The sequence below is a fragment of the Mesorhizobium sp. M0715 genome (genome assembly GCF_040320355.1).
Lineage (GTDB): Bacteria > Pseudomonadota > Alphaproteobacteria > Rhizobiales > Rhizobiaceae > Mesorhizobium.
Map to the genome: position 1 here is coordinate 57672 of NZ_JAMYPL010000021.1, position 55787 is coordinate 113458.

Consider the following 55787-nt stretch of genomic DNA (forward strand, 5'->3'; position numbering starts at 1 on the left):
TCATGTCATTCCCGCCCGAACCGCCCCTGCCCGAATCGCTTGGCTATCGCGGCAAGTCCGCGATGCAGCGACACACGCACCGCCGTCTCGCTGATGCCGAACTTCGCCGCCGTCTCACCGATGGACCGCCCTTCCACCGACACGGCCGAGACCACGGAGCGCTGTGCCGGCGACAGGCTGTCCAATGCCCGGTTGATGTCTCGCTCGCTGACGGTCTCGGTTTCCGGCTCGGCGAACGTCTCGGCGATATCGTCGACATCGATCTCGATGCGCCGTCCGCGCCGCCGGAACGCATCGATCAGCTTGAAGCGGGCGATCGCGTAGATCCACGGCAACACCGGCGCATCCTGGCGCCAAGTATGTCGTTTTACATGAATGGCCAGCAAGGTTTCCTGCACGACATCCTCGGGATCGACCCCGCCCTGCACGATCTTGCGCCTGGCAAAACCGCGAACCAGCGCGGCAATCCGGTGCAGAAAGTCGGCGTAAGCCCTTTCATCTCCTGCGATCGCGGCCCGCATCAGCCGGGAAAGTTCGGCCTCGTCCTTGCCGCTCACAAGAGTTCACTCCCCCGAATTTCGCGTCTCGGCGCTGATTTGTTACGTGGCCGGCGAAATAATGTCCAAGCCAAACTGTCGGCAAATCACGAAAGTTTGCTGCACACTGCGCGCCGATCGCCAGTGCGATATTGCCCCGCGCTCTTGTTCTTGAACTCAAGGCTTGGCGCCGAACATGGCATCCCGGAAAGACCTGAAGCCCTTTCGAACGGTCAGCTTCATTCGTCTGCGACGGTACTTGTTTCTCAGGCGGCCCAAGATCTGGAGATGTGTCTCATCGATATCCGGAGTGGATAGGGGATCGTTAGCATATGGCAGCTGTGCCAAGGCATCTGCATGCATGTTGGCGTAAGGCAACGAATCATATCTGTCGAAGGGTGTGGGAGGGTCGTTCAATACAGTGGGATTGGTGTTGATCTCGAAAACCTGGATGCGACCATCGACAATGGTGTAGTCGATCCTGCCATATGAGATCCCCGCCTTCTCGAAAATCGGCATCAGCTCTACCGCATGCGGATTGTCGCGCACAAAGGCGGTATGCTCGACCCGATGTTGCCCCGACATACCGCCTCCCTGTACCTTTATGAACCACTCCTTGCTGGCGAAGCAGTGTTGCGCATAACTGCGCTCGCCGATCCGATATGCCGAGTATTTTCGGTAGCTGCCATCGGCACCAGCCTTTGCTCCAAACTCCACCACCATGGGGCGAACAAAATTCATCGTACCCAGGTTCGAGAGCGCCTCGCCGAGTTCCGCCGGCGATTGCAACAGCGGCGGCACTTTATAAGCGGCGCCCGTCTCGTCACGCAGAAACACAGGAAAACGCATTCCCGCCGGCAGAATTTCGGGTCTGTATACATTGAAATCATTGATGCCGTCCGCGAACAGCATACGCAATAGATCGAAACGCTGAAGGCTTTTTCGCGGATGGTTGAGTTGAAACAGATCAGGCTGCTGCGACTCCATTCGCTGGCTGAGATTGGAGCATGCTTCAATCTCTGCTTCGCTCAGTCGGTCCAAATCCGTCCAAAGAACGGTGCCTCTGGAAATCTCAAGCAGATGCGCCCGTTCGTCATAGGGGACAAAGCGCACAGAATCCTGCAAATCAGTTCGAAAATAGAGTAGCAGGCTTGCCAGGGTATAGGCATGCAAGCGATGGCAAACATAGAAGATCATGAGACAACCCGCCCCTACTCATGCACCCATCAACAGCTGGTATCAGAAAATTATCGATTCGATATCGCAACTACGAGCGGCCTTTCGACGATGAAGATGATCGTAGTTCAACAACTTGTGGCAGACGACGTTCCGGGCATGGCCGCGATGGAGGCCGCAGCCTGGGGACGACTCGGTGCCAGCGAAAAAACAATTCACCACCGGCTTTCGCTCGGGCATACAATGATCCTGGCCATGGTTGAGAACCTTGTTGCCGGCGCGATCTGCTTCGTGGAAACCAGCCAAGATCCGCACGATACGGGAAGGTTCCCCAAGACCTTCTCCGCCTACTCTTCGCTTGTCAGGAGCCAACCTGCACGGTCACTCTACGTTTACAATCTTGGTGTGCGACCCGAATTCCGCGGCACCGACATGGCACGCCGCCTGTTGTCGCAAATGTCTGACCATGGCCGGCAGGTCGGTGCGCGTTGGTTGGTCGGCGACGGACGTTGCCCGTCCTACGCGGGAGCACAGGACGAGTTGCCCGACAAGGTTCGGCCGGATCCGGAATTTCGTCGGACCATCGACGATTGGCACCGGACCGGTGTCATGCCTTCGGTGGAATCCATAACGAGGGATCCGCTACTGCGGTTCTATAACCGTGTTCTCCGGTGCGAATTTCTACATCTCGCGTCCGATTTTCTACCTGAAGACATGAGTTCCGGCGGATTTCGCGTTATCTTTGCTGTCGATCTTGCCCGATGACAGATCAAGCTGATCTATTTGACCCCATTGCCCATGGCAGCGATGCGTTTCCCGAATTCGCCCGTCGTCGGAGTTCAGGAGGCGCCAGTTGGGGCAAACCTCCTTATCCCGAGGTCGGTGAAGCCTTCTACGTGTTCAGCCATGCGCTTGTTTCCCAGGCCTTGAAACACCCGCTGTTGCTGCAGGCACCGCCGGGCGCCTATCAGGAGGTCAGGCAAAAGATCAGCGCCAATCCGGCCCTGGACCTGTTGACCCGTTCCATGCTGCTGTCCGACCCGCCGCGGCACATGCGCCTGCGCCGCCCATTGGCTGGTTCGCTAAGCTTTTCCTCCAGCAACGGGCTGTTCGACCGGCTTGCGGCCAAAGCGTCGGAACTTACGCAGGCAGCTGTACAAAAACCGGAGTTCGACGCGGTTCGTGATATAGGCCTGCCGCTATCGTTTTCAGGCCTGGAACAGATCCTTGGTATCGACATGGACGATCCCTGGCGGATTGGCGCCGACGCACAGCTTATGGCCAACGCCCTGGAAATAAGGGCCGGCGGCGTAGACGAAGACGCAAACGATGCCTGCCGCCGATTGGAGGCATGGGTATCCAGCGTGATAGAACACGGTACTGTGCGCCCAAACGGTATTTCAGCTCAGATGCTTGCCGAAGTCGAGGCTGGCCGCTGGCTGAGAGACGATGTCATTGCAAACATCGTATTCCTGCTCTTTGCCGGGCAGGCGACAGTCGTCGATACCTTCGGCAATGCGCTGGTCGCGCTTGCACGCTTCCCAGAACAGCTTTCGCTGCTTGAAGATGGGAAAGTCAGTTGGTTTTCAGCAGCCGAAGAGCTGCTCCGTTTTTGCGCTCCGGTTCACTATGCCGGAGCGCGTATCGCCGCGGAAGATTTGCAGTTTGGTGGCGCAACCATAAAAGCCGGGCAGGCCGTCGTACCCGTGCTGGCGAGCGCCAATCGAGACATTTCTGTTTTTCCGGCGGGCGACCGGTTGGATTTGGGTTCCGGCATTTCGTCGGCCCTTGCCTTTGGCACCGGACTGCATGCCTGTCTGGGTCAACACGTCGCCCGGTTAGAAATGGCTGTACTGCTGGAGGCCTTGTTCACGCAGGCCAAAGGCTGGTGCTTGGATCTTCCCAGGGTCGTCAGGCGGCATTCGGTGCTTTTCCACGGTCTGCAAGCCGCCCCATTCATCCGGTCGGCCTATCAACCATCGGGTTGAATTCGGCACGCCATTCGCGTCACTTCATCACTTGGAATTGTGAGCCCGATATCAAGCGTTTGTGCTTCAGCGGCCGATTGAAGCAGATCACCAATGTTGACTAAGGCTGTCAGGTATCGGTAGGTGAGCCGGTGCCAACCGAACTTTAGGACAATGACATGAAATACGCTCTTTCCACCCTCGCCGGCGCCACCGCGCTGGCAATCATGCTGATCGCCAGCCCGTCGATGGCGGAAGATGATGGCATCATTGTCTACAACGCCCAGCACGAAAGCCTGACCAAGGCGTGGGCCGAAGGCTTCACCAAGGAGACCGGCATCAAGGTCACCGTGCGCAATGGCGGCGACAGCGACTTCTCCAACCAGATCGTCGCTGAGGGCACTGCTTCGCCGGCCGACGTGTTCCTGACGGAAAACTCGCCGGCCATGGTGCTGGTCGAGACGGCCGGCCTGTTCGCGCCGGTCGACGCCGACACGTTGGCACAGGTTCCCCAGGACTATCAGCCGGCCAGCGGCAAATGGGTCGGCGTCGCAGCGCGCAGCACGGTCTTTGCCTATAACAAGACCAAGCTGACCGCCGACCAGTTGCCCAAGTCGATGCTCGACCTCGCCGATCCGAGCTGGAAGGGCCGTTGGGCCGCCTCCCCGTCAGGCGCCGATTTCCAGGCCATCGTCAGTGCCCTGCTCCAGCTCAAGGGCGAAGCCGCTACCGCCGACTGGCTGAAGGCGATGAAAACCAACTTCACCGCCTATAAGGGCAACAGCACGGTGATGAAGGCGGTCAATGCCGGCGAGATCGAAGGCGGCGTGATCTATCACTATTACTACTTCGGCGATCAGGCCAAGACCGGCGAAAACAGCAAGAATGTCGAGCTGCACTATTTCAAGAACCAGGATCCGGGCGCGTTCGTCTCGATCTCCGGCGGCGGTGTGCTGGCCTCGAGCAAGCATCCGAAGGAAGCCCAGGCCTTCCTGAAATGGCTGACAGGCAAGGGCGGCCAGGACGTGCTGAAGACCGGCGATTCCTTCGAATACGCGGTCGGCAAGGGTGCGGAGTCCAACCCGAAGCTGGTGCCGCTCGTCGATCTGCAGGCACCAAAGGTCGACGCCACGACGCTGAACTCCAAGAAGGTCACCGACCTGATGACGGCAGCCGGCTTGCTTTAGTTGCCATTCGTCCTAAAAGGACACCCGACCACGCTCCCGCGGGAATTCGCCTTCCGCGGGAGTGATTTTGTTTTTCGAGATGGCATTCGTCGATGACGACACGCTGTGTTCCCGACCGTGATCGCGGTCTTTCAATTGCTGCCGCTGGACGGCAGCGGCACGGCGTCTGACCTGATGCAGTCCGCGGTTGATCTCGCGCGCTCGGGCCTGCCTTCGGGCACAGGCCGAAGGGCCCGGCGCCGAGCCCCGCTTTGGCTGGTCATTGCCGCCATCTTCGTTGCGCTGCTGGCGCTGGTGCCGCTCGCCTTCATCATCTGGATCGCGGTGCAGACCGGCTGGGAAACCGTCTCGGCGCTGGTCTTCCGGCCGCGTGTCGGCGAGCTTCTGGTCAACACTGTCCTGCTGGTCGCGCTCTCCGTGCCGATCACCATCGTGCTGTCGGTTGCGCTGGCCTGGCTGACCGAGCGCAGCGACCTGCCGGGCGCCCGGCTCTGGGCCTGGCTCTGCGTGGCGCCGCTTGCCATCCCGGCTTTCGTGCACAGCTATGCCTGGGTCACCATGGTGCCGGGACTGCACGGCCTGTGGGCCGGCGTGCTGGTTTCCGTGATCGCCTATTTCCCGTTCCTGTATCTGCCGGTGTCGGCGGCATTGCGCCGTCTCGATCCCGCCCTCGAGGACGCTGCCGCCGCACTCGGCCTTGGACCCCGGCGCGTGTTCTGGCGGGTCGTGCTGCCGCAATTGCGGCTCGCCATCTGCGGCGGCTCGCTGCTGGTCGGCCTGCATCTGCTGGCCGAGTACGGCCTCTATGTCTTCATCCGCTTCGACACCTTCACCACGGCGATCGTCGACCAATTCCAGTCGACCTTCAACGGACCGGCCGCCAACATGCTGGCCGGCGTGCTGGTCAGTTGCTGCTTCGTGCTGCTCGGCCTCGAAGTGCTGGTGCGCGGCGAGGAGCGCTATGCCCGCGTCGGCTCAGGTGCGGCGCGCCATCAGCAACGCACGAGCCTCGGACGCGCCACCATCCCGAGCCTGCTCTTGCTTGTCGTCACCACGCTTTTGGCGCTCGGCGTGCCGTTCGTCACCATCGGTGGCTGGCTTGCCGCCGGCGGCGCCGCTGTCTGGCGCCTGAACGAGATCGGCCTGGCGCTTGGCCAGACGCTGTTCCTGGCGCTCGCCGGCGCCTTGCTGGCCACGGTCGCCGCCATGCCGATGGCCTGGATCTCGATCCGCGCGCCGGGGCCGTTGCAGCGCCTGCTGGAGGGCTGCAACTATATTGTCGGCTCGTTGCCGGGGGTTGTCATTGCGCTGGCGCTGGTCACCATCACGGTGCGCATCGCGCTGCCGCTCTACCAGACCCTGTTCACCATCCTGGTGGCCTATGCGCTGATGTTCCTGCCGCGCGCGCTGGTCAGCCTGCGGGCGTCGATCGCGCAGGCGCCGGTCGAACTCGAACGCGCCGCTTCCAGCCTCGGCCGGCCGCCGCTGCAGGCGCTGTGGTCGACGACGATCCGCCTGTCGGCGCCTGGTGCCGCGGCCGGCATGGCGCTGGTGGCGCTCGGCATCATGAACGAACTGACCGCCACCCAGATGCTGGCGCCCAACGGTACCCGCACGCTGGCGATGGCGTTCTGGTCCTACAGTGGTGAGATTGATTATGCCTCCGCGGCACCTTACGCCTTCATCATGGTGGCGATGTCGCTGCCCTTGACCTGGCTGCTCTATGTCCAGTCGAAACGGATGGCCGGACGATGAGCTTTCTCGAAATCAGCGGCCTGCACAAGCAGTACGGCCCGGTGTCGGCCCTTGCCGGCGTCGACATGAACGTCGCCAGCGGCAGCCGCACGGCGATTGTCGGTCCTTCCGGCTGCGGCAAGACGACCCTGCTGCGGCTGATTGCCGGCTTCGAGGCGCCGGACCAGGGGCACATCACGCTCGACGGTACGATATTGGCCAATGGCGGCGCTGCGGTGCCGGCATATCGGCGAGGCATCGGCGTGGTGGCGCAGGATGGTGCCCTGTTTCCGCATCTGACCATTGGCGACAATATCGGTTTCGGCATGGGCCGCAGCGAGGACAAGCGCGCTGAGCGCATTGTCGAGCTCGCCTATATAGTCGGGCTCGACAAGGCGATCCTCAAACGTCGCCCGCACGAGCTTTCCGGCGGCCAGCAGCAGCGTGTGGCACTCGCCCGCGCCATGGCGATGAAGCCTCGGCTGATGCTGCTCGACGAGCCGTTCTCGGCGCTCGATACCGGCCTGCGGGCCTCGATGCGCAAGGCGGTGGCCGAGCTGCTGGAGGCCGCCGGCATCACCACCATCCTGGTGACGCACGACCAGGCCGAGGCGCTGTCCTTTGCCAGCCAGGTCGCGGTGATGCGCGACGGCAAGTTCTCGCAAATCGGCACGCCGCGCGAGCTCTATCTCAAGCCGAAGGACAGGATGATCGCCGAATTCCTCGGCGACGCCATCATCCTGCCGGCCAAGATATCAGATGGATTCGCCAACTCGCCGCTCGGCCGCATCGCGGTCGACACCAATGACAGCCGCGATATCGCCCGCATCATGCTTCGCCCGGAGCAGATCGCGCTGAAGAGAACCTCGCGCGAGGGCATGTCCGGCACCTCGGACATGCTGTTCGGAGAAGTGACGGAATCCGAATTCGCCGGCTCGATGTGCACGGTCGCGGTGCGGCTCTTGAACAATGCCGATCCGCCCGATGCGGCCGCGATCGGCAACACGCCGCTGGTCCTGCGCAAACCGGGCATGGACGCGCCGGCGGTCGGCGAGATCGTCCGGCTGACCGTATCGGGAAAGGCGCATGTCTTCGCCTGAACGCCGTATGCGGTTAACCGACGCGCTTTCCTGCCTGATCGAACCAGTGCAGCTTTTCTGCCTTGGCAACCACGCGCAATTGGTTGCCAACCGTGGCGGTGGCGCGACCCGCGACACGCACGACGATGCGGTTGCCGCCTGCCGCACAGTGAAGGAAACTTTCAGCGCCTACCGGTTCGACTGCCTCGACCAGCGCCGGCAGGACGAGCGCGCCGGACGGCGCCTCCGCATTGAAGGTGACGTCGGCATCCTCGGGCCGAAAACCGAGGGTCGCAGCTCTTGCCTCGCGAGGTGCGAAAGCGATCGCCGTGCCGTCTGCGAGCACCGCGCCCGACGCGCCTTCGGTCAGTGCCAGGAGATTCATCGGCGGCGCGCCGATAAAGGAAGCGACGAAGGTCGAGGCCGGTCTTTCGTAGACGTCGAGCGGCGCCCCCATCTGCTCGACCAGTCCGGCATTCATGACGACGAGAATGTCGGCCAACGTCATCGCCTCGAGCTGGTCATGCGTGACATAGACCGACGTGACGCCAAGCGAGCGTTGCAGGTTCTTTATCTCGACGCGCATCTGGCCACGCAATTTGGCATCGAGATTGGAGAGCGGCTCGTCGAACAGGAAAACCCTCGGGTTGCGCACAATGGCACGACCCATGGCGACACGCTGGCGCTGGCCGCCGGAAAGCTCCCGCGGGCGGCGGTCGAGCAGCGCCGAAAGTTCCAGTATTTTCGCCGTCGCGCGGACCCGGCTGTCGATCTCGTCTTTCGGCGTGCCGCGGTTGCGCAGCCCATAGGCCATGTTGTCGTAGACTTTCATATGCGGATAGAGCGCGTAGTTCTGGAACACCATGGCGATGTCACGCTCGGTTGGACCGATTGAGTTTACGATCTTGCCGTCGATCGCAACTGTTCCCGAGGAGATGGTTTCGAGCCCGGCGATCATCCTGAGCAGCGTGGACTTACCGCAACCCGATGGGCCGACGAGCACGCAAAGCTGCCTGTCGGGAACTGCGATTGAAACGCCCTTCACGGCCTCGAAACCGCTGGGGTAGACCTTCTTCACATCCTTCAGATCGACGGTCGCCATCAGCTTCTCACTTTTCGGAATCGACCAGGCCGCGAACGAACCAGCGTTGCATCAGCACCACGATCAGGATCGGCGGCACGATGGCCAGCATCGCTGTAACCATGACCAGGTGCCATTGCGTATCGGCATCGGCGAAGGAGACCATCTTTCTGAGCGCGATGACGATCGTGTTCATGTTGCTGCTGTTGGTGACGAGCAGCGGCCACAGATACTGCGTCCAGCCATAAATGAAGAGGATGACGAACAGCGCCGCGATGTTTGTCCGCGACAGCGGCAACAGGATATCGAAGAAAAAGCGCCATGGCCCCGCACCGTCGACACGCGCCGCCTCAACCAGCTCACCTGGAATGGTCATGAAAAACTGTCGAAACAGCAATGTGGCGGTGGCCGAGGCGATCAGCGGGATGATCAAGCCGGCATAGGTGTCGATCATGCCGAGATCGACCATCACCTTGTAGGTCGGCAGGATGCGCACCTCAACGGGAAGCATCAGGGTGATGAAGATCAGCCAGAAGAAGACCATGCGCAGCGGAAAACGGAAGAACACGATCGCATAGGCCGACAGGATCGAGATGAAAATCTTCCCCACCGCGATGCCGAGCGCCATGACCGTGGTGTTGAGCAGCAATCGACCGACGCTGACGCCGCCGATGCGACCGACACCGCCGAACAGCGCCTCGGTGTAATTGTTCCAGAACTGATCGCCGGGCAGGAGCGGCAACGGCGGCCTGAGGATCGTTTGCAGCGTCTGCGTCGAGGCAACGAACGTGTAGTAGATCGGGAAGGCAACGATCAATATGCCGAGGATCAGCACGGCGTGGGCGATGACGGTGCGGAGCGGTGACTGGCCGATCATCGCTCGCCCTCAGCCGTAATGGACTTTGCGTTCCACATAGCGGAACTGGATGGCCGTGAGCGAGATGACGATGACCATCAGGATGACCGACTGCGCCGCCGAGTCACCGAGGATCAGATTGACGAAGCCGTCATTGTAGACCTTGTAGACCAGCGTCTCAGTCGTCTTGCCCGGACCGCCTCCGGTGACGGCATGGACGATGCCGAACGTGTCGAACAGGGCATAGACGGTGTTGACGACCAGCAGGAAGAAGGTCGTCGGCGCAAGCAGCGGGAAGACGATGGTCCAGAATCGCTTGGTCTCGCCGGCGCCGTCCATGGCCGCCGCCTCGATCAAGGCTTTCGGCACCGCCTGCAGGCCGGCGACGAAGAACAGGAAATTGTAGCTGATCTGCTTCCAGGCAGCGGCGGACACCAGCAGGATCATGGCGTGGGTGCCGTTGAGAAGTGGATCCCAGGCGATGCCGAAACTCCTCAGCATGTAGGCCAGCGACCCGATCGACGGGTTGAAGAGGAACAGCCACAGCATACCGGCGATCGCCGGCGCCACTGCGTAGGGCCAGATCAAGAGCGTGCGGTAAAGACCTTTGCCGCGCACCACCTTCTCTGCCATGACCGCAAGCAGGAGCGCCACGCACATGGCGACGATAGCGGTCGCAAGGGAAAACACCACCGTGACCTTGATCGAGTTCAGGTAGGCCGGATCGGCAAGCACTTTCCTGAAATTGGCGAACCAGACGAACTTGGTCCTCAGTCCGAACGGGTCCTGCCTGAGCATGGATTGGTAGAACGCCTGACCGGCCGGCCAGTAGAAAAAAACGAGCGTGATGGCCAGTTGCGGCGCCACCAGCAGGTAGGGAAGGATCTTGTTGGGAAACACGACGCGAGGGGTCATGGAGCCACTCCGAGGTGATGAGGCGGGCGGCACGATGCGGCACCCCTCTTCGCCAAGATGGCTTTGAAGAGCGTTTCGGCGTTGGCATCATCGACCATTGGCGAAATCGCAAGGGACGGCAAAACTCCCCTCGCCGAGGGGAGATGCCTGGCAGGACAGATGGGCGCGCCGTAGAGCAAAGGACCTGCGCTCGCTCTAATTCCCCAGCGCTTCCTTGATCGCGGCGTTGCCACGCGTAACCGCATTGTCGAGCGCCTGCTGGGCGGTTTGCTGGCCGGCGAGCATCTTCTCGAACTCCTCGTTCTGGATATCGCGCACCTGCGGCAGGTTCGGCAGACGTACGCCCTTGGAATTGTCGGTCGGTGCCTTACCCGTCATCTGCAGGATCGGGGTCTCGCGACCGACGTTCTTGTCATAGAAACCGGACTTCTTGGTCGCTTCATAAGCCGCCAGCGTCACCGGCAGATAACCCGACTTCTGGTGCAGGTATTCTTGCACCTCGGTCTTCGACAGGTAGGCGAAGAAGGCCGCGACGCCCTTGTATTCCTCGTCGGATTTATCAGCGAAAACCCACAGGCTGGCGCCACCCGGCGTCGTGTTCTGCGGCGCGCCCTTGGCGTCGCTGTCATAGGGCAATTGGCCGATGCCGTAATTCATGCCGGACTTGACGATATCGCCAAGGCCGCCGGAGGATTCGGTCATGATCCCGCATTCGCCAGCGAGGAAGATCTGCTTGGCTTCGGAGGTGCGGCCGCCATATTTGAAGGTGCCGTCCTTGGCGAGGTCTGCGAGCGCTTGGAAATGGTTGACGAAAATCGGCGCATTGATCTTGAGCTCGACATCGCCGCCGGCCAGACCGTTCTGCTGGGTGGCCCATGACACGTCATTCCAGGCCGCGAAATTCTCCAGATGGATCCAGGTCAGCCAGGTCGAGGTGTAGCCGCAGGCGGCTGCGCCGCTCGCCTTGATCTTCTTGGCGTCTTCCCACACCTCATTCCAGGTCTTGGGTGGGCTGTCGACGTCGAGACCAGCCTTCTTGAAGATATCCTTGTTGTAATAAAGGATCGGCGAGGAGGAGTTGTAGGGGAAGGAGAGCATGGTGCCGTCCGGCTTCGAATAATAGCCGACTATGCCTGGCAGATACTGGCTCTTGTCGAAGGTCATTCCAGCGCTGGTCAACACATCGGCTGCCGGCTTGATTGCGCCTTCGGCTGCCATCATCACGCCGGTGCCGACATCGAACACCTGCATGATATCGGGCGCCTGGCCCGCGCGGTAGGCGGCGATGCCGGCATTCAGCGTCTCGGGATACGTGCCTTTGAACACCGGAACGAGTTCATAGTCGCTCTGGCTGGCATTGAAATCTTTGGAGATCTTGTCGACAACTTCGGCATTGGCGCCAGTCATGGCGTGCCACCAACTGATCTGCGTGACAGCAAAAGCGGAGGTTGAGGAAAGCAGCATAAAGGTGGCGGCAACACCGGCCGCGAAGCCGAAGGACTTCATGTTTCATCTCCCGTTTGTCATTGGCGAAAGGGGCACTCCCGCGAAGGCAATATGTGTCGCTCGTGACAATCAGACAACGGTTTTGTTGCAGATCGACGAACTTCACCCTTTACCTCACGCCACCCTCGCCTCCGCTTGGAGACATGGAAAGCCACACGGTTAGCCGGCTTAGCGCGACGACAAGCGCGCCAGGAACTACCATCGGAACTGCCAAGCTGGCTTCGGCGTGTCAGCCCTGATTGCAGCCGCCGCAACCCGAAGAGACACGCCAAGGTTGCAGGCGACTTTATCGATCCCTCAACGGCAACGCGCTACTCAATCCTGCTGCCCTGTTTATTTCCAAAGATCAGGTGAAATAAAATGCTGACGGTCTACAATTGTATCGTCAACGAACACGATCTGAGACTGGTCGCACTTGCCGCGCTGATCTGCGGAATTTCCTGTTTCTCTGCCGTCAACCTGCTTCATCACATAAGCCGCTCCACCGATCGGAACCGGCTTGCCTGGCTGATGATCGCGGCCACTTCGACCGGCTTCGGCATCTGGGCAACGCACTTCATCGCCATGCTCGCATTCACACCGGGCATACCCAGTGCTTACGATCCCGCACTCTCCGTGCTTTCGCTCGCTGCTTCGGTCACTCTGACGGCAGCCGGCATGTGGATCGCCACCTTGCGGAATGAGTTAGATTATCATCTCGTCGGCGGCGCCGTGCTGGGCGGCGGTATCGCGGCCATGCACTACATTGGTATGGCGGCGTTCGAGGTTCAGGGCCGCATCGAGTGGAACCTGTTGCTTGTCGCCGTTTCCCTTCTGGCCGGCGTAACGCTCGCGGCGCTGGCGCTGCGTGTCGTGCAGCGCCGCCCCTCCCTGAAGGCGACATCCGGCGGCGCGGTGCTGCTGACGCTGGCAATCTGCACCCTGCATTTCATCGGCATGGGTGCCGTCTCGATCTTCCCCGATCCCTCGATCGTCATATCCGAATACACGATCGAGCCGACCTCGCAGGCTTTCGCCGCCGCCGCCGCCACATTGGTGATTCTGGTCCTGTCGGCATCGGCGCTGTGGATCGATTTGCGCTTCCGTCGCCAGAAGCTCGAGGTCGACCGCATGCACGGCCTGGCCAATGCCGCCGTGGAGGGGCTGATCGTCTGCGACGGCAACCGCATCATCAGTGCCAATGACAGCATGGCGACATTGACGGGCATCGCAACAGCGACGCTGAACGGAATGCAGCTTGGCGATCTCTTCGGATCCGACATGTCAGGCTTCGGCGAACAGCCGCAGGAGGCCGAATTGAGCGGCCGCGATGGCACGAGCATTCCTGTCGAGCTGATCGCCAGGAGCATCGACTACTGTGGCAAACCGCACAACGTGGTCGCGGTCCGCGACATTCGCGAGCGCAAGAAGGCGGAACAGGAGATCCTGCGGCTTGCCCATTTCGATCCATTGACCGGACTGGCCAATCGCCGCAGCTTTTCCGGCCGGCTGGAGACGGAAATTGCTGCGATGGGCCGGACCAGGAAAGGCGGCCAGCTTGCGCTTCTGCTGCTCGATCTCGACCGGTTCAAGGAGGTCAACGACCTGTATGGGCACGGCGCGGGCGACGCCATGCTGCAGAAGGTTGCGCATTGCGTTACCGGCATTCTTCGCCAAGGACAGATGGTGGCGCGGCTGGGCGGCGACGAATTTGCCATCATCGCGCCGAACCTGACCGACCCGTTGGAGGCGGGCCGTATCGCCGACGCGGTGCTGACCGCCATGCGCGAGGAAAACCGGCTCTCGGTCGGCGGCGGCCTCGTGTCGGCCAGCATCGGCATTGCGCTTTATCCGTCGGATGCTGAAAACCTGGCCAGCCTGATAAGTCACGCCGATACGGCACTCTACCGGGCCAAGACCGAAGGCAAGGACACCTACCGCTATTTCGAGGCCTCGATGGGAGCCGAGGCCCGCGACAAGCGCGTGATGGAGCACGAGCTGCGCCAGGCGGTCGCACGCCAGGAGTTCTACCTCGTCTACCAGCCGCAGAAAGAGATCAGCAGCGGAAAGATGGTCGGTTTCGAAGCGCTGGTCCGGTGGCGGCATCCGACGCGCGGCGACGTGTCGCCGAGCATATTCATCCCGATCGCCGAAGACAGCGGCGCCATTGGCCAGATTGGCGAATGGGTGCTGACGGCCGCCTGCGAGGAAGCCGCCCGCTGGGAAAATCCGCTGACGGTGGCCGTCAACGTTTCGGCGGTGCAGCTCCACAACACGAATTTCAGCCGCAAGGTCCACGAAACCTTGCTGAATTCCGGCCTGGCGCCCGGCAGGCTCGAGCTTGAGATCACCGAGACGGCGCTTGTTAAGGACATGCCGCGGGCACTGGCCACCTTGCGGCAGGTCAAGGCGCTGGGCGTGCGCGTCGCCATGGACGATTTTGGAACAGGCTATTCCTCGCTCTCCAACCTTCGCGCCTTCCCCTTCGACAAGATCAAGATCGATGGCTCCTTCATCAAGTCCGTCGACAAGAACGGCCAGGTCGCGGCGATCGTGCGCGCCGTCCTGGGACTTGGACGCGGTCTCGGCCTGCCGGTTCTGGCGGAAGGTGTCGAGACGCTCGGCGAACTGAAATTCCTGGACGCCGAAGCCTGCGAGATCGGCCAGGGCTATTACATCGGCAGGCCAGCTCTCATCGAGGAATTCGGCGAGCTGACCGGTGTAGTCGCACCCGCTGTCGGCAGCAAACCCGCCACCTTGCGCGACAGAAGCGTTCTGGCCTTCGCACCCGCGCCTGTCCTCAATAGGGCTTAAAAACTCTCGGGCTTGAGTGCCGTCTCGATCAGCCGCCTGGCGTCCGGCCCCGACCATTCGGCCGGGCCGTTCATATGGGCGATCAGGCAGCCTTCGCCGTCGATCAGCATGGTAATGGGAAGGCCTAGCGCCAGGCCGCGCTTCTTGAGGTCGTTGAACAGCGCCATCGTCGAATCCCGGTAATAATCGAGCGTCGTGACGCCGGTATCGCTGAGGAACTTCTTCGGCTTCACATCGTCGCCGGCATCGACATTGACGGCGACCACTTCAAAGGAGTCGCTGCCCTTTTCCTTCTGCAGCGCATCGAGCGCCGGCATTTCGGCACGGCACGGCGCGCACCATGTCGCCCACAGATTGAGCAGCACCGTCTTGCCGGCATGATCGGCAAGCCTCATCGGCTTGCCGTCCGGGCCATTGAAGGCAAGGCTCTTCAGGGATTGTGGCGGATCGGCCGGCAAAAGTGCCGCAACCTCACCGGTGGCCGACGCCGCGACTTTCTTGGCGCGGTCGCTCTTGGCCGCGCAGGCGACATCGTCCTTGCTCTCACCCACGGCAGCTTGTGCCGGTGCATTGTTGCCAGACCGGCTCTCGCTGACATATACCGCGACCGCGCCCGCCAGCGCGCCCGCCACCAAGGCGGCGAGGATCAGGCGCGGGGCCGGGAAGAATCTACTACCGTCTGCCATTTTCTCAAAACTGCTCCGAAGCACGGGTTATAGCCATGAGCGACAAGAAAACCAGCAACCAGATGTGGGGCGGACGTTTTGCCTCGGGTCCGGCCGCGATCATGGAAGCGATCAACGCGTCTATCTCCTTCGACCGCAAACTCTATGCGCAGGACATCAAAGGCTCGATCGCCCACAGCGAGATGCTCGCGCAAACGGGCATTATTTCGGCGGCCGACCAAGAAAAAATTGCTGACGGGCTGAACACGATCCTGAAAGAGATCGAGGCCGGCAGCTTCGAGTTTTCGACACGGCTCGAAGACATCCACATGAACATCGAGGCGCGCCTCGCCGATCTGATCGGCCCGGCGGCCGGCCGGCTGCACACCGCCCGCTCGCGCAATGATCAAGTCGCAGTCGATTTGAGGCTGTGGGTCAAGGATGAGTGCTTTCGCGTCGCCGAGGCGTTGAAAGGGCTGATCGAGGCGCTGCTGGAGCGGGCCGAGGAGCATGCCGCGACCGTGATGCCGGGCTTTACCCATATGCAGGCGGCACAACCGGTGACCTTCGGCCATCACTGCATGGCCTATGTCGAGATGTTTTCGCGCGACCTGTCGCGTGTGCGCGATGCGATCGAGCGGATGGACGAAAGCCCGCTCGGTGCCGCGGCCCTCGCCGGCACCAGCTTCCCGATCGACCGTCACCGGACCGCCAAGGCGCTCGGCTTCCGCGAGCCGATGCGCAATTCGCTCGACAGCGTCTCGGATCGCGATTTCGCGCTTGAGTTCCTCGCTCTTGCCGCGATCTGCGCCACGCATCTGTCACGGCTGGCCGAAGAGATCATCATCTGGTCGACGCCGCAGTTCGGCTTCGTCAGGCTGTCGGACTCGTTTTCCACCGGCTCCTCGATCATGCCGCAGAAGAAGAACCCCGATGCCGCCGAACTGGTGCGCGGCAAGACCGGCCGCGTCACCGGTCATCTGGTCGGCCTGCTAACGGTGATGAAGGGCATGCCTTTGACCTATGGCAAGGATATGCAGGAAGACAAGGAATCGGTGTTCGACGCCGCCGAGACGCTCGACCTGATGCTGGCGGCGATGACCGGCATGGTCTCGGACATGACGGTCAACGCTGCCGCGATGAAGAAGGCCGCCGGCTCCGGCCACGCGACAGCAACCGACCTTGCCGACTGGCTGGTGCGCACGCTCGGCCTGCCGTTCCGCGAAGCGCATCATGTCACCGGCCGGGCGGTGGTGCTGGCCGAAGACAAGAAGGTGGGGCTGGAGAAGCTTTCACTGGAGGATTTGCAGTCGATCAATTCCGGCATAACGGCCGACATATTTTCGGTGCTGGCGGTGCAGAACTCGGTCAAGAGCCGCATCAGTTTCGGCGGCACCGCGCCGTCGGAAGTGAGGAAGCAGATCCGCGCCTGGAAAAAGCGGCTGGCGAAAGCGTAATGCCGGATATTGCGAGCAGTAATATCCCGGATATTGCGACGGGCAATATCTCGGGGTGCAATGCGCCGAGAACTCGGCTAAAAGCGGCGGCTGACAAACGTTTCGGACGGATGGATCGATGACCGGAAGCAGGATTTTGGTGACGCTGACGCTGCTGGTTGCGATCGCGGCCGTTTCGGCCTGCGGCAGGAGGGGCGCTCTCGACACGCCCTATGAGGCGGCCGTACAGGCGCGCAAGGATGCCTCGAAGGCCCACCAGCCCGTGCCGCCGGAGCCGGAAAAACCGGTCAAGGACAAGAAATTCATCCTCGACCCGCTGATCTAGAGCCGACGAGAGCCGGGCCTTCCAACCCGATCTCATCGCGCCCCAACTTCCGGAACCACTCTCGTGAACCATTTCGACTACCGCGACGGCGTGCTCCATGCCGAGGACGTGGCGATACCAGATATCGCAGCACAGATCGGCACGCCATTCTACTGCTATTCGACGGCCACCCTGACCAGGCACTACCGAGTGTTTGCCCAGTCCTTTGCCGGGCTCGACACGCTTGTCTGCTACGCCATGAAGGCCAATTCCAACCAGGCCGTCCTGCGGACGCTGGCCAAGCTCGGCGCCGGCGCCGACGTGGTTTCGGAAGGTGAATTGCGCCGGGCGCTGGCCGCCGGCATTCCGGCCGGCAAGATCCTGTTTTCGGGCGTCGGCAAGACCGCGCGCGAAATGGACTTTGCCCTTGCCGCCGGCATCCTCTGCTTCAACGTCGAGTCCGAGCCTGAACTCGAGCTGTTGTCGGCGCGGGCCACTGCCCTTGGCAAGGTGGCGCCGATCTCGCTGCGCATCAATCCCGACGTCGACGCCAAGACCCACAAGAAGATCTCCACCGGCAAGGCCGAGAACAAGTTCGGCATCCCGTGGCAGCGGGCGCGGCAGGTTTATGCCCGCGCGGCAAAGCTTCCCGGCATCAGGATCACCGGCATCGATACCCATATCGGCAGCCAGATCACCGAGCTGCAGCCCTTCGACGATGCCTTCGCCCTGCTTGTCGATCTCGTCGGCGCGCTGCGGGCGGACGGCCATGCCATCGAGCATATCGATGTCGGCGGCGGGCTCGGCATTCCCTACCGCATCGACAACAACCCGCCGCCGCTGCCCGACGCCTATGCCCAGATCGTCAGGAAGCATGTCACCAAGCTCGGGCTGAAGGTGATGTTCGAGCCTGGCCGGCTGATATCAGGCAATGCCGGCATCCTCGTCTCGGAAGTGATCTTCGTAAAGGAAGGCGACGCCAAGAACTTCCTCGTCGTCGACGCCGCAATGAACGATCTCATCCGGCCGACGCTCTACGATGCCTTCCACGACATTCGTCCGGTCGTGCAGCCGCCGGCCGATACGCCGCGCATGATGGTCGACGTGGTCGGCCCGGTCTGCGAGACCGGCGACTATATCGGCCTGGACCGCGATCTGCCCAGGCTGAAGGCCGGCGATCTGATTGCCGTCTCCACCGCGGGCGCCTATGGCGCGGTGCAGGCCGGCACCTACAACACCCGCCTGCTGGTGCCGGAGGTGCTGGTCGACGGCGACCGGTTCCACGTCGTGCGCCCACGCCCGACCTATGACGACCTGATTGGGTTGGATTCCATGCCCGACTGGCTTGCATAGAAGCGCCGGAAACACACCTACCCGTCACAGGGAGCGAATCATGACGAACGGCATCACCGTCACACGCGAGCGCATTGCCGCGATGGAACCGCGCATCCGCCCCTATATCAGGCACACGCCGGTGCTGCGCGTCGACATGGCCGACTTCGACCGGCCGCCGCTGGCCGTCGACCTGAAGCTCGAATGCCTGCAGCATTCCGGCTCGTTCAAGGCGCGCGGCGCTTTCACCAATCTCCTGGAGCGGCCGGTTCCCGACGCCGGTGTCGTCGCGGCATCGGGCGGCAACCATGGCGCGGCCGTCGCCTATGCCGCCATGCGGCTGGGCCATAAGGCGACCATCTTCGTTCCCGAGGTGAGCCCGGCGGCCAAGCTGGAACGGATCCGCAGCTACGGCGCCGAGCTGATCGTCGGCGGCGCCCGCTATGCCGAGGCGTTGGCGGCCAGCGAACGTTTCGCCGAGGAGACCGGCGCCTTGCAGATCCATGCCTTCAACCAGGAGGAAACGCTCGTCGGCCAGGGCACGCTCGGGCTCGAAATCGAGAGCGATTTGCCTAAGATCGACACGCTGCTGGTCGCTGTCGGCGGCGGCGGCCTGATCGGCGGCATCGCTGCCTGGTTCGCCGGCCGCATTCGGATCATCGCCGTCGAGCCGGAAGGGGCGCCGACGCTTCATCGCGCCTTCGAGGCCGGACACCCCGTCGACGCACCGGCCGAGGGCATCGCCGCCGATTCGCTGGCGCCAAAGCGCGTCGGCGAAATGATGTTCCCGATCGCCGAAGCCTTTGTCGAACGCTCGATCCTGGTCAGCGACGACGACATCATCGCCGCGCAGAAGGCGCTGTGGAACCGGGCCCGCATCATCTCCGAGCCGGGAGGTGCGGCCGCCTTTGCCGCGGTCCTGTCGGGCCGCTATACGCCGGCGGCGGGCGAACGGGTCGCCGTGCTGGTCTGCGGGGCGAATGCGGACCCCGCTACCTTCTAATGGCCTGCTGCCTTCTAAAGGGTATGCAGGATGGAACTTTAACGGCCCACTTCACGTTTTTCCGAACTGCCTCGCCTTTGCCGTGTTTGCTGGTATTCTTTGAGTCGTGAGGCGTCGGGCTATCCTGCCCGCTCCACAGCATGATCCCGAAAGGTGAAATCCCTTTCGGAACAGATCATGCTCAAAGGGATAGGGCCGCATCCCGGTTTTCGGGATAGGCTCAAGGAAGGGCCGATGACGCAACGACCCACCTTCAGCAGCGATCGCGGCCTGGCCGGGCGCCTGGCCTTGAGCCGGTTGGCGACGCGGGTCTCGATGATGGTCGAGCGCGGCTGGCCGTTGCTGCTTCCGCTCGTCATAGTCGCCAGCCTGTTCCTCAGCATCTCCTGGCTCGGGCTGTTCTCCCGGCTGCCGGATATGGCGCGCATCGGCCTGATCGCTGCTTTTGCCATAGCGGCACTGGCCGCGCTCTATCCGCTGCGCTTCTTCCGCCTGCCGGGCGCCGCCGAAATTGACCGCCGCATCGAGGCCGCCAATCAACTGTTGCACAGCCCGGTGCTGGTGCAGACCGACCGGCCCAGCGGCAGGGAAAGCAGCTTCTCGCAGGCGCTGTGGCGCGAACACCAGAAGCGCATGGCTGGAAAGCTCGACAACCTTGGCGCCGACCTGCCGCGCACACGCGTGCCGGAGCGCGACCCCTGGGGGCTGCGCGCGGTGGCGGCCCTTTTGCTCGTTACCGCCTTCGCCTTCTCCTTCGGACCGACGGGCGGCAGGATCAGCGACGGCTTCAATGCCCATGGGACGCGCGATATCGTGCCGCCGCGCATCGATGCATGGGTGACGCCACCGGCCTATACCGGCAAGCCGCCGATCTTCCTGACCGCCGACGCAAACCAGGCGATCCCGACCTTTACGGTTCCCGAAGGCAGCGACGTTTCGCTGCGCGTGACGGGCGGCTCGGGCGAGGAAACGCTCGGCTATGCCGACAAGAATGGCAACGCCCGCGTCATCGACCCCGCTGCGCCGCAGACCGCCGCCAAGCCGGCTGCAAGCCCGGCGACGCCGTCCAAGGTGCGCCAGTTCACCAGCAAGCTGACCGGCGACGGCACGCTGACGCTGACGTCGGGCGAGGAACAGCTCGGCCGCTGGGCCTTCGCGGTCATATCGGACAAGCCGCCGCAGATCCGCTTCGTCGGCGAGCCCAAGCGCGCCGCCAATGGCGCCTTCGAGCTAAACTACCAAATCGACGACGACTATGGCGCCGCCACCGCCAAGGCGGTGTTCGCGCTCGCCGATCCGCAGGCGCCGAATGCGCGTCCGCTGTACGGTGCACCTGAAATGCCGCTGACGCTGCCGCGCCGCGGCGGCAAGTCGAACGCCGCCAGGACCTCCAAGGACCTGACCGAGCATGTCTGGGCCGGCAGCAGCATTAAGCTGACGCTGGTCGCCACCGACGATGCCGGGCACACCGCATCGAGCCAAACCAAGACGCTGCTGATGCCGGAGCGGCCTTTCGCCAATCCGCTGGCACGCGCCGTGATCGAACAGCGCCGCCTGCTGGCGCTCGACGCCAACGCCAAGCCGCGCGTGCTCGACCTGATGGACGCCATCACGCTGCGGCCGGAAGACACGTTCGACAATATGTCCCACTACCTCGCCATCATGAGCGCCCGCACCCGGCTGAAGATGGCCGAGAGCGACGATCAATTGCGCAGCGAGGTCTCCTATCTCTGGGAAATCGCGCTCGGCATCGAGGAAGGCAATCTTTCGGCCGCCGAAAAGCGGCTGCGCCAAGCGCAACAGGCGCTGCAGGACGCCATCAAGAATGGCGCCAGCGACGCTGAAATCGAAAAGGCGATGAAGGAACTGCGCGAGGCGATGAACCAGTTCCTGCAGGAATTCGCGGAGCGCGCCAAGCAGAATCCCAACGCCCCGCAGATGCAGCAGAACGGCCAGGAACTACGCCAGAGCGACATCGATCGCATGATGGACCAGATCGAAAACCTGGCGAAGTCCGGAGATCGCGACAAGGCCCAGCAACTGCTGTCGCAACTGCAGGACATGATGAACAATCTGCAAGCCGGCCGTCAGCAGCAAGGCGGCCAGCAGGACAGCGAGATGCGCCAGCAGATGGACAAGCTGGGCGAGATCCTGCGACGTCAGCAGGAGATGATGAACGAAACCTTCCGCATGGATCAGATGCAGCGTGGCGAGCGCCAGCGCGGGCAGAACCGTGACGAGCAGCTCGGCGAAGGCGGCCAGGATGAGGACAGACCCGGCGTCGGCGAAGACCGCGATCCGCTCGCCCGGCAAAAGCCGATGACACCCCAGGAATTCGCCGATGCGCTGAAACAGCTGCAGCAGGGCCAGGGCCAACTGCAAAGCGACCTCGAGCAGCTGAAGAAAGGCCTCGAAGGCATGGGTATGGAGCCCAATGAAGGATTTGGCGAGGCCGGCAAGTCCATGGGCAATGCCGAACAGGCACTCGGCGAGGGCGAAGGCGATGCGGCCGTCGGTCATCAGGGCCGGGCGCTGGAAGCGCTGCGCAAGGGCGCCAAGGACATGATGAAGCAGATGCAGGCCATGCAAGGCGACCAGGGCGGCGGCGAGGAAGGCGGCCGCCAGCAGAACGCCGATCGTGATCCGCTCGGCCGGCCACGCGCCAGCACGGGTCCCGACTTCGGCGATTCGGTGAAGGTGCCCGACGAGATCGACGTGCAGCGTGCCCGCCAAATACTGGAAGCGATCCGCAAGCGGCTCGGCAATGCGCTCAGCCCTGACATTGAACGCAGCTATCTGGAACGGCTGCTCGAGCTGAAATAGAGCAATTCCACGAAAATTATGAAGCGGTTTTCCGTCCGGAATTGCTATAAAACAAAGGGATTGCCGTCCGCCATCCCACCTGAAAACCCTCTCGCACGGTTGCACCACCATGCCCAGACTTGGCGCCGTCACACCCATCCTGCGCATCTTCGACATTGCCAAGGCACGTGAATTCTACGTCGGCTTCCTCGGCTTCGAGGTGCAGTGGGAACATCGCTTCGCCGACGACGCGCCGCTTTACATGGCGGTCGGCCGCGACGGCTGCGTTCTGCATCTCAGCGAACATCACGGCGACGGTGCACCCGGCATCGCCGTGCGCATCGAGGTCGAGGACATCACGGCTCTTCATGGCGAACTGATCGGCAAAAACTACCGCTTCGCCCGGCCAGGCGTGGAAGAGACGCCTTGGAAGACCCGCGAGATATCGGTCGCCGATCCGTTCGGCAACAGGCTGCATTTCTACGAGGATGCCGTTGGCTGACTGAGCCTGTTGACGAAGGCTTCGCGGATAGCATCCTGCATGCCGTCGATCGCCTCGCCTGACGCATTCGGGTTGCGGTGCATCACCACGTTCGAGGAATCGATGGCGCCGAATCCGTCTGCCGTGGTCAGTTCACGACAGCCGTCCGGAATGTTGCTGCGCGAAATCGGCGCGATCGCCAGTCCGGAGGTGACGGCGAGCTTGAGGCCGCCGGTGGTGTCGCTGGTATAGGCGACACGATAGGCAAGATCGCGCTGCTCCAGTGATTTGATGGCAAAGTCCTTGCACCAGCCGGCCCGGTTGTAGAGCGCGATCGGCACTGGCTGTTCCTCATGCATGTGATGCAGGGTCGACGTCACCCACACGGTCGGGTCGTGCATCAGCACTTCGCCGCCGGCAGGATCCTGCCATTCGAACACCACGCACAGATCGAGCTCGCCGGCGGCGAGCGCCGCCATCTGTGCCCCGGAATGGGCATAGCGCACGGTGACCTCGACCTGCGTATGACGCTTCGAGAAGGCGCCGAGCGCGCGCGACAGGATGGCGTGGCCATATTCCTCCGGAATGCCGATGCGCACCGGCCCGCCAAGCGGCGCTGCCGCCATCGATGCCGACGTCTCGTCGAGCAGCGAGACAATGCGGCGGGCGTTGACGATGAGTTCGCCGCCGCGCCGCGTCAACGCGACGCCGCGCGAACCGCGCTCGAACAGGCTGGCGCCGATCAGCTCTTCGAGCTTCTTCATCTGCATCGACACCGCGGATTGGGTGCGGCCGGCCTGCTCCGCCGCCTTGGTAAAATTGCCGGTCTCGGCAATCGCCACGAAGGTGCGCAGGAGGTCGCTGTCGAGGGTCGGCCGCATGAAATCCGCCATAAGGGAATTTGATTGCTGGCATCATTCCAATTCGTTTGCAACATGTCAAACAGCGGACGATAGTCGCCTCACCCATTGGATATGCGGCTGCGAAATCAGCCGCGGACCAATCAAGAGTCCTCACTCATGCCCGCTGCCCGAAACGGTGGCGGGTTCTTTTTACCCCGCAGGCGACAGCTTCGGACCGTACGCGCAGGAGCCTGGATGCAGATGCAGAATCGGATGGTGGGCGGCATCCTGAGCCTGTGCCTCGGCGTGCTGATCTTTTCGCTGCAGGATCCGCTCGTCAAAGCCGTGTCGAGCGGCTATCCAGTGACCGAGGTGATGGCGATCCGCTCGATCGTCGCCCTGCCGATCCTGATCGTTCTGGTCCATGCCGATGTCGGCTTGCGGGCGATCCTGTCGAAGCGATTCGGCATGCTGACGGTGCGCGCCTTCATCCAGTTCACCTCCTATACGATGTACTACCTGGCCATCGCTGCCTTGCCGCTCGCCGATGCGGTGGCGCTTTATTTCATGGCGCCGCTGTTCATCATGGTGCTGGCCGGGCCGTACCTTGGCGAGCGCGTCTCCTGGCAGACACTGGCAACCGTGCTGATCGGCTTGTTCGGCGTCCTCGTGATGCTGCGCCCCGGCGCGGGGCTGTTCGACTGGGCTGCGCTGCTGTCGCTGGGCTCGGCGGCGCTCTATGGTTTTTCGCAGCTGATGGCCCGCAAGATCGGCGATACCGAATCCTCCACCGTCATGGCCTTCTATCAGAACGGCGCCTATCTGGTTGGCGCCGCCGTGGTTGCCGGGGCATTTCACCTGGCCGGCATCACCCACGCCGTCCACCCGAGTCTGGAATTCCTGGTAAGGCCATGGCTTTGGCCGACGCTGCCGGATTTTCTCAAGATGGCCGCCTGCGGTTTCGTTGCCTCCGCCGGCATGATCCTGCTGTCGCAGGCCTACCGGATGGCGCCGGCCAACCGCGTTGCCACCTTCGAATACACCGGCATCCTGTGGTCGCCGCTGTGGGGTTTCCTGTTCTTCGCCGAAGTACCGCGGTCTACGACCGTCATCGGGGCCGCCTTGATCATCGGCGCCGGCCTGCTGGCGCTCAACACCGAACGGCGTAAAAGCCCCCCACCCGTGCTCGCTGCCACCGATCCAGCCTGATCAGGCGAAGCAGATCAGCGCCCGTTCGACGCGCGAGCGGATTTCGGCCAGCGTGAAGGGCTTCTGCACGACATCGAGGATGATGCCGTTCAATTCCTCGGCGCGCTCGCGCTGGTCGGCATAGCCGGTCATCAGCACGATCTTGATCGCCGGAAACAATGCTGCAGCTGCGATCGCCATCTCGATGCCGTCCATCTCCGGCATGCGGATATCGGAGACGACGAGATCATAGCCGCCACGCGCCGCCTGGATCAGCGAAAGCCCCTGCGCGCCGTCCGCCGCGATATCGATTGTGTGCCCGGCACGTTCAAGCGCGCGGGCGGCCAGGGTGCGGACGGACTCATCGTCCTCGACGATCAGAAGCTTTGCCATGGCCGGCATATTTGGCCGCCAAAAGTTGACTTTTCCTGAAAGCCCCCGAGCAATTCAGGAAAAGTGTGAGACGGTTTTCCGGGAAAAGCGCATAGCGCTTTCCCTTGGGAATTGCGTCAAAACAAAAAACTAGAGCGGTTCGGCGTTTTCGTGAAGCGGCGAACCGCTCTAAGCATCAGCAAACCTTTTTGATGCCGCTCAGACATCCCCTTTGACGACACCGACAAACGGCAACTCGCGAAAAGCATGCGCGACATCCATGCCGTAGCCGACAACGAAATAGTCGGGGCAGTCGAAGCCGACATAGTCGGCATTGAGCTCGGTCTGGCGGCGCATGCGCTTGTCGAGCAGCACGGCGATCGAACAGCTCTTGGCGCCCCGCGACAACATCAGCTCGCGGGTAAAGCTCAGCGTCTTCCCCGATTCGAGAATGTCGTCGATCAGCAGCACGTCGCGGCCGGCGACCTCATTGTCGATGTCGCGCAGCACCCTCACCTCGCCGCTGCTGGTGCCGGCGCCATAGCTGGAGATGAAGATGAATTCGACCTCCGGCGACAGGCCGACATCATGCATGGCGCGGATGAGATCTGCGGCGAAGATGAACGAGCCCTTCAGGACCGAGATCACCAGCAGATCGTGATAGTCGTGGCCGGCAATCTCCTTGGCGAGTTCCAGATTGCGCCGCGCGATCGCCGATGCTGAAAACAGAACCTCGATGTCCTTGCCGCGTACGATGGGCATTGATGGTCTTCCCCGGTGATCGCCTATTCGGCGAAAGTGACCGACACGGTCTTCACACCGTTTCTAGGCACGTCGAGCCGGCTGGCAAAGCCGAATCTTTCGCCAGAGGCCAGCGAGCGGCCGGATGTCCCCAACGTATAGCGGGTGGTCTGCCCGTCATTGCCAGTCACCCGGATTTCAAGCGGCGGCAACTGCGTCGGTTTCGCACCATCATTGACGGCCTCGCCATCGACGAACAGTGCGGCGTTCGGCCCGGTAGCGTCGACGCGTGACGTGACGCCCGAAATGCTGAGCGCCGACGCCTGCGCGCTGGACAGGAACGGCGCCTGGCGCACCAGCGCGTGCCCGCCGGAGACCCAGAACGCGGCCAAGGCAGCGCCGATACCAGCGACCCAGAAGATCGGTCCGCCGCGCGAGGCCGGTAGCCGCTCCGGTGAGGCTTCGGGCTTGCGCAGCATGTCCATGCCTTCGATGGGCGGCGTGACGATCGCGCGCGGCAGCGGCGAAACGCTTTCCACCGCAGGCGCAAGGCGCGGCATCACCACGTAGTCGGCATCGACGATGTCGGCGGCCGAACCACGCATGAACCTGTCCGCTGCGGCAATTGCCGCCGGATCGGTCATGATTTCGCCGGAAACCGGGCGCGCGGTTCGATCGTCAGCTATCATGGCCCCAGCATTGCAGCACGTGTTCGCTTTTCGTTTCTTTTGCGTAAACACAAATGGTTAACGCTTCCCCACCGGAGCCCTCGTGACGAGCCGAAAGAGCCCAGAAATTAACCGCCGGTTAACCATGCCGGCCGATGGTCTTTACCCAGAACAGGCCGGCTCGCCGCCGTGCCGAAATTCAGGTCGTCGAAATTGATTCGTTTCGAAAATGTCGGCCTCCGCTATGGCATGGGTCCGGAAATCCTCCGCGACATCTCCCTGCACATCCCGGAGCGCTCCTTCCAGTTCCTCAGCGGGCCTTCGGGCGCCGGCAAGACGACCTTGCTGCGCTTGCTGTTCATGTCGCTGAAGCCGACGCGCGGGCTGATCACCATCTTTGGCAAGGACCGTTCGCGCATCTCGCGCACCGAATTGCCGCATCTGCGCCGCCGCATCGGCGTGGTCTTCCAGGATTTTCGCCTGCTCGACCACATGACCACCTACGAGAACGTCGCGCTGCCGCTGCGCGTGCGCGGGCGCGAGGAGGCGAGCTACCGCACCGATGTCACCGAGTTGTTGAAGTGGGTCGGGCTGGGCGAACGCATGCATGTGCTGCCGCCGGTTCTGTCCGGCGGCGAGAAGCAGCGCGCGGCGATCGCGCGGGCGCTGATCGAGCAGCCGGAAATCCTGCTCGCCGACGAACCGACCGGCAATGTCGATCCGCCTCTGGCGCGACGGCTGCTGCGGCTGTTTATCGAGCTCAACCGCCTCGGCACCGCGGTGGTGATCGCCACCCACGACCTTGGCCTGATGGAACAGGTCGACGCGCGCCGCATGATCCTGGCCGGCGGAAGGCTGGACATCTATGACTGAACTGTCCGCCGAACATTTTGTGGAACGGGAGCAGGACGCCGAGGCGACCGAGGCAAAGCCGCGCGCCCAGCGCAGGATGGCGCCGATCGTGCCGGCGCAGAACATCGCCGGCCGGGCACTGGTACTGGTTATCGCCATCATGACCTTCCTGTCCTGCCTGACTTTCGGCGCGGTGACGCTGGTGCGCGACACGGCGTCCGTCTGGGAGAACCAGATTTCACGCGAGGCAACGATCCAGATCAAGCCGGTCGACGGCCTCGACATGGAGGCGGCCCTGACCCAGGCCTCGCAGATCGCCGGCGAATTTCCCGGCGTGAAGGGGACCCGGATCATCGACCGCGAGGCGACCGCGAGGCTCCTGGAGCCCTGGCTGGGCTCGGGCCTCAACATCGACGAATTGCCGGTGCCGCGACTGATCATCGTCACCATCGACGAGAACAGCCCGCCCGATTTCGCCGCCATGCGCGCCGCGATCACGCCGAAACTGCCGAGCGCATCGCTAGACGATCACCGCACCTGGGTTGACCGGCTGGTGGCGATGGCCCGCACGACGGTGACCATCGGCATTGCCGTGCTGGCGCTGATGCTGTCGGCGACCGTGCTGACCGTGGTGTTCGCGACGCGCGGAGCCATGGCCGGCAACGGTCACATCATCGAGGTGCTGCATTTCGTCGGCGCCGAGGCACGCTTCATCGCGCGCGAATTCCGCCGGCATTTCCTGGTCACCGGCATGAAGGGAGCAGCGGCTGGCGGTGCCGCCGCAGTGCTCGTGTTCATCGTCTTTTCCTGGTGGTCGTCGCGCAATATGGCGACGCCGCAGGCCGACCAGGCGACCGCCCTGTTCGGCAATTTCGCCATCGGTTCGGCAGGCTATCTCGGTGTCGTGTTGATGGTGCTGGTGATCGGCGGACTGACGGCTGCCACGTCCCACGCCACCGTGGTTGCCTATCTCAGCGACATCGATGTCCGCCAACCGGATGCAGGCTAATTCATGTCGCCCAAAAGTGGGAACCGGTTTTGGGACAACGCCATGGATAAAACAGGGTGATCACGGATGGAGAATTCACGTAACGCAAAGTGCGTCTTTTACCTACCCAAAGCCGCATTTCAGGATTAACCATATGGCGATGGACGCGCGGGATTCGACCGGTACGGCTGGGCAGATGCCAGTGGTGGTTGCCCGTTCGCATGACCGCCGCGCTGTGAGCCGTCTAAGAGCCGCGTTGCGCCTCTCGGCTCTGTCTCTGCTCATCCTCGCTACGTTGTTTGCCGGCGGTTTCGGCTGGTTCGCCAACAAGGTAAGCCATCTGACGACGCCCGCCAATCCGGCCAGGGCGGACGCGATCATTGTCTTGACCGGCGGCCAGTCCCGCCTCGATGCGGCGATGGATCTGCTGGCGTCCGGCAAGGGCGAACGGCTGCTGATCAGCGGCGTGCACCCTTCGGCCAGCCGTCGCCAGCTGCAGGCAGCGACCGGCGGCGACAAGAAGCTGTTTTCCTGTTGCGTCGACATCGACCGCGCCGCGCTCGATACGATCGGCAATGCGGAGGAAAGCGCCAAATGGGTCGAGAGCCACGCCTATGGCACGGTGATCCTCGTCACCAACAATTATCACATGCCCCGCAGCCTGCTGGAAATGGGCAGGCTGCTGCATGGCGCCAAGCTCGAGCCCTATCCGGTGGTCAATTCCAACCTCGACAATGGCGGCTGGCTGACCAAGCCGCGGGCATTGCGCGTGCTGTTCACCGAATACAACAAATATCTGCTGGCGCTGGCGCGCGGCATCGTGCCGGTCAAGCCGACGCCTAACGGCATCGCACTGGCCGAAACCGCGGCCGGCGGCTGATTATTCCCCTGCGGCCGCGCCCGAATTTCCCCTGAGCCGTGCGATCTCCTGCTCAAGGCGTTCGATACGCTTGTCCCGCTCTTCGAGTGCCGCCGCCACGTCGGCCGCCTCGAACCGTTGCGGGATATGCTGCGGGCAATTGGCATCCCAGGCCGAGACCGTGAACAGGATGACCTGCTCGGGGCGCGCCTTGTAGTCTTGCGGCATCAGTTTCGCCATCAACTCGGCGTCACTCTCGACGACCCGCGCCGTGCCCCAGATCTTGATGCGCTGGCGGTGCATATAGTCGATCAGGAACAGGAACGCCCTTGGATTGTCGGCCAGATTGCCCTGCGTGATGAACTGCCGGTTGCCGGCAAAATCCGCGAAGCCGATCGTGTGTTCATCCAGCACCTTGAGGAAGCCGGCGGGCCCGCCGCGATGCTGGATGTAGGGCTGGCCATCGCCATTGGCCGTCGACAGGAAAACGCTGGTCTGCATCTCGACGAAGGCGGCAAGGTCCGGGGTGATGCCGGCCTGCCAGCCGCCACGCTCCTCGACGCGGGCATAGGACTGACGTGAGCCCTTGCGGGCCTGGATCGCCTTGACGGTCGGCGTGAAGGCAACGTCGCTGGTGAAAGCATGCGCGTTCATTGAAAGCTTCCTTGCGGCAAGATGCTAAAGTCCGAGCTCCGACAGTGTCGGGTGGTCGTCCGGCCGCCGGCCGAGCGGCCAGTGATACTTGCGATCGGCCTCGCCGATCGGCAGGTCGTTGATGCTGGCGATGCGCAGGCGCATCAGTCCATGTTCGTCGAATTCCCAGTTCTCGTTGCCGTAGCTGCGGAACCATGAACCGCTGTCGTCGTGCCATTCATAGGCGAAGCGCACGGCGATGCGGTTGCCGTGGAAGGCCCAGACCTCCTTGATCAGACGATAGTCAAGCTCGCGGCTCCATTTGCGTGTCAGGAACGCCTGGATGGCATCGCGCCCTTGCAGGAATTCGGCCCGGTTGCGCCAGCGACTGTCCATTGTGTAGGCAAGCGCGACCCGTGCCGGATCACGGGAGTTCCAGGCGTCCTCGGCCATGCGCGCCTTTTGCGCTGATGTCTCTGCGGTGAAGAGCGGCAGTGGCGGCCGGGCTTCGGACATGGCAACTCCTTTGCGAGGCCATGCTGCAGGCAGGCCGACACCCAATATAAAGCCTTCCATCCTTCCAATGCAGATGGCATATTTGCAACTCATCCTTCCATTTTCCGGAAGAAGCTATGGATCGTCTCGAAGCCATGTCGCTCTTTGTCGCCGCGGTGGAGGCCGGCAGCCTTTCCGCAGCCAGCCGCCGTTTCGGCATTCCGCTGGCGACGGTCAGCCGCAAGGTTTCCGATCTGGAACGCCATCTGAACACACGCCTTTTGAACCGCTCCACGCGCAGGCTGACGCCGACCGATGCCGGCCAGGCCTATCTTGCCGCCTGCCGCCGCATCCTCGACGACGTCGGTGAGGCCGAACGCACGGCTGCCGGAGAGTACAGCGCTCCAACCGGCGAACTGGCCATCACCGCGCCGGTCGTCTTTGGCCGCCTGCACGTGCTGCCGGTCGTCACCGGCTTTCTCGCAGCCTATCCCGACGTGGACATCCGCCTGATATTGGCAGACCGCATAACCCAGCTGGTCGAGGACCATTTCGACCTCGCCATCCGCATCGGCCGGTTGCCCGATTCGAGCCTGGTCGCCATGGGCGTCGGCGCGATCCGCCGCGTCGTTTGCGCCAGCCCCGCCTATCTGGCTGAACACGGCACGCCGATCACCCCGGAAGATCTGGAAACACACGATTGCATCACCTTTGAGGGACTTGCTTCCGCCGCCACCTGGAGCTTCATCAAGGGCAAGGCAGAAATCCCGGTTCAGGTCCATTCACGGCTTCAGGTCAACACCGCCGAAGCTGCCATCGATGCGGCGATTGCCGGCGTCGGGCTCACAAAAGTGCTCTCCTACCAGATCGAGGCCGCGCTGCGGTCCGGCATGCTGCGCGTCCTGCTGGAGGAGTTCGAGCCAAATCCATGGCCGGTAAGCCTGGTGCATGCGGGCCATGGCCTGCTGCCGGTGAAGCTGCGTGCCTTCCTCGATTTTGCCGGCCCGCGCCTGAAGGAGCGGCTGGCGCGGCTGAAGTAGCGGAACCGGGTCTCCCCAATCGGCGACCGCTTTCTTCGTCGGTCAAGGCGCCCTGCGGCCATTTCCTTTTTACCCGCGCTTGGTGTAACCAACGCTCACCTCCTCACCGGGCCTCCCCCATGCTCTATGCCAGATCGCTGACGTTCAATTTCGTCTTCTACGTCAACCTGATCGTCCAGATGATCCTCTGGACCCCCTATTATTTCCTGTCGCCCCGTCACCGCGCCTGGTTCGTGCCGAAATTCTGGTCGCGCACCTCGATGTGGCTTTACGACAAGATCGCCGGAACGAAGAACGAGATCACCGGCCGGGAAAACCTTCCCGAAGGCTCCTTCATCCTGGCCCCCAAACACCAGTCGTTCTGGGATGCGATCGCCTTCTTCCCCTTTCTTCACGACCCTCTCTACATCCTGAAGCGTGAGCTCACCTGGATCCCGTTCTTCGGCTGGTACATCATGAAGATGCGCATGATCCCGGTTCATCGCGGCAGCCGCTCGAAGGCGCTGAAGGCCGTGGTCGCCGCGACCAAGGAGGAGATGGCGCGCAATCCTCGCCAGCTCATCATCTACCCCGAAGGGACAAGACGCGCGCCGGGCGACGAGCCGGCCTACAAATACGGCATCGTCGAAATCTATGCACAGCTTGGCGTTCCGGTGGTGCCGGTTGCCCATGTCGCCGGCCTTTATTGGCCGCGTCGGAAATTCCTGCGCTATCCCGGCACCATCAAGGCGCGTTTCCTGCCGCCGATTCCACCGGGACTGACCAAGGACGAATTCATGGCCCGGCTGATCGGCGAGACCGAGGCTGCCTGCGACCAATTCCTGATTGATGTGGCGCGCGGTCCGAACCCGCCTGCCTTGCCTCCGACAGCGGTGAAAAGGCTGCAAGAGCTGGACGCGGCTGAAAGAACCAAAGCCTGAACCGGAAGTCTCCGGCCGACAGTTCTCAGCCGAACATCGCCAGCGCGGTGGTCAACACCAGCGTCGCGGCAAAGACCAGATTGATGATCCGCGAGGCCGCCGGTCGGCGCAGGAAGCGCGCGAACCCAGCCCCCGCGACAAGCCACAGAGCGTGGATGGCAACGATCATCAGGGCGAGAGCCGTCAGCTTCAGCCATGGACCAAGCTCAGTGGTGCCCTGTTTGGACGAAGCACCGGCGAACACGGCGGCGATCGCCACATAGGCCTTTGGATTGGCGACCGCGAGAAGGAATCCAGCTAGCCATGTTGGACACGAAGCCTCGGCGCCGCGTGCTGCCATGGGCGGCGCCGTGGCGATCTTGAAGGCGAGATAGAGGATGTAGGCCGCGGAGGCGAAAGCCAGCAACGGCGCCAGCCTCGGCATCGCGGTGAGCACCATGACGCCGGTCGCGACAACCAAAAGCACGGCGATCGTGCCCAGTATGATTCCCCAAGCATAACCCAGCGAGCGGCGCAAACCGAAGGCAGCGCCGACGGCGGTAACGCTTATCGTCGCCGGTCCCGGGCTGCCCATGATCACCAGGGCGGCAAACATCAGCGCAAGAAGTTGTCCCCAAAAATCCGGCTGCGAAAGAAGCGGCTCAGCCATTTTCTCCTCTGTCCTGCCTTGCGCGAAGAGACGGTATGACAGGACCAGAGGGGCGTCTTGGACGTTCGTGCGAGGCGTCGCGACTGAGCTTCAGCCGCTCGCCTTGTCGAGTTCGGTCATGTCGGCGGCGGTCAGTTTCAGCGACGCCGCCCTGATCAGGCTGTCCATCTGTTCAGGCTTGGTGGCGCTGGCGATCGGCGCGGTGACGCCCGGCCGAGCGATAACCCAGGCAAGCGCCACTTCCGCCTGCTTGGCCGAATGCCTTGATGAAACCGCGTCGAGTGCCGCAAGGATGCGCATGCCGCGCGCATTGAGATAGTCCTTCACCCCGCCGCCACGCGGGCTTTGACCGAGATCGGCCTCGCTGCGGTATTTGCCGCTGAGGAAACCCTTGGCCAGGCTGAAATAGGTGATGACGCCGATGTCCTCGGCCACGCATAGATCGCGCAACGGCCCGTCGAAGGACGAGCGATCGTAAAGATTGTATTCCGGCTGCAGCACCTCGTAGCGCGGCAGGCTGCGCAAGCTCGCCACATCGAGTGCGGCACGCAACTGGCCGGCGTCGAGATTCGAACAGCCGGCATAGCGGATTTTGCCCTTGGCGAGCAGCTTCTCGTAGGCGCCAAGCGTTTCTTCATAGGGCGTTGCAGGGTCCGGCCAATGCGACAGATAGAGATCGATAAACTCGGTCTGCAGCCGCTTCAGCGATGCATCGACGGCCTTTTCGATGTATGCGGCGGACAGGTCCTTGTGCCCCTGCCCCATATCCGAACCGACCTTGGTGATCACCACGACTTTGTCGCGAATTCCACGGTCTTTCATCCATTTGCCGATGATGTTTTCCGATTCACCGCCTTTGTGGCCGGGAACCCAGCGCGAATAGGCATCCGCCGTATCGATGGCGTTGAGGCCGGCGCCGACGAAGCGGTCGAGCAGGTCGAACGAGGTTTTCTCGTCGGCGGTCCAGCCGAAGACGTTGCCGCCCAGAACCAGCGGCGCGATGGACAGGTCGGTGCGACCGAGACGACGTTTCTGCAAGGCGGATCTCCGGGATGATTGGGGCGGGCAAATGGCGCCCGCGGGCTGAGGGTCGGAGCCTAACCTAGGTCTTGCCTGAACGAGGTCAAAGGCCTGGCCGCCTTTTTCCGCAGAGCCAGCTTCACAAAGGCGCGACCTGCCTGGCGACATCCTCCAGCCAGTGGTCGCTTATGCCCAACGCCTCGAGATGCTCAAGCGTGCTCAGCACATAGTCCTCGTTGTTGCCGGATTGGCCGACCGAGCCGCGCACCACGGCCGCCGCATCCGCCGCGTCGAGCGCTCCGGCATATTGCTCGTGGTGGCGGTCGACAATGTAGACCACCGCGTCGACCGTACCGCCCCCGTCGAGGCGAACCTTGAGCATGCGCTCCAGATAGACATTGGTGACCAGTTCGCGCTCGCGAAGATAGGCCATGACCTCGTCGCGCAAGTCGCCGGGGACGCGGAATGCGAGGCCGACGCAGGACCCGCCGCGGTCGAGGCCGAGCACCAGCCCCGGCCGCTCGCGCGTGCCGCGATGCACGAAGGAATAGACGCAGAGCGAGCGCCGGTAGCCATGCAGGCGGGCACGCTGTGTTTCGACATGCGCGAATCCCGGCCGCCAGATCAGCGAGCCATAGCCAAACACCCAAAAATCGCCCATATCGCCGCGCCTGATTGCAAAAGATGCCAACACCGAACCGGACCGGTGTTTTTTCCGCCCGTCCCGTCTAACTATTCGTCTGTCTACCTGGCGGAATCGCCTACCCGTCCGCAACACCCATGCGTTAACGAGAGCCAAAGCATGACGTCAAGTGACGAACGCCAGCCGAACAAACGTCGCCGTGTGGTCTGGCTTGCAGCATTCATCGTCGTGCTGTTCGCCCTCTACAGCGGCGGCTGGTTCTATCTGGCTGACCGCGTCAGGAGCGAAGCCGACAAGGCGGTTGCCACGCTCAACAAGAATGGCGTCGAGGCCGGCTGCGGCAATCTCCAGGTCAGCGGCTATCCCTTGAGCTTTACCGTCTCCTGCGACAACCTCGCCTATGAGGACGATGCCAAGAACATTGCGGCTTCAGCCGGCAGTTTCAACGCAGCCGCCCAGATCATCCAGCCTCTGTCGCCGGTTGCCAATCTGCGCGGCCCGCTCAGGACCTCCGTTCCGGACATGGTGCCGCTGTGGATAGACTGGGACAATCTGCAGGCCAATTTCAAATTGTGGTGGCCGCTGCCGCAGCGGATTTCGCTGGAGGCAGAGGGCCTTTCCGGCCAGACCGACCCGGCCGACGACACCGATCCGGTGCAACTGTTCAGCGCCGGCAAGGCATCGGGTCAGTTGCAGCCCAACGGTGAGGATATCGACTATCTCGGCAGTTTCGGCGATCTCGAGATCGACCCCGACGCAATTGGCGGGCGCGTGCTTCCGGCGCTCGATGCCAGTGGCGACGTCACGCTGAAGAACGGTGTCGCGTTGATCGGCACGCAGGTGAAGAGCCTTCGTGGCCAGGCGATCGAAATCCGCAACCTCGACCTGTCGTCGGGGACGGCGCGCATCACCGTTTCGGGACCGCTCTCGGTCGATGCCGAGGGCCTGATCAACGCCGATCTGATGATCAGGCTGAAGGACCCGAAGGCGGTGGCGGCCATTCTCGGCGCCGCCATACCCGAGCAGAAAAGCCAGATCGAGCAGGGCTTTGCTGCCCTGGCGGTGCTCGGCAACGAACCGTCGATGCCGCTGAAGGTGGTCAGGGGCAAGGCCTCGCTCGGCTTCATTCCGCTGGGCAAGATCAAGCCGGTGGAATAGCGCTGCGATGGCAAGACCCGTGAAGCTGCTGAGCGTTGGCGCTTTGACGCTGGACACCATCCTGCGCGTCGAGACGCTGCCCGTGCATCAAGGCAAGTTCATTGCCTCCGACGGCGTCCAGATCGCCTCGGGCATGGCCACGAGTGCTGCCTGCGCCGCGCATCGCCTGGGGGCCGAGGTATCGCTGTGGGCGAGCGCGGGTGACGATGCCGTCGCCGACCAGCTCATCGCCGGCATCAAGGCCGAAGGCGTCGATTGCACCTTTGTGCGCCGCGTCAGAGGCGCCCGCTCGGCGCTGGCCTCGATCCTGGTCGACGCGTATGGCGAGCGCATCATCGTGCCGTTCTATGACGGGCTTGCCCAGGCCGATCCCGAAGCCTTGCCGGTCGCCGACCTCACGGCATTCGACGCCGTACTGGTCGATGTCCGCTGGCCAGGTGCGGCAGCCCTTGCCCTGAGAGCGGCGCGCGCCCTCGGCCGGCCGGCAATCCTCGATGCCGATACCGCACCGTTGCAGATCCTGGAACAGCTGTTGCCGCTCGCCACGCACATCGTCGCTTCGGAAACGGCGGCGCGCATTGTCTGCGGCCAGGCGCTCGATCCGGAAACGGCTTGCGCCGATCTCGCCAGCCGCACCGACGCTTTTGTCGCAGTGACAGGCGGCGCGGCGGGCAGTTGGTGGCACGACCGTCGCGCAGGCTGCGTGCGCCATGTCGCGGCACCGAAGATCAAGGCGATCGACACATTGGCCGCCGGCGATGTCTTTCACGGCGCCTTCGCCGTCGGGCTGGCGGAAGCCATGCCGGTCGAGCAGGCTTTGCGCTTTGCCAGTGCGGCCGCCGCGCTCAAATGCCTGCGCTTCGGCGGCAGGCTTGGTGCGCCGAACCGGGCCGAGACGCTGGCCATGGTTGCGCAGACCTGGCCAGCCTGAAACTGACTTAGCCCTTCGCGGGATGCTCGACGGCCTGGCGACCGAAATCGGGCACGTCGATGTCCTGGCCGGCCTCGATGATCGAGCGGCGCACAGCGCGGGTGCGGGTGAACAGGTCGAAGAGTTTTTCGCCGTCCCCCCAGCGGATCGCGCGTTGCAGGGACGCCAGATCTTCCGAGAACCGCGCCAGCATTTCGAGGATGGCGTCCTTGTTGTGCAGGCACACATCCCGCCACATGGTCGGATCGGAAGCGGCAAGACGCGTGAAGTCGCGGAAGCCGGAAGCCGAATATTTGATCACTTCGGACTTGGTCACCGACTGCAGATCGTCGGCGGTGCCGACGATGTTGTAGGCGATGATGTGCGGCAGGTGCGAGACGATGGCCAGCGTCATGTCGTGATGCTGCGGGTCCATGGTATCGATGTTGGCGCCGCAGCGGCGCCAGAACTCCGACAGCCGCTCCAGCGCGTCCGCGTCGGTATCGGGCAGCGGCGTGAAGATGCACCAGCGATTGTCGAACAGGTCGGCGAAGCCGGCGTCGGGGCCGGATTTTTCCGTGCCCGCCAGCGGGTGGCCGGGAATGAAATGGACGCCTTCAGGGACATAAGGCTGCATCTGCGCGATGACAGACGCCTTGGTCGAGCCGACATCGGTGAGGATCGCGCCCTTCTTCAGCGCCGGCGCGATTTCCTCGGCCACCGCGCCGGATGAGCCGACCGGCACCGAAATGACGACTAGGTCGGCATCGCGGACCGCCTCTTTCGCATCGGTGGTATAGCTATCGCCGAGCCCGAGTTCCTCGGCTCGCGCCAGCGTCGCCGCACTGCGCGTTGATATGGCCACGTGACGGGCCAGCCCCTCGCGGCGGATGACGCGGGCCAGCGACGAGCCGATCAGGCCGATGCCGACCAGCGCGATCTTTTCAAACATCGGTGATGTCATGGCGTTCTAGCTTTTCAGAAATGTCGTGAGAGCGGCGACAACGCCGCGATTGGCTTCTTCGGTGCCGACGGTCATGCGCAACGCGTTGGGAAAGCCATAGCCCGAAACGCGCCGCAATATATAGCCGCGCGCCGTCAGATAGTCGTCCGCCGCCGCCGCCGAATGCTTCTGATCGTCAGGAAAATGAACGAGGACGAAATTGCCGACGCTCGGCGTTACCCGCAGCCCGAGCTTTGTGAATTCCTCGCTCAGCCAGGCCAGCCAGGTCTCGTTGTGCGCCACGCTGCGCTCGACATGGGCGCGGTCGCGGATGGCTGCGATACCGGCCTCGATCGCCGTCGCATTGACGTTGAAGGGACCCCGCACGCGGTTGATGGCGTCGACGATATGCATCGGCGCATACATCCAGCCGATCCGCGCTCCGCCGAGGCCGATCTTGGAGAAGGTACGGGTCATCACCACGTTCTGGGCAGCACCGACCAGCTCGATGCCGGCCTCATAGTCGTTGCGGCGGACATATTCGGCATAGGCCGCGTCTAGCACCAGAAGCACGTGCCTGGGCAGGCCGCCATGCAGGCGGCGCACCTCCTGGAAAGGCACATAGGTGCCGGTCGGATTGTTGGGATTGGCCAGGAACACGATCTTGGTGCGCGGCGTGACGGCTGCGAGGATGGCGTCGATATCGGCGCGCTCGTCTCTTTCCTTGATCGTCACCGGAACGGCACCTGCCGACTGGATGTAGATCTTGTAGACCATGAAGGCGTGTTCGGTGATGACAGCCTCGTCGCCGGGCGCCAGATAAGTCTGCGCCAGCAGGCCGAGGATCTCGTCGGAGCCGTTGGAGCAAATGATGTTCTGCGGGTTGAGACCATGCACCTCGGCGATCGCTTCGCGCAGCCGCCTGGCGGTGCCATCTGGATAGACGTCGAGCTTTCCGGCAATCTCGCGCGCGGCTTCGATCGCTTTCGGCGAGGGCCCTAGCGGATTCTCGTTCGAGGACAGCTTGTGAACCTTGGCGACGCCCGCGGGCGCCGTGCTCTTGCCCGGCACATAGGCGTCTATGTCCATGATGCCCGCGCGCGGGGTTGGACGTGCCTGGTCCGGTGTCTGGCTCATGTCGCAAAATCCGTCGAGAACGCTTCCTGAGGGAAGCCGCAGCGGAAATACAAGCCGTGGCCTGCAATGTCGAGAGGCGACAGCCACCGCCCAAGGCTGGTCGTTGACGCCGGCGCGCCACAGCCCTAGAAGGGGTGCGAACTTCCGTGGTGATTTGGCCGGTCGGCTTGCAGCCACGTTAAACAACTTGCTAAAGGGCCGTTTGCATCCTGTAACCGGCTTTGCGACCGCAATGCCGGTTTTTTGTTGTCCGCGCCGGCCGGACACCCGGATCGGCATCGACTTTCGACAAGCGCGATGCGTGGGCTCAAAGTGTGAGATGGATGTCATGGCCGTTCTGCGTGCCCGCAAAACCAACAACGAGGTCGACCAACCGTCGAGCCCGGTTTTGCGTTTTGGATCCGACAAGCCGCTCAAGCTGGACGCCGGCACGCTGCTGTCACCGTTCCAGATCGCCTACCAGACCTACGGCACGCTGAACGATGCCCGCTCCAACGCCATCCTCGTCTGCCATGCACTGACCGGAGACCAGCACGTCGCCAGCACCAATCCGGTGACCGGCAAGCCTGGCTGGTGGGAAGTGCTGATCGGCCCCGGCAAGATCATCGACACCAATCGCTTCTTCGTCATCTGCTCCAACGTCATCGGCGGTTGCCTTGGGTCCACCGGTCCGGCCTCGACCAATCCCGCCACCGGCAAGCCCTATGGGCTCGACCTGCCCATCATCACCATTCGCGACATGGTGCGGGCGCAGCAGATGCTGATCGACCATTTCGGCATCGAAAAGCTGTTCTGCGTGCTCGGCGGCTCTATGGGCGGCATGCAGGTGCTGGAATGGGCATCGAGCTATCCGGAGCGGGTCTTCTCGGCGCTGCCGATCGCCACCGGCGCGCGCCATTCCTCGCAGAACATCGCCTTTCATGAGGTTGGCCGCCAGGCTGTCATGGCCGATCCGGACTGGCATGGCGGCAAATATTTCGAGCACGGCAAACGCCCGGAAAAAGGCCTGGCGGTGGCGCGCATGGCCGCCCACATCACTTACCTGTCGGAAGCCGCCCTGCACCGCAAGTTCGGCCGCAATCTGCAGGATCGCGAGGCGCTGACCTTCGGCTTCGACGCCGACTTCCAGATCGAAAGCTATCTGCGCCACCAGGGCATGACCTTCGTCGATCGCTTCGACGCCAATTCCTACCTCTACATGACGCGGTCGATGGACTATTTCGACCTTGCCGCCGACCATGGCGGCCGGTTGGCCGATGCCTTCGCCGGAACGAAAACCCGCTTCTGCCTGGTGTCTTTCACCTCGGACTGGCTGTTTCCGACCGAGGAGAGCCGCTCGATCGTGCATGCGCTCAACGCCGCCGGCGCATCGGTATCCTTCGTCGAGATCGAAACCGACCGCGGCCACGACGCATTCCTGCTCGACGAGCCGGAACTGTTTGCCGCCATAAACGGCTTCATCGGCTCGGCGGCCCGGGCGAGAGGGCTCAGCGCATGACCCCGAAAAATTGCAGGCTTTTCGGATCGGGATCGTGCGCCAGGCAGGGGGCGAAGCCATGAGCGTCAACCGCGACCAGCGCGTCGACCTCGAGGTCGTCGCCAACCTCATCCCGCCACAGTCGCGCGTGCTCGATGTCGGCTCGGGCGACGGCTCGCTGCTCGAATTGCTGCAGGACACCAAGCAGGTCGACGGCCGTGGGCTCGAGCTGTCGCAGCGCGGCGTCAACGAATGCGTGGCGCGCGGCCTCTCGGTCATCCAGGGCGATGCCGACAAGGATCTCGAATTCTATCCCGACAAGGGCTTTGACTTCGTCGTCCTGTCACAGACGCTGCAGGCCACCCGCAACCCGAAGCTGGTGCTCGACGAACTGCTCAGGATCGGCAACCGCGCCATCGTCTCCTTCCCCAATTTCGGCCATTGGCGGGTGCGCCTGTCGCTGTTCGTCAACGGCCGCATGCCGGTGACCAAGGACCTGCCCTATTCCTGGTACGACACGCCCAACATCCACTTCTGCACCATCCGCGATTTCGTCAATCTGTGCGACGAACTCGGCGCGACAGTCGAGAAGGCAACCGCCCTCGACGCTGCCGGGCAGAAGATCGGCCTGTCGATGCCGTGGTGGTTCTGGAACTTCTTCGGCCAGCAGGCAGTGTTCTTGCTGAAACGGTAATATTGATCGCCATGTATCTCTTTCGTAGGCGCCCTCTGCCAGTTGAAATCCCACCGGACATGCGGGCTGGGTTGAAAGCCGGAATTCTCATCTGCACCTCACCGCGCAGCGGCAGCAACCACCTAGCCGGATTGATGGCAGCCACCGGGCTTGGCAACCCACTCGAGTGGTTCGGGGGCCGCCGTGTTCTAGAAATGCCGAACTATCCCCGCGACCCCCGTGCCCAGGTTTTGCGTGCACTGAAGGACGGGCGGTCTCCCTCCGGGATTTACGCGGTCAAACTGTTTGCCAGCCAGTTTTCACAGGTTGCCAAAACCGTGGATCTCCCCGCAAGCCTTCCAAAGCTGCGCTATATGCGGTTGACGCGTGGGGACCTCGTTGGTCAAGCAGTTTCGTGGACCCGCGCTCGTCAGAGTGGTCGGTTCCGCTCTACCGAGGCCGATCAGAAGAGACCATGCTACGACGGCAAAGCAATCGCGGACTCGCTTGAAAAAATCATCCTGGAAAATCTGGCCTGGGATGTCTGGTTTGCAAAAAACGGATTGTCCTTCCTATCACTGACATACGAAGAACTCCTTGAACATCCACGGACCTGCCTTGAAAGGGCTGCATCTCTGGTCGACGCCAAGCTTGTCTTGAAACCCGGGTCTGATCTCGATTCGGGCCTCGATATTCAACGAGACACCATCAATGAGGAGTGGAGAGAGCGGTTCTTGGCGGAATATTCTGACACGTCGAACTTCCATGCCAACAATTGCCGTCGCGGTTTTCTTAAAAAGAGGAGCTCAAGGTTCTCGATCTGATCGAACGGCATTGTACGAGAACACGAAGCATCCAGGGGCGCCAGAGATGCGATGTTATTGATCAAAGCGCATCGCCGTCCATGGCGATCACGAGCACAAATTCTTATTGCACGCTGGTTTGACAGCCCGCCGAGAGCGTTATAGCCACATCGGCACTAATAACTTGATCGGTTCAGATATGGCTCAAGAGCGTCCAACGTATTCACTCGTCGTCGAAATGGAGAATGCAAAATCGATCGACTGGGACGAGATCGGCGTTGGGATGAAGGCCTTGGCTCGGGAAATCACATCGGTTTCAGCAACCGGTTTAGTGCGACCAAGGATCGTTATTTCTCACGGGGGAGCAGAGTCGGACGAGGATGCGTTGCGTCGTGAGATTTCGAATGAGGCCCCGCAGCTCGGTCAGGTTGCCGAACTCGTCTTCACGGCTTTCCCTGGCGGCCGATATTACGACCTGAAGAACAACGGCATGCTGGCATCGGACGGAGATATCGTCATCTTTATGGATTCCGACGTGGTCGCGGAACCAGGATGGCTACCAGGACTGCTTGAGCCCTTTGAAAACTCTGAAGTTATCTGCGCAAACGGATATACATACCTCTCATACGACGATTTCTTTTCAAGAACGTTTGCGTTGATCTGGTTTTTCCCGATGGCCCGTGGAGACGGGCGATTTGCCTCGAAGCGAGCGATCAACGCTAACAATGTAGCGTTTCGACGCGAGTGGATCGTCAGCCATCCTTTTCCAAAACATAACGGCTTCAAGGTTTCCTGCACTTTGCTGATGCGCGAACTGCTGCGGGAGGGCCACAAAATTCATAATGTCGACGCACGCGTTTATCACTATTCGCCGCGGGGCTGGCGGTTCTTTTACTGGCGCGCCCTGGTTACAGGTCGCGACGCCGACCGGAAGTTCGTTGCGCTCAATTCGCCGAGCCGCGCGCGACGGATAGTCAAGTCTTTCAGCCGGTGGCTCACCATGTCATGGCGCACGACACGACGGATCGTAGGCCATGCCCGGGAAACGGGGATGCCGCTTTGGCAGGTTCCCTTTTCTCTGATTGTCGGTCAGGCATTTTATGGTTTGGCGTTTTGGGGCCAGTTCAGTTTTGCGACTGGCATGGTTCGTGACAAAATTGAAACTGTGCCCGACTATGTTGGGCACAGCTAGACGCTTTACCGCCCTTCCTTGAACCGCGGTTCAGCGTCCAATTGATCCTTGACCCGTCGATTGTTCCAGAACATCCGTGGCCTTGTGCGGATGTTCGACGCCGTCGACGAACACGACATCCGCCTCCGAATTGTCCGTGCGCAGCGCCAGTATCGCCCGGTAGGCGGGCGAATTGTACCAGCCACGCACATGCTGCCTGTCGGGAATTCTATGATGATCAGATGGCCAGGCCAGTCGTTCTCGATCACCTCCACATCGCCGCCATGAACCAGAAAACGGCCGCCGAAAGGTTCCAGCGTGGCATCGATCTTGTGCAGATATTCGACGATCTGCGGACCCATTGCGGCTTGGCGCATATGGGCGACGGCGTAAGCGGCCATGACTGGACTCCCTTGTCATCGAAGCCGAGTTGCCGGCCTCGCATGGGCAATCTGACCAAACGCCGAGCGCTAAGCGATTACGTCTGAGGTAATGAGATGTATGCTACCTGTCATGATGGGTTGCTTCCATGGTGATTCGCAATGCTATGTGCGGCGGTGCTGTTGCAATTGGAACGCTAGCAGCGGGGATTCGTTGTCTCGCGCGGATTGAGTACCGGCACGGTGGGTGACAGGGGCAGTCGTTTTTTGTAGCGTCGCGCCGACTGTGATGCGGTGTAGAGGAAGGGAAGTCCAATCCATTCGACCGTTCTGAAAATCGAAAAGTCCTGGACAGACGCGCAACCCTGCGCAGGAAACAGCTGACAGACATGGCCGGGATCCAACCGACACCTCTCATCACGGTCATTACGCCGACCCACAACCGACGCGAAACGGTGTTGCGCGCCGTGGAAAGCGTACTCTCCCAGAGCATGTCGAGGCTTGAGCACATTGTCGTCGACGATGGTTCGACCGATGGAACCGAAGCGGCGCTGGCCCGTATCCAGGACCCGCGGCTGATCTATGTCGGGGCGAAATGGCGAGGCGCCAACGCAGCCAGGAATGCCGGCATCGAGCGCGCGCGGGCACCGTTGGTGACGTTCCTCGATTCCGACGACATCTACATGCCGCACCGGCTTGAACGAACCCTGACCTGGTTCGATGAGAATCCTGCGCTGCAAGTGCTGATCAGTTCGTTCGTGTCCCTGAAAGGCAATCGCATCACAAACTGCGTCAACCCCGAGGCGTTCGTGAGCCCCGCAATGCTGGAGCGGACGCTGGTTGGGCAGACCATCTTCATTGCCGGCTCCGCGATCACCGCTCGCCGCGAGGCCTTGCTGGCCATCGGCGGCTACGACAGCGACATCACCCGCATGCAGGATCGCGAATTGCTGCTGCGCCTTGCCCGGCGCTTCGGTGCGCAGTTGTCCAGGGATCTGGACTGGACGAAATACAATTCGGAGAACTCGATTTCCGGCCGCCGTGACGGCTATGTCGAGGCCTATGCGAACCTGATGGGCAAACATCCGCATATTGCCCATGCCTACCCGCACATTCCGCCTTACATGATCTCGCGGCAGCTCATCGCCGACATCCTGCGAGGCAGGATACCGGAGGCATTTCAGGGCTACATGGCCAACCGTTCATCCAAAACGCTTGGCTATTCGCTGCCGGAATTGATGCAAGGCTATGTCCATGGCCGGCGCTGGCGCCGCGATCTCTCCAACGAGTTTCGCAATCAATTTGGTGCCCGGCCCGCTTAAACCGATAGGAATTCCGGGAAATTGTGGAACGGTTTTTCCTCCGGATCGCGTTAACCCCTCTGTCGAGAGCTCAACGGTCAAGTTCGGGAAAATACGGATCCGATAGAAACCGCCTGTCCCGTTCGCCTTGCAGGCAGTCTATCGGCGTCGCCGCGTCGACGGGGATGCTTCCCACCTCGTCCTGAATGCCGCTCACTTCCAGGAGCAGCTTGCGCCGGATGGCTGTCGAAAACTCGGCGGCGGCATAGATAGGCAGCACGAAGGAACCGGGTCCGCCGATCACGCACTGCGCATAATACTGGTCGAGATGGCTGAAGGTGGGCGACGGGCTGATCAGGATCGGCAGGCCGTTGACGATGATGCCTTTGGCAGTCGCCGCATCACGCGTCGCGGTGACCGGCGGCCCGATATTGTTCGGTCCGTCGCCCGAAATGTCGATGACGCTGCGTTCGCCCTGGAAAGACGTGCGGTCGAAAAGCTCGGTGCCGAAGGCCAGCGCGCCGGAAATCGAAGTGCCGCGAAAGCTGCGGAACGGACGAGCCGCGACCTTGTCGGCAAAGCTGTTCGCGCTCTCGGCACTATCGATAATCTGCCAGCCGATGACCGCGTCGTCGCGCACCGTGCCGGCCCATTCGAAATAGGTCAGCGCTATGCGGCCCTTGGCGCCGGCGCGGACAGCCTTGATGAAGTCGGGATGCCGCAGCGCCTCGACATAACCGGCCCGCTGCAGGGCGAACTCCTTCTCGTCCATCGACAGCGAGATGTCGACCGCCAGCACCAGCTCGACGTCGACGGCGAGCGCATCCGGCGGCGAGGCGGCCGGGGCAGCCTGGGCGCAGGCAAGACAGGCAAGCAGGCGCAGAGCATCAAGCATGGCCGTCGCCAAGATTGTTTCTCCCGAGGAGCTTCCCTCGCGATCGCGGCAAAATAAAGCTCTGCTTCCCTCGCCCGGAAATCAGCTCATTTCTTGCGACGAGCGGCGGCTGGCGGCGGTTCGATCGCGCCGGCTCTGACGCGGGCGGGCTTCAGGGCTGGCGCACCGGAATCCTTGATGATCGTCAACGCGCGCGGGAAGAAGTGGTTGTTGTGCTGGCCGCGCCCGATGTTGAGGATCGCTGTCCCCGGCAAACGCTTATCGAGCATCGACAGCACGCGTCTTAGCGATGGGCCGTCGAACGCATCCAGCGCCTCATCGATGATCACCCATTTCGGCTGCCGCAACGCGAGCCTGGCGAAGGCCAGCGAGCGTTGTTCGTCATCGCCCAACTCATGGTCCCAACGCCCGGCGCGGTCGAGCGACGAGGATAGCCGTCCCAGACCGACCTCGGCCAGCACCGCCGAAATGTCGGCATCGTTCGCCGGCGCGGGCCCGTTCGGGTGATCGAGGACTTCGCGCAACGTGCCGACCGGAAAATAAGGCACGCGCGGCACGAATATGGGGGTTTCTCCCGCCGGCAGGCCGATCCGGCCGCTTCCCCATGGCCACAGGCCGGCAATGGCACGAAAGAACAGCGTCTTGCCCGCACCGGGGTCGCCGGTGATCATGACGCGCTCGCCGGGGCGGATTTCGACATGCGAGTCGGCGAGTCTGGTGCAACCCTCCGGCGAGGTCACTTCGAGCTTCTCGAAAGTCAGGCTGCCATTGACGTTTTGGCCGAAGGCGATGCGCTTTTCCGTGTCGTGCAGCGCATCGGTTTCATCGAGCGCGATGCGGAAATCGGCCACGCGCATCAGCGTGGCGCGCCAATCGGCGATACTGCCGATGTTGTTGATGAACCAGCGCAAGGAGGAGTGGACCTGGTTGAAGGCGCCGACCGCCATCATCAGCCCGCCAAAGCTGATATCACCTGAGAAATAGACCGGCGAAGCGACCAGTATGGGCGCCACGACGGTGATCCAGCCATAGGTGTCGGTCACCCAGGACAGGTTGATCTGGGCGGCGTAGATGCGCCGCATGGCGCCCAGCACCGTGCCGAGATCGAGTTCGAGCCGCCGCCTGGCGTCGGCCTCGCCATGATACAACGCAATGGCATCGACATTCTCGTTGACGCGCACCATCGAGGAGCGCAGCTCGGCTTCGCGTGTATAGCGGTCGCTGTTCAGGCGGATGAGCGGGCGCCCGACCAGCCAGCTCAGCCAGGAGGCGATGCCGGCGTAAAGGATGGCGGCCCAGACCATGTAGCCCGGTATGGCCAGCGAGGTCCCGCCGATGTGGAACACGAAGCCCGAGGACAGCTCCCACAGCACCCCGACGAAGGACACCAGCAGGATGCACGACTGCAGCAGGCCGACGCCGAGATCGGTTGACAGGTCGGACAGATGCGCGGCGTCCTGCTGCATGCGCTGGTCGGGATTGACGCCGATGGCGCCGGCATTGGCCAACCGGAAGGCGCGCGCCGGCCGCATCCACTGATCGATCAGATCCAGCGTCAGCGCCTCGCGCAGTTTGAGCCTGATCATCTGGTTGAGCCAGGTCTGGCCGATATTGAGCACCAGCAGCCCGCCGGCGATCATCGCGAAGACGAGGAGCTGGTGCAGGAAGGCCGCCATGTCGCGGCGCGCAAGCGCATCGTAGAAAGGCTGGTTCCAGCGGTTGAGCAGAACCTGGCCGATCGACGTTGCGATGATCACGGCCATGATGCCGACCGATGTCCACTGCAACCATTTGCGAACCGGCGATCCCGCCAGCGCCCGCCGGATCGTCATCAGCTGATCGCGCAGGCTGCTGGCTTCGACCGCCACGGCAACCGGCTGAACGGCGGCGGCATTGTCCGGTTGATCAGCCATGGCCGAGGTCCTTGCGTCAGTGCTGAAACCGGATGGAGAAACTTGACAGGCGTTCGTATGGGCTGCCGGATAAACTGTCGGTCCGCTTGCGACAGATAGGCAGGGAAACGACGTCAGGCACGCTTGCCGTGATCACGAAGCCGTCACCCGCGCAGCCGAGGGCTCGGCACCGGCTTTGTGACGGCCAAGCCGGGTGGCGCCATGCGGCGACAGCACCGGCACGAAGACGCGGCGCGAGGCGCGCTGGACGACGGGCACGCCTTGATAGAGCCGTTTCTGCGCCTCGACGACGATGACGCCGGAAAAGATCGGCCACAGCCGCCGGCCGGCGCGCTCCAGCACATTGTGGAAGCGCATCATGAAACGGCGCCTCGACGGCGGAAAGAACAGCGCATCGGACCAGGCGGCGGGCGTAAAATTCGCCTCGCGCAGCAATTCGGTTAGCTGGCCGCGCGAAAAGGGCCGGCCATTGCCGAATGGGGTGTGCTCGAAGCGCGCCCAGACACCGCGCCGGTTGGGCACGACGATGACGACCCGGCCAGCCGGCGACAGCACGCGCCAGATCTCGTTCAGCGTCTCACGTGGGTTCTCGACATGTTCGAGCGAATGGACGAGCAGCATGCGGTCGATGCAGGAATCGACCAGCGGCAGTTCCTCGTCGAAGACCAGTGCCGTCGCCGTCGGCCCTGTCGCCGGCCACACCACCGCGCCCTGCGTCGCCGGCATGAAGGCGAAGACCCGCTCGGCGTCGCAGCCGAACCTCTCCAGCCACGGCAAGGTGTAGCCCAGACCAACCAGCCGCTCGTTGGGCACGACCGCCCATATCGACGACAACGCCATGGTGATCGAACGCTCGGCGAAACGGCCGAGTGTTGTCGAATAGAAGGAGCGAAGATCGACGATGTCGGAATGCATGGCAGGGATGTAGCCGCGATATCGGCGGGTTTCAACAACAGGCCGCGACGACCTGGCATTCCGGGAATGTCACTAGACATTGCGGGATGTTGTTCAACGTCCCGGAATGTTGCTCACATCCAGGATGTCTTCAACATCCAGGATGACATCCACGCGCCGGCGCCCTATGTCTGCGGCCATAAACGGAGAGATGCGATGCCGGTCGAAATCGAACAGTTCATGTGCCGCAGCGACAATTTCGGCGTGCTGGTGCATGATCCCAAAAGCGGCCAGACCGCGATCATCGACGCGCCCGAGGAAGCGCCTATCCTGGCCGCGATAAAGCGCACCGGCTGGACGCCGACGATGATCCTGACCACGCATCATCACATGGATCACGTCGAGGCCAATCTTGCGTTGAAGGAGCGCTTCAAGCTGCGCATCGTCGGCCCGGAAGCGGAAAAGGCCAATATCCCCGGCATCGACGAAACCGTCGAAGACGGCTCGGTCCTCCATCTTGGCGATGAAAAGATCGAAGTCATCGCCACGCCCGGCCACACCGCCGGCCACGTTTCCTACTATTTGCCGGCTTCGGGTGTGGCGTTCACCGCCGACACGCTGTTTGCGCTGGGTTGCGGACGGCTGTTCGAATGCAAGCCGCCGGTGATGTACGATTCGCTGAAGAAGCTGGCCGCGCTTCCGGCCGAAACGATTATTTATTGCGGTCATGAATACACGCTCGCCAACGCCCGTTTCGCGCTGACCGTCGACCCGACGAATTCGGCATTGAAGGAACGCGCCGCCAAGATCGAAAAGCTGCGCGCCGACAATAAGCCGACGCTGCCGACGACGATCGGCGAGGAGCTGTCGACCAATCCCTTCCTGCGCTGGCACGATCCGGCGATCCGCAAGCATCTGGGGCTGGAGAAAGCTTCGGACGCCGAGGTCTTTGCCGAAATCCGCAAGCGCAAGGACAATTTCTAGGCCCGGTGGTATCGTCGCCATGACCAGCTCCGCAGAAATTATCGCGACGCTCGGGCTGAAGCCGCATCCGGAAGGCGGCTGGTATGCCGAGACCTTTCGCGATGGCACCGGCGGCGCGCGCGGCCATTCGACTGCCATCTATTTCCTGCTTGAGGAGCATCAGGTTTCGGCCTGGCACCGGGTCAAGGATGCCGCCGAGGTCTGGCATTTCCATGCCGGCGCCCCGCTGGCGCTGTCGATGTGGGAAGAAGGCAGCCCGAAGGTTGATCAGGTCATAGAACAAGTCCTCGGTATCGATCTCGCAGCCGGTGAGCGGCCGCAGATCGTCGTGCCCGCAGGCTGGTGGCAATCGGCGCGCAGCCTGGGCGAATGGACGCTGGTCGGCTGCACCGTCGCGCCGGGCTTCGAGTTTGCGGCCTTTGAACTGGCGGCACCCGGCTGGCAGCCTGGACAATCCTAACTTGGCAAGAGCCCTAATTTAGCAGGAAGCCTAGCGTGGTCGCGAGCTGGGCGGCGTAGTACAGCGCCCAGACGGCGAAGCGCATCCAGGCGCGGTGGGGCGAGATGGCGGCGACCAGGAATTTCTCCGTGGCGAGCAGCCCGTCCGATGCCATGAACAGCACGGCGCCACCGATCACCCACATATTGCTTGTTGTCAGCGCCGAGATGCCCATTGCCAGGATCGCGGCGATATAGACGGTGATCGGGATACGCAGGCTGGGACCGACACGACGCCACAGCGCCGCCAGCACGATGACCACGAACACCGCCATGGCGAGCGCGATCGCTCCGCGCCACGGCTCGGCGCCAAGCACTCCCAACCCGCCACCGCTGCGCAGGAACAGCGCGACATAGACGATGTGAGCGACAAGAAAACTGGCCAGCCCGCCGAGAAAGGCCTTTTCGCCGTCGCGTGACAGGAAGGCGTCGCCAACGGCGCTGAGTGCGAGCGCGGCGACCAGCAGCAGCGGGCCGCCTTGCAGCCCCGCCAGCACGGCAAGCATCGCTACGGCAAGCGTCTTTGCGGCCGAGCGGGCCAGCGTCGGCGGCATGCCAAGCGTGAAGGCGTAGATGACCGCCGCCGCCAGCGAAAAAATCAGTGTCGCATTGGCATTGGCGTCGATGCCGCCCGCAAACGGCATCGTCATGCCTTGGCTCCGTCTTCGGATGCCCCGGCTCCGCTTTCGGATGCCTCGGCTCCGCTCTCGACCGCAGCCGGCTTGCGCAGGAACAGGGATTTTGCGGCGAGCACCGCGCCGCCGGTGATGAGCACGCAGGCGGCGAGGATGCGCAGCGACGGCTCGGCGACGCCGGCCGCGATCAGCACCAGCGTCGACAACAGCGGCGCCGCATAGCTTGCAGCACCCAGCACCTGGATGTTGCCGCGCTTGACGCCGATGTCCCAGGCATAGAAGGCGGCACCCACCGGCATCAGGCCAAGGCCGAGCACGGCCAGCCACTGGCCGACACCGTCAGGCAGAATCGTCTGTTCCAGCGCCAGGTGGCAGGCGAGCGACAGCACCGCGGTCGCCGCGCAGAACCAGGTGACGATGCTGGTCGGCACCGACGGGAAACGCCGCGACAACAACGAGTAGGCCGACCACAGGACGGCGCAGACGGCAGCCATGGCATAGCCGAAGGAATAGCGGGCGTCGAAGGCCAGCCCACCGCCCTTGGTGACGATCAGCACGGTGCCGGCAAGGCCGAGCAGCGCACCGACGACATGGTTCCAGGCCAGTTTTTCGCCCGGCATCAGCGCCGAGCCGAGCACGATCAGCAGCGGCCACAGATAGGCGATCAGGCTCGCCTCCACCGCCGGCGCATTGCGCAGCGCGGTGAAATAGAAAAAGTGATAGCCGAACAGGCCGGCAATGCCGATCAGCCACACCTGCGGCGGTATCTTCTGGCTCTTGTCGGGTGCCGGCATGAACAGCCGCGCGACCAGCCCGACGCCGGTGCCGATCGAGAAGGTGATCGCCGACAGCAAGAACGGCGGCACCTGGCCCGACGCATCGGTGAGCAGTGCGAGCAACGCCCACATGGCGACCGCCGAAAAGCCGATCAGTGTTGCGCGCCCCATTCTGTCTCCAGTGGCGCGCCAATTCCGCGCCTGGCTATTGTACGGCTTCGAAACGCCCGGCGCTGATGGTCAAGGTGCCGATCTGCGTGCCAACCGTGGCACGGATCGGCGCATATACGCCGGTTTGGCCGAGCGGTGCAAACGTCACCATCATGCGGCTTTTGTTCTTGAGATAGTTGAGCGCCTTGCGGCCCTTGCGATAACCCGCCACCGGCTCGAAGCCCATCTGGCAGGTGACGGTGTCGCCCTTGTAGCCCGGGACCGAGATCGTGCCTTTCGACGCGTAGGTCAACGTCAGGTCGGCACGCATCTCGCCGTCATAGAACTTCACCGTGCGGCCGCAGACCTGGTCGAGACTGTCGGCATGAATGACGGTGGCGGCCATGGGATCGAGCACCGATGCCAGGTCGCCGGCACCGAGCGGTACCCAGTTCTTGGGGTCGCGTTTGCCTGGTGCCGGTACGACCTTCGTCGAAGTGACCCTGCCATTGGCAAAGCGGATATCGACCACCGATGCCTTCTTGCCGGAGGTGTAGTCGGCGCGGAATGCCTGCGGCACCATCTTTTTGCCCGCAATCGTGCCTTTGGACGAGATCGTGCCGCGCGTGTCGTCGAACAGCTTGGCGAGACCGGCCGCGGTGACACTGCCTTGGATCGCGTAGGCGCCGTTCTCATAGCGGCTGGAAAACGTTGATTTCGCTATCGAAAGACCAAGAAACGACACCGTGTACTCGCCCTTGAACGACTGCGGCGAGGCAGCAGACGCGGCGGACGGCAAAGCTATGGCAAGCATGGCAACAAGGGCATGTGGCGAACGAAGCATGGCGGGATCGGGTCCTTGATTTTGGGCCGGAGGCGGGCAACTCCGGTCTGGCATGTCCCTATGGAACCGCTTATAGGATGAATTCCGGCCTTAATATGAAAATGCCGGGCGCGGCGTGGGCAATGCAGGGGCTGGGCAAGCCGGAGCTTGACGCCTCGGCGAAATGCAACTATGGAACGCCAACTTTTTCCATAAGGCCGCCTGACCAGAACCGCGCGCCACCCGGCGTGGGCTTGAGTGTTTGGCAGACCCGAGAACTGAAGGTTAGAACAATGTCCCGCACCTGCGAACTCACTGCCAAGGCAGTCATGTCCGGCAACAATGTGAGCCACGCCAACAACAAGACCAAGCGTCGCTTCCTGCCGAACCTCGTCAATGTGACGCTGATTTCGGAAGCGCTGAACCAGAACGTGCGCCTGCGCATTTCGGCCAACGCGCTGCGTTCGGTCGAACATCGCGGCGGCCTCGACGCCTTCCTGGCCAAGGCAGACGTCAAGGAATTGTCGCAGCGCGCCCGTTTGCTGAAAAAGCAGATCGCCAAGAAGACCGCCGAGCAGGCTGCCGCTTAAAACAGTTCAAAGGCGGGGGACGACCGCCCTGGCCGACCTCTTGTTGGCCTCTGGCCAACATCTTGTTGGCCTGAGCATCGGATCGAAGCCGCAAGGTTTTGGCAATCCGGTGCCCACATACGAAGGCAAGCATCGCCCGCATGGGCATGGTGCTTGGCTGGTTCCATTACCCAGGATAAAAAAATGACTTCCTTCTCGCGGTATTTGCCATTCGTGGCCGCCATGGCGCTTGTCGTCGTGGCATCGAACATTCTCGTGCAATTCCCGATGCAGGGTCAGATCGGCGGCCTCTCGCTGGCCGATCTTCTGACCTGGGGGGCCTTCACCTATCCCTTCTCGTTCCTGGTCACCGACCTCGCCAACCGCCGCTACGGACCCACTGCGGCGCGCCGGATCGTCTTTGTCGGCTTCATGACGGCGGTGATCTGCTCGATCCTTGTCCCGCCCTTCCTGTTCCGCCACGGCCTGATCGAACTCGAGACCGCCGCCGACCGGCTGGTGCGTATCGCGGCCGCGTCCGGAGCGGCGTTCCTCAGCGCGCAACTGCTCGATGTCACCGTCTTCAACCGGCTGCGCCGGCAGAGCTGGTGGCGCGCGCCGATCATCGGCACGCTGGTCGGGTCGGTGTTCGACACCGCCGTGTTTTTCACCGTCGCGTTCTCGGCCGCCTTCGCCTTCGCTGGTCCCAACGACGGCTTTGCGTTGGAAAACGCACCCTTGATGGGCATCTTCCATGTCGACGCGATGCGTTGGATCTCCTGGGCGCTGGGCGACCTCAGCGTGAAGCTGATCATCGCCGTGGTGGCGTTGATCCCCTACCGTCTGCTCGCGGCCCGTTGGAGCCAGCCGGCGGTAGCGGCTTAAACCATGATCCCGAAAAGTGGGACCCGGTTTTCGGAAAAGATCATGGTCGGACAAAGATCATGATCCCGTGGGTCCAGCTCGATTCGGCCAAGATCCCGGATGGCGCACAAGAACTTCGCCTCAAGCGGCGCGGCACCGAATTCTCGATCATGCTGGGCACCAACGAACTGATGAACAGCCGCCTCAGCGGTTCCGAGGAAGCGCTGGCAAAACTGTCCTGCGAGCGGATTGCCGGCCAGAGCCGGCCCACAATCCTGATCGGTGGGCTTGGCATGGGTTTTACCTTGCGCGCCGCACTCACAGAATTGGCCAATGATGCCGGAATAGTCGTCGCCGAACTGGTGCCCGCCGTCGTCGCCTGGGCACGTGGCCCGATGGCCGAAATCTTTGACGGCTGTCTCGACGATCCTCGCGTCACCATCCAGGAAACCGATGTCGGGCAGTTGATCCGGTCGCGGCCCGCGGCCTGGGACGCCATTCTGCTCGATGTCGACAACGGCCCGGAAGGCATCGTCCACAAATCCAACGACGCACTTTACAGCGTGCACGGCCTCGCAGCCGCACGCAGCGCCCTGAAACCCGGCGGCGTGCTGGCAGTGTGGTCGCAAGGCCCCGACATCGGCTTCACGCGGCGGCTGAAGCAGGCAGGCTTCGGGGTCGAAGAGGTCAGTACGCGCGCCAACGGCAAGCGTGGCGCCCGCCATGTCATCTGGATCGCCACCAGGACGTAAAGCCGGCGGGCTCATCCTGGTGGAGAATGAATTCCAGATAGAGGTTGCGCTGCAGGATCGAGTGGTTGTCGTCGGAGATCAGCGACACCATCAGCGCGCCGTCGCCGCGGGTCCAGACGTCGAGCCCTTCCATATTGTCGATCTGGTAGCCCATGTCGGCCTCCAGCAGCACCGGCCCGTCGGCGACCGCGCCCTTCTCGACGCTTTCGCCATAGATGCGCCGCAGCCGCATCTTGACGCCGCTGGCCATCGAGAAACTGCGCTCCAGAAGCAATAGGTCGCCATCCGGCAGGAAGGCCCCGTCGGTAATGTCGAAATCGCCATTGCGCTTGACGGTAAAGACGCCCTTGTGCGGTCCTTCGATGATGGCGGCATAGATGTTGCCGGCCTTGTCCAGGCTCTTCTCGGAGACCACGACTAGGCCGCCCTCATGCTGGCCGTTGGCATTGGCGTGGGTGACGGTCTCGAAGCCGCGATTCTGACGCAGCTCGCGGGCCGGAACGGCGAAATCCAGCGGCTTGAAGGGTGCCTTCATGTCGTTGGAGTCGATCTTGAACTGGGCGACGCGGTGGCTGCGCTCGAAGCCGACGGTGGCGATGCCGTCCTTGACCGCGAGACCTTCCGCATCGACCTCCCATTTCCTGTCGATCGGCCGGCCGGTCTGGTCGACCATCTGCTGCATGCGGAAATTCTGGATGCCGGAGGGTCGCTTTTCCGCGTCGCGGACCACCGTGCCGAAGAACCAGAAGCCGGTGTCGGCAACGCCGATGAAGTCACCGCCGGCTTTCAGGAAGCGGAAGGCCGACAGCGCGCCGAAATCGCGTGTCGGCGAGGTCATCTCCAGCCCGCCGACGAATTCGAACGGGCCGAACTGCTTGCCGGCACGGCCAATGTGGAATTCGGTGATCGGGCGGGCCGAGATTTCGACCGGTTCGACAGAACTAGAGTCGGCCGAACCGGCTGCCGCCGAAGCCACGCCGGAAAGCAGGGCGACGGCGGCGAAAAGCGTCTGCTGAAAGCCGCAGCGCCTGGAAATCATCCGGCGCGCCGCATACCACCGCCGCGTCGCGTATCCTTCGCGCTTTCCTCGGCGAACAGCGAAGCCAACTGCTCGGTCATGGCGCCGGCCAGTTCCTCGGCATCGACGATGGTGACAGCCCGGCGGTAGTAGCGCGTGACGTCGTGGCCGATGCCGATGGCCAGCAGTTCCACCGGCGAACGCGTCTCGATCAGCTCGATGACGGCGCGCAGATGGCGCTCGAGATAATTGCCCGGATTGACCGACAGCGTCGAATCG

At 62.7% G+C, this 55787-nt stretch carries 57 protein-coding genes, 1 pseudogene and 1 riboswitch (2 of these 59 cut by a window edge); of the genes and pseudogenes, 30 read left to right on the plus strand and 28 right to left on the minus strand.

Translation table 11 applies throughout. The features are described 5' to 3' along the window. The 3 genes from NKI21_RS23050 to NKI21_RS23060 form a co-directional block, all read right to left on the minus strand. Window positions 1–4 carry the start of an NrsF family protein gene (locus NKI21_RS23050; protein ID WP_352441718.1) on the minus strand. Its footprint begins 635 nt before the window's first position, so the window shows 4 of its 639 coding nt (coding positions 1–4); it begins with the start codon at window positions 2–4; the stop codon falls past the left edge of the window. A gap of 1 nt (window position 5) precedes the next feature. Beyond that, window positions 6–557, minus strand: coding sequence for a sigma-70 family RNA polymerase sigma factor (locus NKI21_RS23055; protein WP_127379999.1), 552 nt, complete (start codon window positions 555–557; stop codon window positions 6–8). 156 nt (window positions 558–713) lie between these two features. Beyond that, window positions 714–1733, minus strand: coding sequence for a hypothetical protein (locus tag NKI21_RS23060; RefSeq protein WP_352441719.1), 1020 nt, complete (start codon window positions 1731–1733; stop codon window positions 714–716). 90 nt (window positions 1734–1823) lie between these two features. Here NKI21_RS23060 and NKI21_RS23065 point away from each other — a divergent pair, with 90 nt between their 5' ends. The 5 genes from NKI21_RS23065 to NKI21_RS23085 all read left to right on the plus strand — a co-directional run bounded on the left by NKI21_RS23065 (window position 1824) and on the right by NKI21_RS23085 (window position 7700). Next, window positions 1824–2477 carry a hypothetical protein gene (locus tag NKI21_RS23065; protein ID WP_352441720.1) on the plus strand — a complete coding sequence of 218 codons (654 nt, stop codon included), beginning with the start codon at window positions 1824–1826 and terminating at the stop codon, window positions 2475–2477. Continuing rightward, window positions 2474–3700 carry a cytochrome P450 gene (locus tag NKI21_RS23070; protein ID WP_352441721.1) on the plus strand — a complete coding sequence of 409 codons (1227 nt, stop codon included), beginning with the start codon at window positions 2474–2476 and terminating at the stop codon, window positions 3698–3700. Before NKI21_RS23065 ends, NKI21_RS23070 begins: the two co-directional genes overlap by 4 nt. 158 nt (window positions 3701–3858) lie before the next feature. Beyond that, the gene (locus tag NKI21_RS23075) at window positions 3859–4866 is read left to right on the plus strand and encodes an iron ABC transporter substrate-binding protein (protein WP_023811123.1); all 1008 of its coding nucleotides are present in this window, start codon (window positions 3859–3861) and stop codon (window positions 4864–4866) included. Window positions 4867–5040: 174 nt separating this feature from the next. Continuing rightward, window positions 5041–6621 carry an ABC transporter permease gene (locus tag NKI21_RS23080; protein WP_023811122.1) on the plus strand — a complete coding sequence of 527 codons (1581 nt, stop codon included), beginning with the start codon at window positions 5041–5043 and terminating at the stop codon, window positions 6619–6621. Beyond that, window positions 6618–7700 (plus strand): ABC transporter ATP-binding protein, encoded by a 1083-nt coding sequence (locus NKI21_RS23085; RefSeq protein WP_352867488.1) that lies wholly within the window; start codon window positions 6618–6620, stop codon window positions 7698–7700. Before NKI21_RS23080 ends, NKI21_RS23085 begins: the two co-directional genes overlap by 4 nt. 13 nt (window positions 7701–7713) lie before the next feature. On the opposite strand, the gene NKI21_RS23090 is transcribed toward NKI21_RS23085, so the two are convergent. The 4 genes from NKI21_RS23090 to ugpB all read right to left on the minus strand — a co-directional run bounded on the left by NKI21_RS23090 (window position 7714) and on the right by ugpB (window position 12037). Beyond that, window positions 7714–8781 (minus strand): sn-glycerol-3-phosphate import ATP-binding protein UgpC, encoded by a 1068-nt coding sequence (locus NKI21_RS23090; RefSeq protein ID WP_352554422.1) that lies wholly within the window; start codon window positions 8779–8781, stop codon window positions 7714–7716. A gap of 7 nt (window positions 8782–8788) precedes the next feature. Next, window positions 8789–9637: a sn-glycerol-3-phosphate ABC transporter permease UgpE gene (gene ugpE / locus NKI21_RS23095; RefSeq protein WP_352867491.1), complete on the minus strand. Its 849-nt coding sequence runs from the start codon at window positions 9635–9637 to the stop codon at window positions 8789–8791. Window positions 9638–9646: 9 nt separating this feature from the next. Continuing rightward, on the minus strand, window positions 9647–10531 hold the full coding sequence (gene ugpA, locus NKI21_RS23100) for a sn-glycerol-3-phosphate ABC transporter permease UgpA (protein ID WP_023811118.1): 885 nt from the start codon (window positions 10529–10531) through the stop codon (window positions 9647–9649). Between the two features lie 195 nt (window positions 10532–10726). After that, entirely contained in the window at window positions 10727–12037 is a 1311-nt protein-coding gene (gene ugpB, locus NKI21_RS23105; RefSeq protein WP_023811116.1) for a sn-glycerol-3-phosphate ABC transporter substrate-binding protein UgpB, read from the minus strand. 360 nt (window positions 12038–12397) lie between these two features. Here ugpB and NKI21_RS23110 point away from each other — a divergent pair, with 360 nt between their 5' ends. Continuing rightward, window positions 12398–14830 carry an EAL domain-containing protein gene (locus NKI21_RS23110; RefSeq protein WP_352867494.1) on the plus strand — a complete coding sequence of 811 codons (2433 nt, stop codon included), beginning with the start codon at window positions 12398–12400 and terminating at the stop codon, window positions 14828–14830. Here the strand turns inward: NKI21_RS23110 and tlpA are convergent. Continuing rightward, entirely contained in the window at window positions 14827–15516 is a 690-nt protein-coding gene (tlpA, locus tag NKI21_RS23115; protein ID WP_352867496.1) for a thiol:disulfide interchange protein TlpA, read from the minus strand. The genes NKI21_RS23110 and tlpA overlap by 4 nt on opposite strands. Window positions 15517–15551: 35 nt before the next feature. On the opposite strand from tlpA, the gene argH reads away from it, so the two are divergent. The 6 genes from argH (at window position 15552) to NKI21_RS23145 (ending at window position 22895) form a co-directional block, all read left to right on the plus strand. Continuing rightward, window positions 15552–16952 (plus strand): argininosuccinate lyase, encoded by a 1401-nt coding sequence (argH, locus tag NKI21_RS23120; protein ID WP_352867498.1) that lies wholly within the window; start codon window positions 15552–15554, stop codon window positions 16950–16952. 118 nt (window positions 16953–17070) lie between these two features. Beyond that, window positions 17071–17277 carry an LPS translocon maturation chaperone LptM gene (gene lptM, locus NKI21_RS23125; RefSeq protein WP_023811112.1) on the plus strand — a complete coding sequence of 69 codons (207 nt, stop codon included), beginning with the start codon at window positions 17071–17073 and terminating at the stop codon, window positions 17275–17277. A gap of 63 nt (window positions 17278–17340) precedes the next feature. Beyond that, window positions 17341–18609 (plus strand): diaminopimelate decarboxylase, encoded by a 1269-nt coding sequence (gene lysA, locus NKI21_RS23130; protein WP_352441727.1) that lies wholly within the window; start codon window positions 17341–17343, stop codon window positions 18607–18609. A gap of 40 nt (window positions 18610–18649) precedes the next feature. Further along, window positions 18650–19591 (plus strand): threonine/serine dehydratase, encoded by a 942-nt coding sequence (locus NKI21_RS23135; RefSeq protein ID WP_352867500.1) that lies wholly within the window; start codon window positions 18650–18652, stop codon window positions 19589–19591. 234 nt (window positions 19592–19825) lie between these two features. Further along, window positions 19826–22414 (plus strand): TIGR02302 family protein, encoded by a 2589-nt coding sequence (locus tag NKI21_RS23140; protein ID WP_352867502.1) that lies wholly within the window; start codon window positions 19826–19828, stop codon window positions 22412–22414. A 109-nt stretch (window positions 22415–22523) separates the two neighbouring features. After that, on the plus strand, window positions 22524–22895 hold the full coding sequence (locus tag NKI21_RS23145; RefSeq protein ID WP_352867504.1) for a glyoxalase superfamily protein: 372 nt from the start codon (window positions 22524–22526) through the stop codon (window positions 22893–22895). Here the strand turns inward: NKI21_RS23145 and NKI21_RS23150 are convergent. After that, complete coding sequence (locus tag NKI21_RS23150) at window positions 22874–23755, minus strand: LysR family transcriptional regulator (RefSeq protein WP_352867506.1); 882 nt, start codon at window positions 23753–23755, stop codon at window positions 22874–22876. The two genes, NKI21_RS23145 and NKI21_RS23150, sit on opposite strands and share 22 nt — an antisense overlap. 222 nt (window positions 23756–23977) lie before the next feature. On the opposite strand from NKI21_RS23150, the gene NKI21_RS23155 reads away from it, so the two are divergent. Beyond that, entirely contained in the window at window positions 23978–24925 is a 948-nt protein-coding gene (locus NKI21_RS23155) for a DMT family transporter (RefSeq protein WP_352612778.1), read from the plus strand. Here NKI21_RS23155 and NKI21_RS23160 read toward each other — a convergent pair whose 3' ends face one another. From NKI21_RS23160 to NKI21_RS23170, 3 genes are all read right to left on the minus strand, one after another. After that, window positions 24926–25297: a response regulator gene (locus NKI21_RS23160; RefSeq protein ID WP_023811105.1), complete on the minus strand. Its 372-nt coding sequence runs from the start codon at window positions 25295–25297 to the stop codon at window positions 24926–24928. It lies immediately after the preceding gene. Between the two features lie 198 nt (window positions 25298–25495). Beyond that, window positions 25496–26038, minus strand: coding sequence for a hypoxanthine phosphoribosyltransferase (gene hpt / locus NKI21_RS23165; protein ID WP_023811104.1), 543 nt, complete (start codon window positions 26036–26038; stop codon window positions 25496–25498). 23 nt (window positions 26039–26061) lie between these two features. Next, window positions 26062–26706, minus strand: coding sequence for a hypothetical protein (locus NKI21_RS23170; protein ID WP_128304656.1), 645 nt, complete (start codon window positions 26704–26706; stop codon window positions 26062–26064). A 192-nt stretch (window positions 26707–26898) separates the two neighbouring features. Here NKI21_RS23170 and ftsE point away from each other — a divergent pair, with 192 nt between their 5' ends. The 3 genes from ftsE (at window position 26899) to NKI21_RS23185 (ending at window position 29405) form a co-directional block, all read left to right on the plus strand. After that, a complete protein-coding gene (gene ftsE / locus NKI21_RS23175; protein WP_010911739.1) occupies window positions 26899–27558 on the plus strand; it encodes a cell division ATP-binding protein FtsE in 660 nt (219 codons plus the stop codon). Further along, complete coding sequence (locus tag NKI21_RS23180) at window positions 27551–28546, plus strand: cell division protein FtsX (RefSeq protein WP_352441733.1); 996 nt, start codon at window positions 27551–27553, stop codon at window positions 28544–28546. The genes ftsE and NKI21_RS23180 overlap by 8 nt, the downstream gene beginning before the upstream one ends. A 133-nt stretch (window positions 28547–28679) precedes the next feature. Then, the gene (locus tag NKI21_RS23185; RefSeq protein ID WP_128304658.1) at window positions 28680–29405 is read left to right on the plus strand and encodes a YdcF family protein; all 726 of its coding nucleotides are present in this window, start codon (window positions 28680–28682) and stop codon (window positions 29403–29405) included. On the opposite strand, the gene NKI21_RS23190 is transcribed toward NKI21_RS23185, so the two are convergent. Both NKI21_RS23190 and NKI21_RS23195 read right to left on the minus strand, forming a co-directional pair. Further along, window positions 29406–30038, minus strand: a complete 633-nt coding sequence (locus tag NKI21_RS23190) for a pyridoxamine 5'-phosphate oxidase family protein (RefSeq protein ID WP_023811100.1) — start codon at window positions 30036–30038, stop codon at window positions 29406–29408. 24 nt (window positions 30039–30062) lie between these two features. Beyond that, window positions 30063–30533 carry a nuclear transport factor 2 family protein gene (locus NKI21_RS23195; protein ID WP_352441734.1) on the minus strand — a complete coding sequence of 157 codons (471 nt, stop codon included), beginning with the start codon at window positions 30531–30533 and terminating at the stop codon, window positions 30063–30065. A 116-nt stretch (window positions 30534–30649) separates the two neighbouring features. Between NKI21_RS23195 and NKI21_RS23200 the strand changes: the two genes are divergently transcribed. Next, the gene (locus tag NKI21_RS23200) at window positions 30650–31552 is read left to right on the plus strand and encodes a LysR family transcriptional regulator (protein ID WP_128304660.1); all 903 of its coding nucleotides are present in this window, start codon (window positions 30650–30652) and stop codon (window positions 31550–31552) included. 119 nt (window positions 31553–31671) lie between these two features. After that, window positions 31672–32472 carry a lysophospholipid acyltransferase family protein gene (locus NKI21_RS23205; RefSeq protein ID WP_352441735.1) on the plus strand — a complete coding sequence of 267 codons (801 nt, stop codon included), beginning with the start codon at window positions 31672–31674 and terminating at the stop codon, window positions 32470–32472. A 25-nt stretch (window positions 32473–32497) separates the two neighbouring features. On the opposite strand, the gene NKI21_RS23210 is transcribed toward NKI21_RS23205, so the two are convergent. The 3 genes from NKI21_RS23210 to NKI21_RS23220 form a co-directional block, all read right to left on the minus strand. Beyond that, a complete protein-coding gene (locus NKI21_RS23210) occupies window positions 32498–33121 on the minus strand; it encodes a LysE family translocator (protein ID WP_352441736.1) in 624 nt (207 codons plus the stop codon). 90 nt (window positions 33122–33211) lie between these two features. Next, a complete protein-coding gene (locus NKI21_RS23215) occupies window positions 33212–34159 on the minus strand; it encodes an aldo/keto reductase (RefSeq protein ID WP_352441737.1) in 948 nt (315 codons plus the stop codon). 121 nt (window positions 34160–34280) lie between these two features. Then, window positions 34281–34802 (minus strand): gamma-glutamylcyclotransferase, encoded by a 522-nt coding sequence (locus NKI21_RS23220; RefSeq protein WP_352441738.1) that lies wholly within the window; start codon window positions 34800–34802, stop codon window positions 34281–34283. Window positions 34803–34943: 141 nt separating this feature from the next. Here NKI21_RS23220 and NKI21_RS23225 point away from each other — a divergent pair, with 141 nt between their 5' ends. Continuing rightward, window positions 34944–35942 carry a DUF2125 domain-containing protein gene (locus NKI21_RS23225; protein ID WP_352441739.1) on the plus strand — a complete coding sequence of 333 codons (999 nt, stop codon included), beginning with the start codon at window positions 34944–34946 and terminating at the stop codon, window positions 35940–35942. Window positions 35943–35949: 7 nt separating this feature from the next. Further along, window positions 35950–36873: a sugar kinase gene (locus NKI21_RS23230; RefSeq protein WP_352441740.1), complete on the plus strand. Its 924-nt coding sequence runs from the start codon at window positions 35950–35952 to the stop codon at window positions 36871–36873. 7 nt (window positions 36874–36880) lie between these two features. Here NKI21_RS23230 and NKI21_RS23235 read toward each other — a convergent pair whose 3' ends face one another. Together NKI21_RS23235 and hisC are read right to left on the minus strand one after the other, a co-directional pair. Beyond that, window positions 36881–37816, minus strand: a complete 936-nt coding sequence (locus NKI21_RS23235) for a prephenate/arogenate dehydrogenase family protein (RefSeq protein ID WP_023811092.1) — start codon at window positions 37814–37816, stop codon at window positions 36881–36883. Window positions 37817–37822: 6 nt separating this feature from the next. Next, window positions 37823–38932 (minus strand): histidinol-phosphate transaminase, encoded by a 1110-nt coding sequence (gene hisC, locus NKI21_RS23240; protein WP_352441741.1) that lies wholly within the window; start codon window positions 38930–38932, stop codon window positions 37823–37825. A 136-nt stretch (window positions 38933–39068) separates the two neighbouring features. Continuing rightward, window positions 39069–39146: riboswitch (SAM riboswitch) on the plus strand. A 114-nt stretch (window positions 39147–39260) separates the two neighbouring features. Between hisC and metX the strand changes: the two genes are divergently transcribed. The 4 genes from metX (at window position 39261) to NKI21_RS23260 (ending at window position 43077) form a co-directional block, all read left to right on the plus strand. After that, a complete protein-coding gene (gene metX, locus NKI21_RS23245; RefSeq protein WP_013529386.1) occupies window positions 39261–40430 on the plus strand; it encodes a homoserine O-acetyltransferase MetX in 1170 nt (389 codons plus the stop codon). A 58-nt stretch (window positions 40431–40488) separates the two neighbouring features. Next, window positions 40489–41103, plus strand: coding sequence for a methionine biosynthesis protein MetW (gene metW / locus NKI21_RS23250; RefSeq protein WP_352441742.1), 615 nt, complete (start codon window positions 40489–40491; stop codon window positions 41101–41103). Then, window positions 41052–41906 (plus strand): Stf0 family sulfotransferase, encoded by an 855-nt coding sequence (locus NKI21_RS23255; protein ID WP_352723189.1) that lies wholly within the window; start codon window positions 41052–41054, stop codon window positions 41904–41906. The genes metW and NKI21_RS23255 overlap by 52 nt, the downstream gene beginning before the upstream one ends. A gap of 163 nt (window positions 41907–42069) precedes the next feature. Then, window positions 42070–43077: a glycosyltransferase family 2 protein gene (locus tag NKI21_RS23260; RefSeq protein ID WP_245273210.1), complete on the plus strand. Its 1008-nt coding sequence runs from the start codon at window positions 42070–42072 to the stop codon at window positions 43075–43077. 30 nt (window positions 43078–43107) lie between these two features. Here NKI21_RS23260 and NKI21_RS23265 read toward each other — a convergent pair. Further along, window positions 43108–43457: pseudogene (locus NKI21_RS23265) on the minus strand (DUF1330 domain-containing protein). Window positions 43458–43825: 368 nt separating this feature from the next. On the opposite strand from NKI21_RS23265, the gene NKI21_RS23270 reads away from it, so the two are divergent. Continuing rightward, on the plus strand, window positions 43826–44758 hold the full coding sequence (locus tag NKI21_RS23270; RefSeq protein WP_023811085.1) for a glycosyltransferase family 2 protein: 933 nt from the start codon (window positions 43826–43828) through the stop codon (window positions 44756–44758). A gap of 70 nt (window positions 44759–44828) precedes the next feature. Here NKI21_RS23270 and NKI21_RS23275 read toward each other — a convergent pair whose 3' ends face one another. The 3 genes from NKI21_RS23275 to NKI21_RS23285 form a co-directional block, all read right to left on the minus strand. Continuing rightward, a complete protein-coding gene (locus tag NKI21_RS23275) occupies window positions 44829–45632 on the minus strand; it encodes a DUF1194 domain-containing protein (protein ID WP_352867518.1) in 804 nt (267 codons plus the stop codon). Window positions 45633–45718: 86 nt separating this feature from the next. Then, entirely contained in the window at window positions 45719–47545 is a 1827-nt protein-coding gene (locus NKI21_RS23280) for an ABC transporter ATP-binding protein/permease (RefSeq protein ID WP_352631937.1), read from the minus strand. 132 nt (window positions 47546–47677) lie between these two features. Next, window positions 47678–48460, minus strand: a complete 783-nt coding sequence (locus NKI21_RS23285) for a class I SAM-dependent methyltransferase (RefSeq protein ID WP_023811083.1) — start codon at window positions 48458–48460, stop codon at window positions 47678–47680. 195 nt (window positions 48461–48655) lie between these two features. On the opposite strand from NKI21_RS23285, the gene gloB reads away from it, so the two are divergent. Together gloB and NKI21_RS23295 are read left to right on the plus strand one after the other, a co-directional pair. Next, window positions 48656–49423 carry a hydroxyacylglutathione hydrolase gene (gene gloB / locus NKI21_RS23290; RefSeq protein ID WP_128304700.1) on the plus strand — a complete coding sequence of 256 codons (768 nt, stop codon included), beginning with the start codon at window positions 48656–48658 and terminating at the stop codon, window positions 49421–49423. Window positions 49424–49442: 19 nt separating this feature from the next. Next, window positions 49443–49883, plus strand: a complete 441-nt coding sequence (locus NKI21_RS23295) for a cupin domain-containing protein (protein ID WP_128304672.1) — start codon at window positions 49443–49445, stop codon at window positions 49881–49883. Window positions 49884–49896: 13 nt separating this feature from the next. On the opposite strand, the gene NKI21_RS23300 is transcribed toward NKI21_RS23295, so the two are convergent. The 3 genes from NKI21_RS23300 to NKI21_RS23310 are packed head-to-tail and all read right to left on the minus strand — an operon-like array spanning window position 49897 to window position 52326. Further along, on the minus strand, window positions 49897–50571 hold the full coding sequence (locus NKI21_RS23300; RefSeq protein ID WP_128304673.1) for a lysoplasmalogenase family protein: 675 nt from the start codon (window positions 50569–50571) through the stop codon (window positions 49897–49899). Beyond that, on the minus strand, window positions 50568–51503 hold the full coding sequence (yddG, locus tag NKI21_RS23305; RefSeq protein WP_352441748.1) for an aromatic amino acid exporter YddG: 936 nt from the start codon (window positions 51501–51503) through the stop codon (window positions 50568–50570). Before yddG ends, NKI21_RS23300 begins: the two co-directional genes overlap by 4 nt. 34 nt (window positions 51504–51537) lie before the next feature. Beyond that, the gene (locus NKI21_RS23310) at window positions 51538–52326 is read right to left on the minus strand and encodes a DUF3108 domain-containing protein (RefSeq protein WP_023811078.1); all 789 of its coding nucleotides are present in this window, start codon (window positions 52324–52326) and stop codon (window positions 51538–51540) included. A 272-nt stretch (window positions 52327–52598) separates the two neighbouring features. Between NKI21_RS23310 and rpmB the strand changes: the two genes are divergently transcribed. From rpmB to NKI21_RS23325, 3 genes are all read left to right on the plus strand, one after another. Then, window positions 52599–52895 (plus strand): 50S ribosomal protein L28, encoded by a 297-nt coding sequence (gene rpmB, locus NKI21_RS23315; protein ID WP_013529373.1) that lies wholly within the window; start codon window positions 52599–52601, stop codon window positions 52893–52895. A 183-nt stretch (window positions 52896–53078) separates the two neighbouring features. Then, window positions 53079–53759, plus strand: coding sequence for a queuosine precursor transporter (locus NKI21_RS23320; RefSeq protein ID WP_352441749.1), 681 nt, complete (start codon window positions 53079–53081; stop codon window positions 53757–53759). 59 nt (window positions 53760–53818) lie between these two features. Continuing rightward, window positions 53819–54490 carry a spermidine synthase family protein gene (locus NKI21_RS23325; protein WP_352441750.1) on the plus strand — a complete coding sequence of 224 codons (672 nt, stop codon included), beginning with the start codon at window positions 53819–53821 and terminating at the stop codon, window positions 54488–54490. Here the strand turns inward: NKI21_RS23325 and NKI21_RS23330 are convergent. Next, window positions 54465–55529 (minus strand): esterase-like activity of phytase family protein, encoded by a 1065-nt coding sequence (locus NKI21_RS23330; protein WP_352441751.1) that lies wholly within the window; start codon window positions 55527–55529, stop codon window positions 54465–54467. The two genes, NKI21_RS23325 and NKI21_RS23330, sit on opposite strands and share 26 nt — an antisense overlap. Continuing rightward, window positions 55526–55787: the final stretch of a cobaltochelatase subunit CobT gene (gene cobT / locus NKI21_RS23335; protein ID WP_352441752.1), read on the minus strand. It continues 1640 nt past the right edge of the window; the window shows 262 of its 1902 coding nt (coding positions 1641–1902); the start codon falls outside the window, past its right edge — the gene reads right to left on this strand; the stop codon is at window positions 55526–55528. The genes NKI21_RS23330 and cobT overlap by 4 nt, the downstream gene beginning before the upstream one ends.

Coding starts and splice junctions, on each gene's coding strand:
- NKI21_RS23060 (WP_352441719.1), bottom strand. CDS start 1,733: ATGATCTTCTATGTTTGCCATCGCTTGCATGCCTATACCCTGGCAAGC.
- NKI21_RS23065 (WP_352441720.1), top strand. CDS start 1,824: ATGAAGATGATCGTAGTTCAACAACTTGTGGCAGACGACGTTCCGGGC.
- NKI21_RS23070 (WP_352441721.1), top strand. CDS start 2,474: ATGACAGATCAAGCTGATCTATTTGACCCCATTGCCCATGGCAGCGAT.
- NKI21_RS23075 (WP_023811123.1), top strand. CDS start 3,859: ATGAAATACGCTCTTTCCACCCTCGCCGGCGCCACCGCGCTGGCAATC.
- NKI21_RS23080 (WP_023811122.1), top strand. CDS start 5,041: ATGCAGTCCGCGGTTGATCTCGCGCGCTCGGGCCTGCCTTCGGGCACA.
- NKI21_RS23085 (WP_352867488.1), top strand. CDS start 6,618: ATGAGCTTTCTCGAAATCAGCGGCCTGCACAAGCAGTACGGCCCGGTG.
- NKI21_RS23090 (WP_352554422.1), bottom strand. CDS start 8,781: ATGGCGACCGTCGATCTGAAGGATGTGAAGAAGGTCTACCCCAGCGGT.
- ugpE (WP_352867491.1), bottom strand. CDS start 9,637: ATGATCGGCCAGTCACCGCTCCGCACCGTCATCGCCCACGCCGTGCTG.
- ugpA (WP_023811118.1), bottom strand. CDS start 10,531: ATGACCCCTCGCGTCGTGTTTCCCAACAAGATCCTTCCCTACCTGCTG.
- ugpB (WP_023811116.1), bottom strand. CDS start 12,037: ATGAAGTCCTTCGGCTTCGCGGCCGGTGTTGCCGCCACCTTTATGCTG.
- NKI21_RS23110 (WP_352867494.1), top strand. CDS start 12,398: ATGCTGACGGTCTACAATTGTATCGTCAACGAACACGATCTGAGACTG.
- tlpA (WP_352867496.1), bottom strand. CDS start 15,516: ATGGCAGACGGTAGTAGATTCTTCCCGGCCCCGCGCCTGATCCTCGCC.
- argH (WP_352867498.1), top strand. CDS start 15,552: ATGAGCGACAAGAAAACCAGCAACCAGATGTGGGGCGGACGTTTTGCC.
- lptM (WP_023811112.1), top strand. CDS start 17,071: ATGACCGGAAGCAGGATTTTGGTGACGCTGACGCTGCTGGTTGCGATC.
- NKI21_RS23135 (WP_352867500.1), top strand. CDS start 18,650: ATGACGAACGGCATCACCGTCACACGCGAGCGCATTGCCGCGATGGAA.
- NKI21_RS23140 (WP_352867502.1), top strand. CDS start 19,826: ATGACGCAACGACCCACCTTCAGCAGCGATCGCGGCCTGGCCGGGCGC.
- NKI21_RS23145 (WP_352867504.1), top strand. CDS start 22,524: ATGCCCAGACTTGGCGCCGTCACACCCATCCTGCGCATCTTCGACATT.
- NKI21_RS23150 (WP_352867506.1), bottom strand. CDS start 23,755: ATGCGGCCGACCCTCGACAGCGACCTCCTGCGCACCTTCGTGGCGATT.
- NKI21_RS23155 (WP_352612778.1), top strand. CDS start 23,978: ATGCAGAATCGGATGGTGGGCGGCATCCTGAGCCTGTGCCTCGGCGTG.
- NKI21_RS23160 (WP_023811105.1), bottom strand. CDS start 25,297: ATGGCAAAGCTTCTGATCGTCGAGGACGATGAGTCCGTCCGCACCCTG.
- hpt (WP_023811104.1), bottom strand. CDS start 26,038: ATGCCCATCGTACGCGGCAAGGACATCGAGGTTCTGTTTTCAGCATCG.
- NKI21_RS23170 (WP_128304656.1), bottom strand. CDS start 26,706: ATGATAGCTGACGATCGAACCGCGCGCCCGGTTTCCGGCGAAATCATG.
- NKI21_RS23180 (WP_352441733.1), top strand. CDS start 27,551: ATGACTGAACTGTCCGCCGAACATTTTGTGGAACGGGAGCAGGACGCC.
- NKI21_RS23185 (WP_128304658.1), top strand. CDS start 28,680: ATGGCGATGGACGCGCGGGATTCGACCGGTACGGCTGGGCAGATGCCA.
- NKI21_RS23190 (WP_023811100.1), bottom strand. CDS start 30,038: ATGAACGCGCATGCTTTCACCAGCGACGTTGCCTTCACGCCGACCGTC.
- NKI21_RS23195 (WP_352441734.1), bottom strand. CDS start 30,533: ATGTCCGAAGCCCGGCCGCCACTGCCGCTCTTCACCGCAGAGACATCA.
- NKI21_RS23200 (WP_128304660.1), top strand. CDS start 30,650: ATGGATCGTCTCGAAGCCATGTCGCTCTTTGTCGCCGCGGTGGAGGCC.
- NKI21_RS23205 (WP_352441735.1), top strand. CDS start 31,672: ATGCTCTATGCCAGATCGCTGACGTTCAATTTCGTCTTCTACGTCAAC.
- NKI21_RS23210 (WP_352441736.1), bottom strand. CDS start 33,121: ATGGCTGAGCCGCTTCTTTCGCAGCCGGATTTTTGGGGACAACTTCTT.
- NKI21_RS23220 (WP_352441738.1), bottom strand. CDS start 34,802: ATGGGCGATTTTTGGGTGTTTGGCTATGGCTCGCTGATCTGGCGGCCG.
- NKI21_RS23225 (WP_352441739.1), top strand. CDS start 34,944: ATGACGTCAAGTGACGAACGCCAGCCGAACAAACGTCGCCGTGTGGTC.
- NKI21_RS23230 (WP_352441740.1), top strand. CDS start 35,950: ATGGCAAGACCCGTGAAGCTGCTGAGCGTTGGCGCTTTGACGCTGGAC.
- NKI21_RS23235 (WP_023811092.1), bottom strand. CDS start 37,816: ATGACATCACCGATGTTTGAAAAGATCGCGCTGGTCGGCATCGGCCTG.
- hisC (WP_352441741.1), bottom strand. CDS start 38,932: ATGAGCCAGACACCGGACCAGGCACGTCCAACCCCGCGCGCGGGCATC.
- metX (WP_013529386.1), top strand. CDS start 39,261: ATGGCCGTTCTGCGTGCCCGCAAAACCAACAACGAGGTCGACCAACCG.
- metW (WP_352441742.1), top strand. CDS start 40,489: ATGAGCGTCAACCGCGACCAGCGCGTCGACCTCGAGGTCGTCGCCAAC.
- NKI21_RS23270 (WP_023811085.1), top strand. CDS start 43,826: ATGGCCGGGATCCAACCGACACCTCTCATCACGGTCATTACGCCGACC.
- NKI21_RS23275 (WP_352867518.1), bottom strand. CDS start 45,632: ATGCTTGATGCTCTGCGCCTGCTTGCCTGTCTTGCCTGCGCCCAGGCT.
- NKI21_RS23280 (WP_352631937.1), bottom strand. CDS start 47,545: ATGGCTGATCAACCGGACAATGCCGCCGCCGTTCAGCCGGTTGCCGTG.
- NKI21_RS23285 (WP_023811083.1), bottom strand. CDS start 48,460: ATGCATTCCGACATCGTCGATCTTCGCTCCTTCTATTCGACAACACTC.
- gloB (WP_128304700.1), top strand. CDS start 48,656: ATGCCGGTCGAAATCGAACAGTTCATGTGCCGCAGCGACAATTTCGGC.
- NKI21_RS23295 (WP_128304672.1), top strand. CDS start 49,443: ATGACCAGCTCCGCAGAAATTATCGCGACGCTCGGGCTGAAGCCGCAT.
- NKI21_RS23300 (WP_128304673.1), bottom strand. CDS start 50,571: ATGACGATGCCGTTTGCGGGCGGCATCGACGCCAATGCCAATGCGACA.
- yddG (WP_352441748.1), bottom strand. CDS start 51,503: ATGGGGCGCGCAACACTGATCGGCTTTTCGGCGGTCGCCATGTGGGCG.
- NKI21_RS23310 (WP_023811078.1), bottom strand. CDS start 52,326: ATGCTTCGTTCGCCACATGCCCTTGTTGCCATGCTTGCCATAGCTTTG.
- rpmB (WP_013529373.1), top strand. CDS start 52,599: ATGTCCCGCACCTGCGAACTCACTGCCAAGGCAGTCATGTCCGGCAAC.
- NKI21_RS23320 (WP_352441749.1), top strand. CDS start 53,079: ATGACTTCCTTCTCGCGGTATTTGCCATTCGTGGCCGCCATGGCGCTT.
- NKI21_RS23325 (WP_352441750.1), top strand. CDS start 53,819: ATGATCCCGTGGGTCCAGCTCGATTCGGCCAAGATCCCGGATGGCGCA.
- NKI21_RS23330 (WP_352441751.1), bottom strand. CDS start 55,529: ATGATTTCCAGGCGCTGCGGCTTTCAGCAGACGCTTTTCGCCGCCGTC.